Genomic DNA, 57,117 nt, shown 5'->3' with positions numbered 1-57,117 from the left:
TTTAATATTGAGCGCAAATTTTATATGATGGTCTATAGGGTTCACGGTTTTCTCATATCCTTTTAAATGATACTGTTGTGGGTGGATTTTTTGGATGGGAGCTGTGGGCTCTTTTTTGCGCAAAAAATCCTGTTAATAGCTTACCACTTTGTAAATTATCAACAGGAAAAAGTATAGAGCCATAAAAAGTCTGCACTTGATTTATAAAGTGCAGGCTTTTTATGCTGTGCTAGGGTTTTAGCAAATATAGGTGTAAAGTTATTTTAATTTCTATTTAAGCTACCTACTTTATAGTAGAAAGGCGAAAGTAGGTGACCGAATGTTTACTGAATTGCAAAAAGCTAATCCGCAATTGGCGCTATTTAAAGTGAGTGATCCAATATTTCAAAGGTACGGGCGGGTATTATCTACACCTGCTATTGCTACGTTGCTAACGACCTTGGCCACTAAGAATATACCAACTACGGGTAACCAGTATGTTCTTAGTGATTCAGCGTTAGAAGCATTACCAGTTGGCTCACAGCTGCAGTCAATTTTTGGCGCTTTACCAATACAACTTGGCTATTGTAACGGTCACGGCCAACAATTGAATTGTCTAGAATGGCATCATTCACCGGAAATTAATTTGGCAACCACTGATATTGTTTTAGCATTGGGTCAGCTCACAGATGTTCATGCCGATCACTATCACAGCAGACACCTACAGGCCTTCTTTGTTCCAGCAGGAACGTTGATCATGCTTTATGGAACAACGCTGCATTTTGCACCTTGGCAGACCAGTGCTGCTGGTTTTAAATGTTTAGTCGGCCTGCTAAAAGGTGTGAACAGTGAACTAGCGACCTTACCACAGGGAACCTTGTTCAGACGCGGTAAGTGGTTGCTTGCTCATCCCACCAATCAAAAATTTGTGGCGCAAGGCGCCTATCCTGGAATTGATGGTGAAAATTTGCGGCTACAACTGCCTTGAGCAAAATTAATAGGCGCTGCGCCCAGAATACTCTGAGCACAACGCCTATTTTTAGCGAATTTCTAAAGCGACATCGTTAGGTAAAACTTTACGTAATTGGGTCAGTAAGGTTTCTGTGGTTTGGGTAAATACTAGGCTGATATGGCGGTTGCGTTTTGTTTTAAAAATTGCGATCACGCGGCTGCGGTTACCTGGTAGTGGTTGTTGAGTTAAGGTGATCGCCTGTAGATCGGTGAAACGTACTGCTGTTGCATAGAAAATTCCGTTGGTGATGATTCGCTGTGGGGTCAGGCCACCAATACCAGAAATAATATTGATCAAAATAAATGCAGCAGTGAAGACAATGTACGACCAATCCGTTGCCCCGTTGGCAGTTAACAAGACACCAAAAACAACTCCGTAGCCGAGGGACCAATAGTTGTATTTTGCCCGTAAAGTGATCTGCGATTGCCAGTAAATTGATACGGCTGCACTGGCTAGTACCAGTACGTTTAAGATCCACCAAAAAATAGTCATAGTCGATTGCTTTCTTAAGTGTAGAAAATATTGTGTCACTACAATATTTGACTTAGTGTGTTAGATTTAAGTCATTGATCTACACGATTGCTGATTGGTTTACGCTGTTTGGGTAGCTGCCCTGACTTATCGGGCCTTTGTTGTCTTAAATACAGACTTGCACCTATTGCGTCGAGGAAATATAATGATTATACTCATTATAACGTAGATGCCGCTACCAATGGTGAAAAAAGTGCGGCGATTTAAAGAAGGTGACCTTGATCGCAAGTGAATTAAATGATATCAATTTTTTCACGTTCGTTAAATCTGGCACGGTCGTGGTAGATTTTTGGGCGGCATGGTGTGCTCCTTGTCAAAAAATGACGCCGATTTTATTGACGTGTGAACAGGCTCTACCTGGTTTAAAAGTTGGACGCCTTAATGTTGATGATTATCCCCAATTGACTAAAAAGCTACAGGTGCAAGGTTTGCCAACCTTAATTTTATTTCAAGCTGGTGAGCCAAGTGCGCGGGTCAGTGGCTTTCAGCCTAAGGCACGCTTGTTGCCTTATTTACAGCAAAAAATGCAAAGAAAGAGTGAACAACATGCTTAGTGGTGTTGAACGGCGAACACAGATTAAGGAACAGTTACTGGCGACGGATCAGCCGCTAAGCGCAAATCATTTTGCGGCCCAGTTTAAGGTGAGTCGCCAGACGATTGTCGGGGATATTGCGCTATTAAGGGCTAGCGGTGAGGTAATTACGGCTGCTTTTAATGGTTATTTATACCGGCACGAGCAAAATATTTTTACCGGTAAGGTAGTCTGTAAACACACGCCAGCGCAAATGGAAACTGAATTGCGCCTGATCATTGCTAATGGCGGTCAAGTACTGGATATTACGGTAGCGCATGAACTGTATGGCGAACTTACCGGTCAGTTGAATTTGACTAACAACCTTGAAATTACCCGGTTTTTGCATAATTATCAAACTAAAAATGCCCATCTGTTGTCTGAATTAACTGGTGGTGTTCATATTCATACACTTGCCTGTGCTGATGCCGCTCAATTTACCGTGATCAAAGCAAAATTAAAGGCCGCCGGTATCTTGTATCAGGCGGACTAAAATCCAAATAAAGAGCTACTCCATATTCGATTTATGGAGTAGCTCTTTATTTTTTTGTAAACTTGATCGTTGCAAGGTTTGCCAGCCTACCAGCTGGCTTTTTTGATTCCCGGAATTTGGCCGCGATGAGCGTATTCCCGAAAATTAATCCGCGACAATCCAAATTTGCGCATGTAACCGTGGGGACGACCATCCATTAAATCACGATTATGCATTCGTGTTGGTGACGCATTTCGCGGTAAATGGCTGAGCGCGGTGTAATCGTGAGCGGCTTTCAACTCTGCGCGTCGGGCAGCATAATGATCAACTGTGGCCGCAATTTTCGCTGCCTTGGCGATCTTCGATTTTTTTGCCATAATAGAGCCTCCTTAAACTATTTTTTAAGAAGTCGTTTTCAGCGAATTATTCTCGCTTAATTGAGCTTCGTTAGTGTACCACGAAACAAGTATTGGCCCAACTATTTGACTTTTAAGTTTAGTTGACAAGACACCTAAAAGTGCTATGCTGTTCTTGCTAAGTGACAAGACACATAAAACGAAAGTAAAGTAGGGGTTAAAATGAAGCAGGCACAGGTGAGTGAAGGAAAATTATTGACGGTAGCAGGTTTTGCCTGGCTATTCGATGCCATGGATGTTGGGTTACTATCATTTATTATTGCCGCACTAAAAAATGAGTGGCAGCTGAGCACGGTACAAATGGGTTGGATCGGTAGTGTCAGTTCTATCGGTATGGCAGTGGGGGCTTTATTCTTCGGTATTTTGGCCGATCGTATTGGTCGGCGGGATGTTTTAGTATTAACGTTGTTACTATTTTCCGTTGGCAGCGGGATTTCGGTGTTGGCTACAAGATTCGGTCTTTTTATTCTGATTCGCTTCTTTGTTGGTGCCGGTTTAGGTGGTGAACTACCAGTGGCTTCAACCTTAGTCTCTGAAAGTGTTGCACCGGAGAAGCGCGGACGGATCGTGGTTTTACTGGAAAGTTTCTGGGCCGGTGGCTGGATCATTGCGGCCTTGGTGGCATACTTTGTTATTCCAAATTTTGGTTGGCGGGTCGCCGCTTTAGGAACAGCGTTGACCGGAGTTTATGCTTTGTATGTTCGCTGGCAGATTCATGAACCAGTGCGCAACGACAAAACTACTCGGCCAACTTTAGGTCAGAATATACGTGCTGTATGGGCGCCGCAACATGCTAAAGCGACCCTAATGCTGTGGATATTATGGTTTACGGTGGTTTTCTCATATTACGGTATGTTTTTGTGGCTACCTAGCGTGCTGGTACTAAAAGGTTATAGCCTGCTCAATAGTTTTGGTTATGTTTTGGCAATGACTTTAGCGCAATTACCAGGTTATTTTACGGCTGCTTGGTTGATCGAAAAATGGGGTCGTAAACGTGTGTTAGTGGTGTATTTACTAGGGACTGCGCTCAGTGCTTATTTTTTTGGTAATGCTAGTAGCCTAGTTAGTGTATTAATTTTTGGCGCGTTATTATCATTTTTTGATCTTGGTGCGTGGGGGGCATTGTACGCTTATTCACCGGAGCAATATCCTGCGGTGATCCGCGGGACTGGCACTGGTATGGCGGCCGCTTTTGGGCGGATCGGTGGAATTGTTGGTCCGCTGTTAGTCGGTTATATGCTCACCGCACAGATCAGTGTTACAGTGATTTTCACGATTTTTACTGGCGCCATTGTGGTCGGTATCTTAGCGGTGGCTTTGTTAGGTGAAGAAACGCGTGGGCGCGTGTTAGCCTGATGTTAATAATGAAAAACGTGGTTTTAACGCCACGTTTTTTTGTTGTCTTATTTGTTATATATGATATAATACAAATAAATCAAAAAAGTAGGTGAATTCAATGTTATTACGTGTTGATGCAGCCAGTACGGTGCCGCTTTATCAGCAGATCCATGATCAGATCATTTTAGGTTTGGCCGGTGGGGGATTACGGCCGGGTGAAACTTTACCTGCGGTACGGCAATTAGCTGATGAATTGAATGTAAATATGCTAACCGTCGCCAAAGGTTATAATTTGTTGAAAGCGGAAGGCTATTTGGTCAGCGATCGGCGGCAAGGGACACGGGTAGCCGCAGATTTTCAGGCCGATGCGGTTTTTCAGCAGGAGTTGGCAACTCAGTTACGGTTATTGATCGCCGCAGCCAAAATTCGTGGCATTGCGGCACCAGAGTTACAACAAATGATCACCGCACAATATCAGGCGTTTGGGGGAAAGCAACATGCTTAATTGGATCTTTGTCGTTTTAAATCTCTTGGTGGCGGTGACCATGGCGTTAACCACCATGCTACCAGCTAGACCACATAAAAATGTGATTTTGGAAACTACGGTGCCAACTGCTCAATTGCAGCATCCGGCTATTTTGGCGTTAACGCATCAATATCGCATACAGTTGGCCTGGCTAGCCCTTTTCTTCAGTATTGGCGGGTTACCGATCATGTTTATTCATTTTGACTCATTGGCATTATTGTATTTTATCATTTTGCTCGGGGCACTGATCGGTGTTTTTTATGGTACTGAAGTTCGTTTTATTCATAAAATGAATCGCTTGAAACGCCGCCAAGGTTGGGCCACCAATCTTGTTACCGAACAAGTTGTCGATACCAAACTTATTTTGACTAAAAATCGGCAACTAGTGTCGTCAAAATGGTTTGCCGGTAGTGGCGTGCTGCTGTTGCTGGGTGTGCTTCTCAGTTGGCGGTTGCTTGGTTGGGCGACTAGTTGGCCACTTTTACTAGCACTAGGATTGTGCTGGTTACTGTTTCTACTATTATATTCAGTTATTGCCGGATTACCAGTACGAGTGTTGACCGCGCAACCGGAATATGATCGGTTGTTAAATGACAGTTATCGCCAAACTTGGTCACGCCAAATGGTTTTAGGAAGTTATTTTCTTGGTGCTATGCCTCTAGCTGTAGGGTTAACCACTCAATTGACGGGTGTGATCTACCTTTATTTGCTGTTGTTAGTTGGTTTTTGTGTTTATATGGTGTATGATCTGATCCGCGAACGCAATTTTGAGGATCGACTACTCGGTGAATTCGCGGTGGCGACCACCACCGATGAGGACCGCTATTGGCGTTACGCCATGTACAATAATCCTACTGACCACCGCCTATTTGTGCCTGATCGAGTGGGGGTCAATCTCTCGCTAAATATTGGGCGCCCAGCCGGTAAATGGCTGGGTGGCGTGATAATGCTCTTAGTGCTTGGTCTATTGATCGGTGTGACTGGCAGTTTGTTGGCATTGGATTTTAGCGGCAATAGTATTCGCGCTAGTGCCACCACGCAACAGGTGATCTTACGGGCACCCGGAACCAGAACGACGCACTTACCGCGTCAGCAGATCACACAAGTTCGCTTGTTGCGGCAGTTACCGGCTAGTGCTGTTCGGGTTAATGGCGTTGGTACGACACACTTTGCGGTAGGCAATTTCCAAGTTCATCAGCGTGCAGCTAAACTTTATGTAGCGCGCAATACTGGTGTGGTTTTACGATTGCGAACAAAGCAGCGCGATTATTATTTTGCCGCTAAAGAACCGGCGGAAACTCGCCGTCTTTATCGCGCACTGCACTAAAAAAAGCGCATTTTGCGCTTTTTTTAGTTGCGGCCTAAACCGGCAAACATAATTTGTTTATAAGCTTCCACACCTGGTTGGTCAAATGGATCAACTTGTCCGATCAAACCGGAAATAAATACTGCATATTCGAAGAAATAAAATAGACCGCCAAGCGTGCGCTCATCTAATTGGTCAACGTGCAATTCTAATACCGCCACGCCGCTAGCTTGGTGGGCAGCACTGGTTGCCTTTTCGGCGATCTGATTGATTTGGTCTAAAGTTTGGCCGTTAAGATAATCAAAGTCATCAGCAACCTGGCTAGGCTGTAGCGATAAATCTTGATGGGGATGGTCTACGATCAGTAAAGTTTCTAATAGTTGTCGCTGGCCTTGCTGAATATACTGACCGACTGAATGCAAGTCTTCGGAATAAGTCAGCGCAACAGGAAACAGATCACGATTTTGTTTACCTTCACTTTCGGCGAAGAGCTGGGTCCACCAACGGCCGAAATAATCTAGTTGTGGCTCAAAGTGACCTAAAATTTCAATTTTTTTACCTTGTTGTAACAAATAATTGCGGCGCACCGCGTATTGAAATGCTGGATTGTCAGCACTAATTTTGGTCTGCAAGTCAGTGCGCATGGTTACTGCACCGGCCACCAGCGCAGCAATATCAATTCCGGCTACCGCCATCGGCAATAAGCCCACGTCGCTAAAGACAGAGAAGCGGCCGCCGATATCGGTGGGAAAGGTCAGAAATGGATAGCCTTCATTGTGTGCTAACTGAGCCAGATTACTGTCTGGCGTGCCTGTGACTAACAAATGTTCAGCGTAGGCGGCCCCGTATTTTTGTTGTAAAAATGGTTTGAATACGCGAAAACCAATTCCTGGTTCCAAAGTCGCAAAGTTTTTGGCGATCACATCGACATAAACTTCTTCGTCTGCTAGTTCGGCCAATAAACGCCGGTAGTAAGTAGCCGCTAAATTAGTTCCGGCGTAAATGATTTTAATTTGTCCCCGCTGTTGGGCAAAAGCTTCGATCGCCGCGCGGGCCGCATTATTGGAGCCACCGACACCAACAATCACTAAAACTGTTGCGGTAGCTTGAATTTTGACGGCCAGATTGTGCAAATGCTGCAATTGCACGTCGTTTGCCCATTTTGTGACCGGTAACCAGCCTAAATCATTGTGTTGGGGGTCAGTGGTAACATCGGTGGTTTGGACTTGGTGTAATTTACTAAGTTGTTGTTGTTCAAAGGCAGTAAAGGCGGCGCTGTCAAAGTCGGTCGTCATTTTTGGTTTCAAAGTAAGCATAGCGGAACTTCCTTTCGCTTTATTTTGTTTAGCGTAGCAAGCTAAGCTTAAATGGAACTAAAAAAGGCCAGAATCTTGTTCTGGCCTTTCATTATTTCTGAAAATTATTTCAAAATATAAAGCTAAAATCGATTTTTGTTACCCGCCCCAGTAAAACTGACGATCTTTTAAATTAGGCGGCAATTAATTTTGAGCTAATTGAACAATTTTAGTGGGCTGCTGCGGTTGTGCCTGTGCAGGCACACCGACTGCAGTGTGACCAGCCGCAACATCATGTAGGACCACTGCGCCGGCACCGATTTTAGCATTATCGTGGATCGTGATCGGACCGAGAATTTGCGCGTTGGCACCGATCAACACGTTATTACCCACTATGGGGTGGCGCCGGCCTTTGGTGATGTGCCGCGAGCCTAACGTGACACCGTGTAAAATGGTGACATTATCGCCAACAATCGCGGTTTCACCGATGACCACGCCGGCTCCGTGATCAATAAACAAGTGCCGACCAATTCGAGCACCGGGATGAATTTCGATCCCAGTTATTTTTTTGGCTAAATGGGCGCTAATGCCAGCGGCCAGGTAAAAGCGATGCTGATACAACTGGTGGGAAAAACGATGCCACGCCAGCGCATGTAACCCAGAGTAGGTCAGCAAAACTTCCAGTAGGCTGTGAGCTGCTGGGTCGCGATGTTGAATGGCTTTTGCAGTGGCAAACATAATAAGGTCCTCCTTAAAAATTATCCGGTAAGCTAGCTATAGGATTAAAGGGCACGCTAACTAAAATTAAACGTCTAGCGTGCACATCATGCAGATTTACAATGCCGTAAAAGCTTGGTCCAAATCACCGATCAAATCAGCAATATCTTCGAGACCTACGGATAAGCGAATCAATTCGTCCTGAATACCATTGGCTAAGCGAATCTTACGCGGAATCGAACCGTGGGTCATGACTGCAGGAACTTCGATCAAGCTTTCCAATGAGCCTAGGCTTTCTGCTAAGCTGATCAATTTCAGACTTTCCACAAAAGTTTTTGCACTTAAGCCGGCTTGTAGTTCAAAGGAGATCATACCGCCAAAGCCGTCCATTTGCGTTTTAGCAGTTTCGTAATCGCTGGTTCCTGGCTTGCCTGGATAATAAATTTTAGCAACTTTGGCTTGTTTTTCTAAATAATGGAAAACAGCTTGGGTATTAGCTTCATGAGCCCGCATCCGGACACCTAAGGTTTTGATACCCCGTTGAAGCAGCCAACTATCTTGAGGGCCGAGGATGGCACCGATGGCATTTTGCAAGAAGCCGATCCGTTCGCCTAGGCTAGCATCGTTAGTAACGGCTAGGCCGGCGACAAGGTCACTATGACCACCTAAATATTTTGAAGCGCTGTGTACCACGATATCCGCACCTAATGTTAATGGCCGTTGATTGTACGGCGTAGCAAAAGTATTATCGACGATCGTTAACAGCTCATGTTGCTTAGCCAGGTTACTTAATGCTTTTAAATCCGAAACGTGCAGTAATGGATTAGTCGGTGTCTCCAAGTAAAGGGCTTTGGTGTTGTCTTGGATCGCGGCCTCAACGGCGGCTAGGTCCCGTGTGTCCACGGCCGTAAAAGTTAGGCCTTGCCGCACCATGACCTGGTTTAACAGGCGGAAAGTACCACCATAAACATCATTACCAACGACTAAATGATCACCCTGCGAAAACAACGACAAAACAGCGTGGATCGCAGCAGAACCGGAAGCAAACGCAAAGCCGGCCACGCCGTCTTCTAGTTCGGCAATTAATTTTTCAACAGCATTTCGGGTCGGGTTACCAGTGCGCGCATATTCCCATTTAGGTTCGCCACCAAGTACGTGTTGATGAAAGGTAGAACTTTGGTAGATTGGTACACTGACTGCACCAGTTTCTTTATCTTCGCTAACGCCGCCATGGATCAAAGTTGTATCGAATTTCATGTTAAATTCCTCCTAAGAATTAGTTTGATTTTTAAGCGTAAATATTTTCACTGAGGTAACGTTCACTACTATCAGGGAAAATGGTGACGATGTTACTGCCAGCAGGTAGGCTTGCGGCCACTTGTAGACTGGCAGCTAATGCCGCACCACTGGAACTACCAACCAATAAACCGTGCTCACGTGCCAGCATTTTCACGTTGGCAAACGCGTCAGCATCACTGATCGTATAAATTTTGTCGATCTGGACTGTTTGGAAAAATGGGGGAACAAATTCGACGCCGATGCCTTCGGTGCGGTGGCTATGTTCTGGCCCACCATTTAGGATCGAGCCTTCAGGTTCTACTGTATAGGCTTTGACCTGTGGTAATTGCTCCTGTAAGTATTTAGCGACACCGGCAAAGGTTCCGCCACTACCTGCACCAGCGATAAAGGCATCAATATGAGTACCGAGATCGGCGGTCAATTCTGGCCCCAGTGTATCGTAGTAAGCTTGCGGATTAGCCGGATTTTTGAACTGCATGGGCACAAAACTATTAGGAGTGGCGGCCGCCAACGCTTCGGCTTTTGCGATGGCGCCTTTAATGCCGTCTTCCGTTGGTGTGTTGATCAATTTTGCGCCTAAGGCCTTCATCAAAGTTTGTTTTTCAAAACTGAATTTTTCTGGCACCACTAAAATAACTGGTAGGTGATGTTGCTGAGCGGCTAAAGCGACGCCGATACCAGTATTGCCGGCAGTCGGTTCAATGATCGTTGTACCGGCGGTGATCTGGCCCTGCTTAATCCCGGTTTCGATCATCGCCACACCAAGGCGATCTTTGATGCTGCCACCAGGATTGAACATTTCTAATTTGGCAAAAATGTGACTCGCGTTAGGTACGGGCAGATCAAGTTCCAGTAAGGGGGTGTTGCCGATCAGTTGGTTCACATTTTGGTATATCATGGTGTTTCCTCTTTTCTTGGGCGGAATGCAGAATAGAAAAAAGGCGCGGATTTGTTTAAACAAATCTGCGCCTTTCTCGATTCAACTGATTAATTGTGGCTTGCTAACCGTTTTATTTTTGGGTAGCACAATCAGTGTATCGCGAAAGACGCGGTACACAACAACATACGCTAGCATTAGTCATAAAAATGTTAAACATAAGATTGTGCCTCCCTAACAGTTGATTTATTCGTCCGTATTGATTACTCCTTCAGAATACGGGCTAAGAGATTGATTGTCAAGTGAAAAATTTATTTTGTTGTTCGTTGATTGCTTCTGATATGTCAGTTAGCGTTGAAAATAAGGCGGCCAATTACCAGTTTGGTTATATTCACTTAGCATAAATAATAAATTTGCTAAGGCTAGGCCGAAACGGCGTTCACGATGACTAGCAGCAGTTTGACGTAAGGCGCAGTAAGTGCCGCTGACGGCGTAGTGAATTGCGTTAGTCAATGATTCACCGGTTGCTAAAAAGCCGGTCAATAAGGCTGCAAATGCATCGCCACTACCATAAAAATGACCTGCTAATTGTTGACGGCCAAAGAATTGAACGCGCTTAGCAGTTAACCAAATACAACCACTTTGCTTTTGCTTAGTGATGCCGGTGATCACAGCATGACCTGCCGGTGGTAATTTTTGCTCCAAGGTGGTTAATAATTGATATTGTTCGGTTTCAGTTGGCCGTGACCGTACTTTTATGCCAGTTAACAACTGGGCTTCGGTTAAATTTGGCGTGATCACGGTAGCCCAGGGTAAAACTGCGGTCAATTGGCGCGGGTAATCAGCTGATAAATCGGGATAAAGTAGATTGCGATCCGCCATCACTGGATCAATGACTACCAAAGATAACGGTAGATCTTGTAATAGATTTTGCATGCTGGCGACCAGTGAAGCGGTGCCTAAGTAGCCTAATAACAGGCCATTAAAGGCTAACTGCTGTTGTTGCCAATGTCGTTTTGTTTGCGTGATCCAAGAACTAAGTTCAACCTTGACTGGCGTTGTGAACCCTTCAGTTTGAGTGGATAAGAGGCTAGTTGGTAGCATAGCTTGTGGTAAATTGAATGCTGCCAAAATCGGTAGCGCAACTTGCTGCGATAAACTCCCGATCGCTGATAGATCTTGAGCGACGATCAATGGTCGGACTAGTTTGTTAGCGTTCATAATTTTAACGGTTAACGTAATTTGACTGCCAACGGTAAAGCAATGACTGCACCGGCTAGAATCTGAACCGCATTAGTCGGAATACCAACTAGGCCTGGAGTCAGTGAATAGAGTAAAGTATCAGTGAAAAAATAGCCAATAATGACGATCAGACCACCGACCAGTAAAGCCCACAACTGGACTTTGCGGCCGGCCTGGTAACCAAGCCAACCGACGACCAAACCTTCAAAACCATGCACGACTAATGAAAAAAGTATGTATTGAGAATAGTCAGAGATCAAGTCCAGTAATAGGCCACTTAAACCACCCACGATCGCGCCGGTGCGGCGACCGTAAAGTAAGGCCGCAATAAAAATACCGGCATCGCAAAGATTAATATTACCGTGGGTCAACGGTACTGGGATGATAAAAACTCGGGCGATCGTCACGTTTAAAGCAATTAAAAGTGCGGGTAAAACGATCCGGTGCGCCAATTGATTAGTTTGCATATACGAACCTCCTGAATAAGTGGCCTGTTATTTTTTAAACGTAACTGATTTAATTGTCTTGACAGCCGTTAGCTAAAAAATAAAGCTGAACCATAATCATGTGCTATGGGACAACTCTATTTTTAATTCGTAAGCCGAATGTTGGTTATTCAGGCAATCGAAGTGCTGTGCAACGGTTGCTTGCGCTCAGGATAAAGTGTTTCGGCAATATGATTGATGGCGGTTGGCGCTTCACCAAAGCCAGCGGCGATCAATTTAGTTTTACCAGCATAGGTCACGCTATCGCCAATACCATAAATACCGGCGATAGTGGTCGCCATATTTTGATCGACTGGTAGTGCTCGGTGGTCCAAGGGTAAACCCCAGTCGCGCAGAACATGGTTGTCGGCAGTGAAACCGTAATTGACAAGTAGTGAATCGACGGTCAGTGTTCGCACTAGGGAACCTTTGGCCTGTTTTAATTGTATTTCCAGGCCAGGGGTTGTGTTAGTTAATTGCTGAATGTTAAAGGGGGTTACTAGTTGAACGCTGGAGGATTCCAAGCGTTTAACGTTAGCCTCTAAGCCACGAAATTGTGGTCGCCGATGAATCAAATAGACTTGGTTAGCTACGTTTTCCAAGGTCAATGCCCAATCAATGGCCGAATCACCACCGCCGGCAATTGCCACCGTTTGTCCGGCAAAATCAGCTAAATCTTTTACAAAATAAAAGACGTTTTGGCCGTTTAGTTGTGGATCATACTTTATAGCCAATGGGCGCGGGGAGAAAGCCCCGCCACCAATAGCAACAAGAACCTGGCGGGTGTGGGTAATTCGTTTGGTGGTTGTCAAAACGAATTCTGTGGCGTGCTTTTCTAGACTTAAAACTTCTTCATCGCAAAAGATGTGCGGTTTAAAATCGTTAAATTGCAACATTTGTGCTTGTAAGTTATGAACTAAGTCGCGGCCCTTAATGTGTGGCAAGCCAGCAACATCACGAATAATCTTTTCGGGATACAACGCGGCCACTTGACCACCTAGTTGTGGTAGACTTTCGATCAATTGTGTATCCAATTCCCGTAAACCAGCGTAAAAAGCGGCAAACATACCACTGGGACCGCCACCGATCACCGTTAGATCATAGAGATGGTTATCTTGCTGCATATAGTGGCCTCCTGACTAAATTTGTTGTAAAGCTTGATCAAGGTCAGCGATCAGGTCATCCACGTTCTCGATCCCGATTGACAACCGAATCAAATCAGGGGTGATCCCCGTTTGTTTCAGTTCTTCGGCATTTAACTGGGCATGGGTCGTTGATGCAGGATGAATGATCAACGAATGCGCGTCACCAACGTTGGCTAGCAACGAGAACAGTTCCAGGTGTTCGATCAAGGCCTTGCCTGCTGCTTCGCCGCCTTTTAAGCCAATGGTGAAGATCGAACCGGCGCCTTTAGGGAAGTATTTATCGGCTAAAGCATGATAAGGACTGTCGGCCAGTTCTGGATAGTTGACCCAGGCCACCTTCGGATGTTCTTTTAAATAGTTGACGATCTTGCGGGTGTTACTGACATGGCGTTCAACTCGCAAGGACAAGCTTTCAAGGCCTTGGATCAACAGGAAGGAGTTGAAGGGGCTGATGGTCCCACCGAGATCGCGTAAGGATTGGGCCCGCACTTTAGTGGTGAAAGCAGCGGGGGCCACTTCATTCCAGACCAACCCGTTATATTGGGGATCAGGCGTGGTGAAACTTGGATAACGGCCACTAGCCGCATAGTCAAACTGACCATTTTCAACGATCACCCCACCCATGGTCGTGCCGTGGCCGCCGATGAATTTAGTTGCGGAATGTACCACAACGTCGACGCCATGATCTAATGGTTGAATCAAATATGGGGTTCCAAATGTATTGTCGGCGATCAGGATCAGCCCATGTTTATGGGCGATCGCTGCAACGGCCTCAATGTCGATCAAATTGATGCCAGGGTTACCGATGGTTTCGATGTATAAGGCCTTGGTATGTTCGTTGATCGCCGTTTCAAAGTTAGTGGGGTCATCAGGCGATACAAAATGAGTGGTGATACCTAATTTCTTCAACGTGACGCTGAACAGATCGTAGGTGCCACCGTAAAGGGTGCTTGCCGAAACGATCTCGTCACCAGCATCCGCCACGTTGAGAATGGCGGCGGTGATCGCCGCGGAGCCAGTTGCCAAAGCGACGCCGGCCGTACCATTTTCCAAAGCGGCGACCCGCTTTTCAAAAACGTCGGTGGTCGGGTTGGTCAGACGCGTGTAGATATTGCCGGCGTCGGTCAAGGCAAAACGGCCGGCTGCTTGTGCGGCGTCTTTAAAGACGTAGGAAGTCGTTTGATAGATCGGTACCGCACGGGCACCAGTTTCGTCAACCGTTTGACCAGCCGTAACTTGCAGTGTTTCAAAGTTTAATTTTTTTGTCATGATAAAGCCTCCCAGTTTATTTTAAAAATTATGGCACCTAATTCTCAAAAGCTAGTTACGCCGCCCCCTTTTTTACTTGCGTAAATAAAAACCGCCGTCCCAGTGCTGGATCAGCACAAGGGACGACGGTTATCGCGTTACCACCCAAATTTATATTGACCTCACGGATCAATACCTTAAAAAGTACAGTTATATACTCCGCAATATATCGCTTGCCCACGGTGCAATGCACTGGCTCCAAGATCATCTTCATCTACTGTCGGTTGTTTCTTTCCACCAACTGAAACTCACTGTAAATCCACAGTTAGATTACTCTTCTTTTCGTTGCCATGAATATTAACTTGGTCTTAAACTAGCATCATATTTTTTTAATGTCAAGCTCATTTTTAAAATAGCTAGCCTAGCTAGTTTAATGCTAAGTAGATGTAAATGCTGATATAACAACGATTTTAACTAATTTATTATTGTGTAACTAATACTACCATTTTGCTGTTCTTCTCATGGAAGAAAAAGGAATTTTAAAAATATTTTTAATTAATTTTTTTACGGCGGCTGATCTGATCACTACTTGACAAGCAGCGGTGCTTACCGTATGCTAACGCTTAATTAAGTTAGCAGACACTGAACAGAAGAGTAATTGCAGTGCAACAAGAACAGCGACCCTTACCAGTGAAAAAAGGGCTTGTCAGCAGCAATGAAAATGGACTGGGAGTCATCACTAGGTTAACGCTAAGTGATCGGGAGCAACCGTTATTTTGCTAGGTATTGATTGATACTGACTGAGGTGGTGAGCACAAGTTCGCCACAAAATAGGGTGGTAACGCGTGATCACGTCCCTTTGTGAATAAATGATTCATGAAGGGACGTTTTTGCGTTGAAAAGGAGAGCGAGTAATCATGAATTTACAACAAATGCGTTATGTCTTGGCAGTGGCCGCTAATGGTAGTTTTCGGGAAGCCGCTAAGGTCCTGTATATTTCACAACCTAGTTTATCCCACAGTATTAAACAACTGGAACAAGAATTGGAGGCACCACTTTTTGCCCGTACCCACCAAGGGACCCGCTTAACCACTGCTGGTCAAGAATTTGTTTTAAGTGCCGAGAAAATCATTCAGCAAGTCGATCATTTGCAACAGCATTTTGCCACAGCCGACGCCAAACGGCATTATTTTTCTGTGGCTGGGCAACACTACGATTTTATTGCGGTCGCGTTGTGTCAAGTGTTGGCTCAGTATAATGATTATCGCTACATTCGGGTTTTTGAAAGTACGGCGCTTGAAGTCATCAAGGATGTGGCGCAAGGCCATAGTGAATTGGGAATCTTATTTTTAAATGACTATAATCAATCTTCGTTATTACGCTTGTTTGAACAGGATGAGCTGACCTATGAAGAATTAGGTTTATTTCAGACCCACATTTTTATGCGAACGCAGCATCCTTTGGCCTACAAAACTAAAATCAGTTTAGCTGATCTTGCCCCTTATCCGCAGGTACGTTTTACTCAGGAAGCTTCATATCCAGATTTAGCGGAAGATCCGTTGGAACCACCAGTAACTAGTGCCATGATCGCTGTAAGTGATCGGGCGACGATGAGCCGGATCGTTGCGCGAACGGATGCTTATGGCTCTGGTTCTGGTATTTTAGAGGCACCTGGTGAGCAAGGGTTGATCATGCGACCATTGCTACATTCGCCACGTAACCGCATGATTATTTTACGGCGCAAAGAACATGAATTATCGGAAATCGGCCAGTATTTTGTCACTGCGTTACGGGCTTATTTTGCGACACAACATTCAGGCCTCTTTAAATAAATTCATGGTGATAGAAAATAACTATCTGCTCGTAAAGACACTGATCGTAGTCGTATAGTCTGACTTTGATCACTATTTAACGACACTTTTACTGACTGATATAAAATTTAACTATTAGCAAGGCTTTGACTATGCAGCAGAAGTTGATTAGGATGACTAGTAATCAAATCGTTAAACCAAGGCAAGATGAGTACAGCTATAACATCGTTAAGCGAGTTCCGTGTGGTGAAAGGGAGCCGATGGTTAGTTGGAAGATGGTCTTACTTAATATTTGTTTGTGAGCCTTTTGGTTAGCAGGCAACGGTAGCAACCGTTATTTTGTAGCAGAGTGTGAACAAGCATTCTGTATGAGGTTTTAGCTGTGAGGCTAGAACAAATTAAGGTGGTATCACGTCAAAACGTCCTTTTCCGTTTGGAGAAGGGCGTTTTTTTATTTTTATTTAAGCTATAAAGTCGCTGCAAACTCAGTAGGACCCATTTGCAAATAACGGAGGTGAATCAATGCACTGGCAAAAGTATAACTGGTGGTGGCGGTTGGGCTTGGTCCTTGTATTACTCAGTGCTTATGGCGTGTTATACCAATGGCGTCTAGCTCAGGCCGGCGCCAACAGTACAGGAGCAACGGTGACCTTAACCAATGTTTCCTATGATTCAACCCGTGAGTTTTATCAAGCCTATGACCGGGTTTTTACTAAATATTGGCAGCACAAAAGTGGTAAGAAAGTGACCGTTGCTGTCTCCAATGGTGGTAGTGGTAAGCAGGCTAACACTGTGATTGACGGTAACCAAGCCGACGTGGTCACTTTGGCCTTAGCACCAGATATTACGAGCATTCAAAAAGCCGGCCTACTGAATAAAGGTTGGCAGCAGCGTTATCCCGCTAATTCAGCGCCCTATACGTCAACAGTGGTGTTTCTAGTACGTAAAGGTAATCCCCAGCAGATCAGCGGTTGGGCGGATCTGTTGAAGGCAACGGTCAAAATCGTGACTGCCAGTCCTAAGACTTCCGGTGGTGCCCGCTGGAATTATCTGGCGGCTTGGGCTTATGCCATCAAGCGGTACCACAGCCCCAAAAAGGCCCGTCAATTTGTTAAGGCTATGTATCAAAATGTGACGGTTTTAGATTCCGGTGCACGTGACGCCACCACTACTTTTGTAGAGAATGGGCAGGGTAATGTGCTAGTGACTTGGGAAAATGAAGCTAAGCTAGTTTGTCAACAACATCCTGGTAAATATCAGATCATCACGCCGAGTATCAGTATTAAGGCCGAGCCCAGTGTGGCGGTGGTAGATTCTGTTGCAGCGCAGCGTGGTACAACAAAAGTCGCCCGTGCCTATATTAAATATTTGTACTCACTTAAAGCGCAGCGCCTGGCCGCACAAAACTTTTACCGCCCGACTGATCAAAGTGTGGTTCACGCCTACCGCAAGGATTTTCCCAAGCTACAATTAGTGACGATCGACGATCCCATGTTTGGTGGCTGGGCCAAAACAGAAAAAAAGCATTTCGCTACTGGCGGTATTTTTGATCAAATTTATGGGGGAGGCTGAAACATATGCAGCAAAAATGGCAACGAGTGATCCCCGGCTACTATTTTAGCTTGACCCTGACCTTACTCGGTTTAGGCCTGATCGTCGTATTACCTTTGACCGCTTTATTGATCTCCGGTTGGCAGGTGGGTGCGCCCCGCTTTTGGCATGAGGCTACCCAACAGCGTGTGCTGGCTAGTTATTTGATCAGTATCAAAGGTGCCGCCATTGCTGCGTCGGTCAATACAATTTTTGGCTTATTGTTGGCCTGGGTTTTGACCCAGTACACTTTTCCTGGCAAATGGTTACTGGATAGTTTGTTAGATCTACCATTTGCTTTACCGACGGCAGTGGCTGGAATCGCCTTAGCCTATCTTTTTTCGGATCGAGGTTGGTTAGGGCGATTAGTGGCACCATTGGGTTGGCAGGTTTCTTACACGTTTAATGGGATCGTGGTGGCCATGATCTTTGTGACGTTACCCTTCGTGGTTCGTGAAGTGCAACCGGTGTTGGCAAAGTTGGATCCCAGTGTCCAAGAAGCTGCGCACACCTTAGGGGGAAGTACCTTCACGATTTTACGCTTGGTCGTTCTACCAGAAATTTTACCAGCGTTAGTGGCCGGATTTGGGTTAGTGTTCACGCGTTGTTTAGGTGAGTATGGCAGTATTGTTTTTATTGCTGGTAATCAGCCTTACCGTACTGAGATCACGCCGTTATTGATCATGTTTAAGCTAGAAGAACATTCGTATCAGGGCGCCACCGTTTTAGCGTTAGTAATGTTGGTCTTTTCCTTCATTTTTAATTTCATTATTCATAATTGGCAGCGCCATTTATTGCGGCGAAAGGGGTGAAGGTATGCAGCTTTTACAAGCAAAAAAAGTCAAATGGTTATTGTTAGCCATAGCCTGGTTGTTTATTTTTGGGATTTTGATTTTGCCACTGGCCTTGGTTGTCATGCAGGCCTTGGCGTTAGGCTGGCGCACTTACTTGACGACCATCAGTAGCTTAGTAACGCTGCAAGCGGTGAATTTAACGGTTGCTGCCACTGTGATTTCATTGTTGTTCAACTTAGTATTTGGTATCAGTGCGGCATGGTTGCTTACATTTTATGATTTTCCCGGTAAACACTTGTTAAATGCGTTGATCGACCTTCCTTTTTCGGTATCACCAGTGATCGTTGGCCTGATCTTTGTTTTAACTTTTGGTCAAACTGGGTGGCTGGCGCCGTTATTTACGACCATCAAAGTACAGATTATTTTTGCACCGCCAGCGATTTTTTTGACCACGATCTTTGTTACTTTTCCCTTTGTCGCTCGGGAATTAATTCCCGTGTTGGCGGCTAAAGGGCGTGAAGAAGAACAAACAGCCGCCTTATTGGGCGCCAGCGCTTGGCAAATCCTGCGCCAAATCACGTTTCCGGCACTTAAGGCGCCACTAGCCACTGGCCTGGTTTTAGCGACGGCTCGGGCCTTAGGTGAATTTGGGGCCGTCGCTGTAGTCTCTGGAAGCATTCGGGGTAAGACCTTGACGCTTTCGTTACTGGTACAAACTTTATATAACAATTTTAAGTTTAAACAAGCATTTGTGGTGGCAACGATTTTACTAGGTTCGACATTGGCAGTTGTTATTTTAAAACGCCGCTTATTACGCGAATGAATTAACAGCACGATGGCTAGTGTATTTTACCTAAGGAGGAAGACAATGTATATCCAATTAAAAGATATTTCAAAAAGTTTTCAGCGCCGGCAGATTTTACACCAGATCAATTTTGGGGTCAAGGAAGGTAGTTTGACGGCCTTACTTGGACCTAGTGGTAGTGGTAAAACTACGATCTTGCGTATTCTAGCTGGTTTAGAGCCGGCGACTAGTGGCTCTGTTGCTGTGGCGGGGCAGGTGGTTGATGAATTGACTCCGCAAGCCCGCGGAATTGGTTTTGTTTTTCAAAATTATGCTTTATTTCGTTACTTAACTGTCTACGATAACATTGCTTTTGGTTTGCGTACCCAGCATTGGTCACTGCGCCAAATTAAACAGCGTGTTGCTGAATTGTTGCAGTTAACTGATTTAACGGCTTTGGCGCAGCAATACCCAGAACAACTATCTGGTGGGCAAAAACAACGCGTTGCTTTTGCCCGTGCGATCGCGCCTAATCCGAAGGTTTTATTACTGGATGAACCTTTTGCAGCGCTAGATACGCAGATTCGCCGTGAATTGCGTGTTTGGTTGAAGCAATTGATCCACCGAGTTGGAATCACCAGTATTTTTGTGACCCATGATCATGAAGAGGCCATGGAAACGGCGGATGAAATTGTGGTGATCAATCAAGGCCGCATCGAACAGATTGGGACACCGATGACGATCTATAATCAACCGACTAGCCGCTTTGTTGCTCAATTTATTGGGCAATCCAGTATGTTACAGGCACCTCATTTACAAGGGTTTGCCTTGCCAGCGCAGCAAGATTTTCGCGCCTATATTCGTCCCGAACAAGTTCAGGTTTTTAAACGCAACGAAAGCCAACCGCTGGCTGTGGCTCTGGAACAAGCAACGGTGATCAGTTCCACCTTTAGTGGCGCCGTAGTTAGTGTCAAATTAAAATGGCATGCACAAACGTTATTGGCTAATCGTTCACCGGCACAACCACCGTTATTTAATGGCGAAAAGGTTGTTCTTTTTATTCAACAAGCCTTGATTTTTACAACTGAGTGTAGCGAGTTACAGCGTAATCAGCAATTAGCCGCGGCGTATGCCTTATAACTGGAGATGACAATTGTGGAACAAAAAGTAATTACAACTGATCTACTGGTGATTGGTGGTGGCACTGCAGGTTGTTATGCCGCTTGGCACGCCGCGCAACTTGACCCTAATTTGCGGATCACAGTCGTTGAAAAAGCTGATATTCGGCGCAGTGGGTGTTTAGCGGCCGGCGTCAATGCTTTAAATGCGTACATTACCAAAGGCAAAACGCCAGATTTTTATGTTGATTATGCTAAAAATGATGCCGCTGGGATCGTCCGGGAGGATTTGTTGTTGACCTTGAGTCAACGGTTGAATCACGTGACCGCCGAGTTAGAGAAAATGGGATTAGTGATCTTAAAAGATGCCAATGGGGATTATGTAACCCGCGGTGATCGTAACCTTAAAATCAACGGTGAAAATATTAAGCCACTATTGGCTCGTGCCGTGCGTAAACACCACCAAATTAAGGTAATCAACCACGTTAATGTCGTTGATTACTTAGTGGCCGGCCAACAGATTTATGGTGCAGTTGGGTTCAGCACCACTGCAGCGGAAGCGTATGTATTTCACGCTAATGCCGTTATTATTGCTACTGGCGGTGCCAGTGGCCTATATCGGCCTAACAATCCTGGCTTTTCTAAACATAAAATGTGGTACCCACCATTTAATACCGGTGCTGGTTACGCTATGGGGTTGCGGGCTGGTGCGGAAATGACTACGTTTGAAATGCGGTTTATCGCGTTGCGGTGTAAGGACACGATCGCGCCTGTTGGCACTATTGCTCAAGGTGTCGGTGCCAAGCAGATCAATGCTCTAGGTGAAGTTTATGAACAAAAATATGGCCTACGCACAGCGGAACGCGTTTACGGCACCGTTCAAGAAATGCAAGCTGGTCGCGGGCCGTGTTATTTGCAAACTGATCAGATCACGCCGGCGCAAGAGCAAGATCTATATCATGCTTATCTAAATATGGCGCCAGCACAAACCTTGAAGTGGTTGGAAGCTAAACGGGGACCGCGTCAGCAAAATGTGGAGATCGAAGGCACTGAACCGTATATTGTCGGTGGGCACGCGGCTAGTGGTTACTGGGTCAGTACTGAGCGTGAAACCACGATTCATGGACTGTTTGCGGCTGGGGATGTGGCCGGTGGTGCACCGCAAAAATACGTTACTGGCGCTTTAGCTGAAGGTGAGATTGCTGCTGAAGCGGCAGTCAAACGATTGCAGCAGATTAATATATCAGAGCCACCAGTGATTGCCACACAGATCGCGGTTATTTTACAACAAGCGCAGCGTTATTTACAGCGCGACAACAGCATCTATAAAGTTCGTGAACTTGAAGAGGCTATGCAAAAAGTGATGGATAGTTATGCGGGTGGGATCACAACACATTATGAATATAACGGCCAGCAATTAGTTTTGGCGCAACAAAAAATCGCGCAGTTGCAACAGTTGAGCGAACAAATGGCGGCCAATGATATGCACGAACTGATGAGCTTGTACGAAGTGCGTGAACGCTTGCTGATTTGTCAATGTGTGATCGCTCACTTAGCAGCGCGTAAAGAGACTAGGTGGCATAGTTTTGCCGAGAACTTAGATTATCCTCAACAGGATCCGCGATTTGATAAATATGTTAATTCAATTTATCGCGCTGGCAAGATTCAAATTATTTTCCGTGAGTTGGTTAAAAGGAGGCAGCGCTATGAGCATCAAAATTGATCGTGATCTGTGTATTGGTTGTGGGCGCTGTGTCGATATTTGTCCCGGTAACTTGATTCAAATGGTGGGTGAAGGCAAGAATCGTAAAGCTGAAATGAAGTATCCCGATGAATGCTGGGGTTGCATTTCTTGTATCAAAGTGTGTCCCGTTCAAGCAATTAAGTTTTATTTAGGCGCTGATATTGGGGGCAATGGTGGCGCCTTAGTGGCTAAGCCAGAGCGGGCAGTGATTCACTGGTCAATTTACGATCAAGACCGTATCACCCAGGAAATTGATATTGATCGGCGTAACGCCAATAAATATTAAGCAACTCGTGTCTATTATATTAGTGTTCAAAATCTATTTTAAGACCCGCTCTAGAAAATAAAGAAGGAGTTAAAAAGCTATGGATCATTTAGATGAATTAGAAGCTGAAAGCATTTATATTTTTCGCGAAGCATATAAAAATCTCGGTAAATTAGGCCTCTTATGGTCGATCGGCAAAGATTCAACAGTTTTATTGTGGTTGGTGCGCAAAGCCTTTTATGGGCATACACCATTTCCGTTTATTCACGTGGATACTAGTTTTGAAATGCCAGAGGTTTTGGCCTATCGCGATCGGGTAGCTGCTGAATTAGGTTTGGATTTAATTGTTTATACCAACCAAGATGCTGTTGATCAGGGTATGAATCCCAAGTTAGGCCGTTTAATGTGCTGTGGCGCACTAAAAACCGTAGCTTTGAACCAAGTGGTGAAAAAATACAGTTTTGATGGTTTGATCGTTGGCGTGCGCCAAGACGAAGAAGGTTCCCGCTCCAAGGAACGGATCTTCTCTGAGCGTAACCAACAAGATAAATGGGATTATACGAATCAACCACCAGAATTATGGGATGAATTTAAAACTGATTTTCCTAAGGGTAACCACATTCGGGTGCATCCATTATTGCACTGGACGGAATTAGATATTTGGGAATATATCCAACGCGAAGGGATTCCGATCATTGATCTATATTTTGCTAAAAATCATCACCGTTACCGCAGTTTAGGATGTGCCCCTTGCACCGGAACCATTGACTCTGATGCTAGTACTGTTAGTGAGATCATTGCTGAGTTGAAACAAACTAAGATCAGTGAACGAGCCGGGCGGGCACAAGATCAGGAAGATGCCTACGCAATGCAAAAGTTACGGCAGTCTGGCTACATGTAAACTGTGCCTAAATAAGCACCATGCCAGTAGCATAAGTAACTTACAAGGAGGATCTTATGGAAAATTCAGAATTACACATTGTCATGGTTGGTCATGTTGATCATGGTAAATCAACCGTTATTGGCCGCTTACTTTATGACACCAAGGCTTTACCAGAAGGGACCGTTGATAAGGTCAAACGGATCGCTCAAGAAACTGGCAAACCGTTTGAATATGCCTATTTACTTGATGCGTTTGAAGAAGAACAAAAACAGGGCATCACCATTGATACGACCCAACTAAAATTCCACACGGCCAGCCGGGAGTACGTGATCATTGATGCACCAGGGCATAAAGAGTTCTTAAAAAATATGATTTCTGGTGCCTCAGATGCTGAGGTGGCATTTTTGATCGTGGATGCTGCGCGGGGAGTAGAGGAACAAACTAAACGTCATGCTTATATTTTACGCTTATTAGGAATCCGGCAAATTTATGTTTTGATTAATAAGATGGATCTGGTGGATTACGAACAAACACGTTTTGTGGCTGTAAAGGCGGAAGTTGCTGCTTTCTTGGCCACATTGCAGTTACAAGCTGCAGGTTTTTTGCCAGTTTCGGCTTATTACGGTGAAAATTTGGTACAACATTCCGCAAAAATGCCTTGGTATACCGGTAAAAGCTTTATTGCCACTTTAGATAGTATTAAGGCTAAGCCAACATCCAGTGATCAACCGCTACGCTTGCCGATTCAAGACGTCTTTAAATTTGATCAACGGCGGATTATTGCTGGGCGAATCGAAGCTGGTGAGCTGCAAGTTGATGATAAGATCAAGCTTTATCCCAGTGGTCGTGAAACAGTGGTCACTGAATTTGCCAATTGGGCGTCCCGGGACGCGAAGGTTGAAGCGAGTGTTGGCCAATCGGTGGGGATTCAATTACAGGATGAATTTTTTAACCAACGCGGGGAGATCATCACGCGCAGTAGCGATCAACAGCAGCCAACGGTGACTAACGTTGTTCAAACCAATTTATTTTGGATGGGCCAAGCACCGCTAGTCACCGGCCAACGGTATAAATTAAAAATCGCGACGCAACAAGTGATCGCCCGGGTACTAAAAGTTTTGAAGGTGACTGATTCCAGCACGTTAGCTACCCGGGAGGACGCAACTAAAGTTCAATTAAATGATGTTGCTGAAGTTGTTTTTCAAACTGAAACGCCGCTAGTCTATGATTTATTTACGCAGCAACAAGTTACTGGACGTTTCGTGATCGTTGATGGCTATGACGTAGCTGGTGGTGGGACGATCACCGAGCATTATCAGGGCGATACCCAGCTAGATGGGGCAATTTTCAGTACGGATGGGCAAGATTATCAACTTAATTTGTTTGATCAGTATTGCTTAACCGCCGGTGGTCAAGTGGTGACCCACGAGTATCAAGGTCATTATCAAATTGGCGCTGAATTACCCCTTAAAGGATCTGGCTATGCTTATCCCACTGATTTTGCAATTTTATTGGCCGAGCAGGATCGGGTTTTGACCGTTAAAGCTGGTCGTTTTTCTGGAAGTCAGGCGCTGACTGATTTTCGCGTGCAACTTCCAGTGGTAGATTCACGCGGGGCACAACTTAATTTAACTGCACCGGCGGATCTAAAGGCGTATTTAACGGAGCGAGAGAGTTTAAACGATAAAACGAAAACAACATTCTATCAGAAATGGCTGGACTTTAATGCCTACCATCAAATTGTGATCGAAGATATCTAGGGGGCTTAATTATGAGTTATCAAGTAACGTGGGCGGCAGCTAAACTCAATAAAAATGAACAAAGTAAATTAAAAGAAGATGGATTAGATGTTTTTCGTGATTTACCTGAGTTGATCAAGCAGCCTTTTGCTGCGATCGATAAAAGTTATTATATGTACTTCAAGTTTGCCGGTCTGACTGTACAAAAGCCGCAAGAACAAGGCAACTTTATGATGCGGGTCAAAATTCCTGGTGGCATTATCAATCTGCAACAAGCACGCCATTTAGCGACGATTGCTGAAGAATATGGGCACGGCTATCTTGATTTAACGACGCGCCAGGCAGTGCAGTACCACTGGATTCCCTTTGACAAATTACCGCAAATTTTTGCTGGTATCAATGCGGTTGGCCTGACTACCCAAGGAGCAGAAGGCGATATCACACGGAATGTGATCGCTAATCCGCTGGCCGGTATTGATCCCGATGAACTATTCGACACCCGGCCCGCGGTTCGGCGCGTCCATCGACTATTTCAAGGTAATCGTGATTATTCGAATTTACCGCGCAAATTCAAGATCTCGATCAACAGTAATATTTATAATGCTGGTAACGCTGAAATCAATGATCTAGCCTTTATTCCAGCAATCAAAAGAGTTAATGGTCGCAAGATCAAGGGCTTTAATCTTAAGGTCGGTGGTGGTCTGGGCATGCGCCCGTATCTAGGATTGGGACTGAATGTTTTTGTCACCCGTTCCCAAGTTGTGCAGGTGGCCGAAGCGGTGGTTCAATTGTACCGGGATAATGGCTATCGTCGTAGCCGAACGAAAGCACGGCTTAAGTTTTTGATTCAAGATTGGGGTGTCGCTGAATTTGAAACTAAATTACGGGAAAAAGTACCTAATTTAGCCACTGCTGGTGAAAGTGCGGTGATCGGTTGGTCGAATGGTACAGCCTTAGGCATTCATAAGCAACGTCAATCCGGCTATTACTATGTTGGCGTCAGCATTCCCGCAGGTCGCTTAAGTGGTACTGATTTTAGTGCCTTTATTGATCTAGCTGCGCAATACGGGCGTGACGAGCTTCGCTTTGATCATGGCCAAAATTTGATCATCCCTTATGTTGCTACCGCTGACTTAGCCGCTGTTAAAGCAGCGCCAATCTTTAAAAAGTTTTCTTACCGGCCCCATAATTTAGTGGACTTTGGGACGACTTGTACCGGTGCCGAATATTGTAATTTAGCTTACACCCATACGAAAGAAATTTTTGCCCCGTTGCTTAAACGCCTGGATAAGCAATTTAGTTTTAGCCAGCCAGTACATATTACGTTAACTGGCTGTGGCAACGGTTGTGCGCATCGAAGCATTGCTGATATCGGTATCGAAGGAACTGCGGCCAAAACTAAAACCGGGCAGCGAGCGGAAGCCTTCAAAATCGCTGTCGGTGGGAGCCTGTTAGCTGGTGGTCATTTTACTGAGACTTTAAAAGGTCACATTTTTACCGATCAACTGTATGGCGCTTTAGCGGCTTTATTAGTTGATTATCAAGACCAACAATTAAAAGCAGAAACTTACTATGCCTATTTTCAGCGGCTTGGGGTTGCCCATTTTCAAGCAATTTTAGATCATTACTTGGCGCAAAGTGTGTAAAATAAAGGAGCCTTAAAATGAAAATTAAAATAATTTATACTAGTTTGACTGGTAATACTCAGGAGGCAGTGGCGGTTTTAAGCGCCGCTTTAACGGCGCTCGCCGCACAAGTTGAAGTTTTTGACAGTGAGGATGGTATTGAAGTAGCTGATTTTTTCAATGACGCCGATGCTTATGTGTTAGCCAGCTTTACGGATGAGGATGGCCAGTTGCCTGACGGTATTTTAGATTTTTATGACGACCTTACCGATTTTGATCTTACTGATATACCAGTAGCGGTTTTAGGGACTGGTGACACAACTTACGCCGATTTTTGTCGTGCTGTCGATGTTTTAACTGATCAGTGCCAGGAAGATGGTGCACAATTAGCAGTTCCCAGTTTAAAAATTGAATTGGCACCGGATGCTGCAGCAACACAAGAAATTAAACGCTTTGCTCGCCAATTGACCCAGCAAATAGCGGCTTAGGCGACTACTGAATTATTTAAATGCTAAAAAAGGTGGTGCCATTTTGACTCAGGGAATTTTATATGTGTTACACGGACGACGAAATAAAGTACCACAGGCAAATTTAAATTTATTACGTGAATTAATGCAGACTTTGGCACAGCCCCAGGCAGTTGGCTTTTTAGAAGGTCAGCAACAAACATTGGAGGCTAGCTTTGTCAGCCTCCAACAACAGGTACAACAAGTGATCGTGGTGCCGGTTTTATTATTTGCGGCGACCCATGTGCGCCAAGATATTCCGCAGCGCTTGCAAGTAATTAAGCAACCGGAAGTGACGCTGACGGTCGTTAAGCCGCTGGCAACTACGGCGGCCGTTTATACTTTTCTACAACACCAGTTGACTGGGGCGATCAATGCTAATCCGGGGCGGTCGATTTTATTGATCGCTCACGGGACACCGCATTTTGCGGAACCTTATCAACAGCTGCAAGCATTAGCTGGACGTTTACAAAATGAATTGCAAGTAAAGGTTACGGCCGCTAGTTATATTGGGCACCACCGGTTTACTGACTATTTAACCGCAGATGTTGGGCCGTTGATCGTACAACGCTTATTTTTAACCGATGGACGAATCGCCGGTAAAATTAAACAGGCGGTCCAACAACAAGTACCAACGGCTATTTTCTTACCAACCTTGGAAAATCAAGGGGCAGTTAAACACGGCATCTTAGAACGTTTAATGGCAGTCGATATGTCGGTTTAAGTATCAGTTAGCTGCAAATTCAAGTAGGCCAACTGTATTTAGTTTGAAAAAGATAAGGCGATGATGAATATGAGCGGCTTGGTTTCATTAGTGGGCGCTGGTCCAGGTGATCCAGAGTATTTGACGCGATTAGGCGAGCGGCGCTTAAAAGAAGCCGACGTTGTTTTTTATGATCGCTTAGTTGCACCGGAATTATTGCGGTTAGCCAGTCAGGCACAATTGATCGATGTTGGTAAGCTGCCTTATTTTCATAAAGTCAAACAAGGGCAGATCGAGCAGTTATTGATCGACTACGCCCAACAAAATAAGCGCGTCGTCCGTCTGAAGGCTGGTGATCCGTATGTTTTTGGTCGTGGTGGTGAAGAAGGACAACACTTAGCTGCTGCCGGAATCACCTTTGAAGTTGTTCCCGGACTGACCAGCGCGTTGGCTGGCTTAGCTGCTGCCGGAATTCCGATCACTCACCGTGATTATGCCGCTAGTTTTCATGTGATCACTGGCCACCGCCAAAGTGGCAACACCGCCTTAGATTGGGCCAATATTGCGGCACAAGAAGGAACCTTAGTTTTTCTAATGGGAATGAGCCAGTTGCACCAGATCGTGGCAAAATTACGCCAACATGGCAAAGCCGCCACGACACCTGTTGCAGTTATCCAGTGGGCAACCCAGTGGAACCAGCGGGTGGTAACGGCGACTTTAGCTACGATCATTAATGTTGTCCGGCAGCAAAAGCTAGGCGCACCAAGTTTGATCGTGGTCGGAGCTGTGGTTAAACTGCGATCAGCATTACAGCCGCCAAACACGCCACTGACGGGTAAGCATCTTTTGATTCCGGCAGCGCAGTCCACGACTTTGACGACGTTATTACGGGATCAAGGGGCCTTTGTTGATCATTTTAATCGCAGCACGGTACAATTTTTACCCATTGTCTTACCGAATCTTCAGCGGTATCAAACTTTAGTTGTGACGGATATGGTAGCTTTTACACAATTCAAAGCACAGTTATTGGCGGCTAAATTAGATTTACGGGTATTGGCGGCGTTACGATTAGTGGTAACCACCCAGCGTGTGGCGGTTGGTTTACGGCATTTAGGCTTGCTAGTTGATGCGCAGATCAGGCAAATCGAATTGGCGTTAACGGATCCGGGTGCCTTATTTTTAGGAGCGGCCGATACCAAGCCGGCACTTGCGGTTGACGGCGCTACCTGGTTATCGTTGTATCGCCACGTATTACTACGGCAAAATCAGCTTCGGCCGCGCCAATATCAGGTCGCTATTTTTACCAGTACCCAAGCGGTGAATGATTTATTTAATAGTGTTGCTCCCAGCCAGCGTCAGCAATTACGGGACTTGCCTAGTTTTGCATTTGGCGAGCAAGTGACAGCAGCATTGTTAGCTCAAGGCGTTCAGCGTGTTTATACTAGTCAGCCTAGTTATGCGGCATTATTAACGACGCTTACCAACTGGCTGCGGCAGTGAGCAACTAAAAAGTACTAAAAAGGAGTTGGCTTTGGCTTTATGGCGGGCAACTAACGGCTAAGGTCAGCTTCCAAAAATATGCTAAACTAACGATAAGCTAGATAAGCAGGTTAAAAGTGGTGAACGATAATGTATCCAGTGATGCTTAATTTAAAAGGAAAGGCAGTGTTAATAGTAGGTGGGGGTAACATTGCTGCGCGCAAGATCAGAACACTGCAGGCAACTGGAGCGGTGATCACAGTGATCAGTCCAACATTAAGTGCTCAAATTGATCTTCAACAGATCAATTGGGTCGCCCGTGCCTACCACCCCAGTGATTTAAATCACGCCAATTTGATTTTTGCCTGCACAGACGATCCGACCATTAATACAGCAATTAGCCAGGCAGTTCATGCTGGTCAATGGGTCAACAATACTGGTGATAAAACACAGTCTGATTTTTATAATATGGCGGTTGCAAAAAGTGGTCAGGTCACAGTGGCTATTTCAACTGGTGGGCGGGCCCCTAAGCTGGCTAAACGAATTCGGCAACTTTTACTGCTTTGGTTAATTGCGCAACCCTGGCAAAGGGAAAGGAGTGAACGTGACTGATGTATATTATTTATCTTAATTTAGATTATCAACGCCTGCCATTGGCGTTACGAGAACAATTCACCTTTACGACCCAAGAATTGGTCCAAGCAGATCAGCAATTAAATCAAGAAAAAAGTGTCCTTGAAAATGTGATTTTATCAACCTGTAATCGAACAGAAATTTATGCGGTCGTCGATCAGCTTCACACTGGTCGTTACTATTTAAAACGTTTTTTAGCCAACTGGTTCAATGTTGAGCTAGCAACGATCAATACCTATGTTAAGTTTGAAGAACAAGCCGCGGCGGTGACCCATTTGTTTCGTGTTGCCAGTGGCTTGGAGTCGCTGCTCGTTGGTGAAGCACAAATTCTAGGCCAGGTGAAGCGTGCTTTTTTTACTGCACAGGCTAATGGTACTACTGGGGCAATTTTTAATCATTTATTTCAGGCGGTGATCACCTTTGCTAAGCGGATGCATGCCACATATAAAATCAGTGAACATTCAACCTCCGCCAGCCAAGCGGGTTTGCATCGGATCAAAACGCACTTACAATCATTGACGAATAAACAATTAGTGATCGTTGGCTTGGGTGTGATGGGACGACAGGTACTGGACAACGCGTATAGCATGGGTTTTAGTCGAATTATTTTGGTTAATCGGACCTTGAGTAAAGCTCAAAATATTGCCAGTAAGTTTGGCCGGCAAGTAAGTGCGGTACCATGGTCACATCTGACGGCTGTTTTGGCGCATGCTGATGCGGTGATCACTGCGACTGCCGCTACCCAACCGATTATCGTACAACAAACATTAAGTTCTTTTCAGGCGGATTTAATATTGATCGACCTTGGCGTTCCGCGTAATATAAAGCTATCCACATCATTGGCTACAATATTACCATGTTATGATATCGATCAATTAACGACGATCGTGCAGGCCAATGATGGCCTACGGCAGCAGTTGGTCCAAAAAATCAACCTGGCGATTCCCGCGGCGGTACAAGCCTATTACCTGTGGCAACAGCAGTTACATATTGTACCAGTGATCAAGGAATTACGTGAATCAGCTTTAGACATTCAAGCAACAGCCTTAGCTAGTTTGCAACGTAAATTGCCTGAACTGGATGAACACGAACTAAAAGTGATTCGTAAGCATATGAAAAGCATTGTTAATCAGATGATCAAACAACCAATCAAAACGGTTAAGGAATTGTCAGTGACGGCCGCTGCTGAAAGCGACATTGCTTTTTTTGAGCAAATTTTTGGATTAACTGGTGCGGAAAAAGTCGTCAACAAGGAGGTTGGCTAAATGAAGACGACATTTATTATTGGCACCCGGCAAAGTAAGCTGGCTTTGTGCCAAGCACAATTGGTTCAGCAACAGCTACAAATCAAGTTTCCCCAGGTGAATTTTCGGCTGCAGCCGATCGTCACGGAAGGCGATCGTAATTTGCAGGCCAGTTTACAAAAAATTGGCGGTAAAGGAGTGTTTGTTAAAGCTATTGAACAAGAATTATTGGATCACAAAATTGATTTTGCGGTGCACAGTTTAAAGGATGTTCCACCGGCTTTACCAGCAGGACTTACCATTGGTGCGGTGCCTAAACGCGCCTCAGCCTTTGATTGCTTGATCACAGTGATGCCGTTACATTCATTGGCCGATTTACCAGCACATGCACGCATCGGTACCAATAGTTTGCGGCGTAAGGGTCAATTATTACACTTGCGACCTGATTTGGAGATCATCCCGATTCGCGGTAACGTGGATACACGCCTGGCTAAAATTGCTAGTGAAAATTTGGCGGGGATCGTATTGGCCGAGGCTGGATTGGATCGGTTGGCAGTAACGATCACGCCCTATTATCGCTACTCCCTAAAACTGGATATTTTACCAGCCGTAGGTCAAGGCGCAATGGCAGTGGAGTGTCGCCAAACTGATACGGACACGTTATCCTTGTTAGCGGCGATCAATGATCAGGCTACTGCCAGCTGTGTTCAGATCGAACGGGCGTTTTTAAAAACCTTAGGCGGTAGTTGCAGTTTTCCAATCGGTGGTTACGCGACACAAAATGCGCTTGACTATAAGTTTAAGGGACTGATCGCGGCAGCGGATGGCTCGGCTTGGTACCCACTAGAGAATCGCGGGCCATTAAGCGCTAAACTAGGCCAAACTGCGGCAGCAACTTTGATCGCACAAGGTGCTTTAGCTGCTTTAGATATTAAATAAAATTAATTAAAAAGGAAGTTTGATCAGTATGACTCAATTTGATCGTCATCGGCGTTTACGTACTACAGCGGCATTAAGGGATTTAGTTCGAGAAAATCGGGTGACCCGTGACGATTTGATCATGCCCGTTTTTGTGGTCGAAGATTTAAAGGGTAAGCAAGAGATCAGTTCAATGCCTGGTGTTTATCAATTTGGCCTAGACACGCTCTCAGCAGAAATTAAAGCGATCACAGATCTCGGGATCAAGGCGATTATTTTATTCGGGTTGCCTAGTCATAAAGATGATGTTGGTACAGGTGCTTGGGCGGATGATGGTATCGTGCAACAGGCCACACGCCAGATCAAGGCCGCCTTTCCTGATCTGATCGTGATCGCTGATACTTGTCTGTGTGAATACACGGCAACTGGCCATTGTGGTGTGGTTGACGAAAATGGTTACGTTCTGAATGATGAATCTTTAAAATTATTAGCTAAAACGGCAGTCAGTCAAGCCCAGGCGGGTGCCGACATCATTGCGCCTTCCAATGCCATGGATGGCTTTGTGACGGCAATTCGTCAAGGCTTGGATGAAGCAGGTTTAGTCAATACACCGATCATGTCTTACGCGGTTAAATATGCTTCTAGTTTTTATGGTCCTTTCCGCGATGCCGCTAATAGCGCGCCGGCTTTTGGCGATCGTAAAACGTACCAAATGGATCCAGCCAACCGGTTAGATGCACTCCGTGAAGTGGCTAGCGATGAAAAGGAAGGCGCCGATATGGTAATGGTCAAGCCATCCATGGCCTTTGGTGATATTTTACGGGATGTCCGTGAGCAAACTAATTTACCATTGGTCGCTTATAATGTTTCTGGTGAATACGCAATGGTCAAAGCAGCGGCGGCTAATGGTTGGATCGATGAGGCTAAAATCGTCAACGAAATTTTAACCGGTATGAAGCGTGCTGGCGCTGATTTGATCATCACTTATTTCGCCAAGGATGTTGCGGCACGCTTAGTTTAACGAAGGAGGCACCTATGCATAATTTTACTAAATCTAAACAAGCCTTTGTTGAGGCAAGTCAATTAATGCCCGGCGGCGTCAATAGTCCAGTGCGGGCTTTTAAAAACGTCGGTGGTGACCCGCTTTTTATTGATCACGGGAAGGGTGCCCATATTTATGATCTTGATGGCAACGATTATATTGATTATGTGATGTCGTGGGGACCTTTGATCCTAGGCCATGCAGATGATAAAGTTGTGGCCGACTTACAGGCAGCGGTGACCCAGGGTACCAGCTACGGTGCACCGACTTTGTTGGAAAGTCAACTGGCTAAAATGATTCAGCAATTAGTGCCTTCCATTGAAATGCTACGAATGGTTTCTTCCGGAACAGAAGCGACAATGAGTGCGATTCGTTTGGCACGTGGCTACACTGAGCGTGATAAAATCGTTAAATTTATTGGTAATTATCATGGGCATAGCGATTCATTGTTAGTTGATGCTGGATCAGGTCTAGCTACCTTTAACATTACCAAGTCACCGGGAGTACCAGAAGCCTTAGCCTATGATACTTTGACGGTACCCTACAATGATGAGGCCGCTATTAAAAAGGTATTCGCTGCACATGGGGATGAAATTGCGTGTGTGATCGTGGAACCGGTAGCGGGAAATATGGGCGTTATCCCGGCGAAACAGTCCTTTTTACAAACTTTACGGCAAGTCACCAGTGAACACGGTGCCTTATTGATCTTTGATGAAGTGATGACAGGGTTCCGAGCGGCTTTTCATGGTGCGCAGTCATTATATGGCATCACACCCGATTTAACTACCTTAGGCAAAGTTGTTGGTGGCGGTTTACCAGTTGGTGTTTTTGGCGGGCGTCGTGAAATTATGCATCAGATCACGCCTGATGGACCAATTTATCATGCGGGAACGCTGTCAGGCAATCCTTTAGCAATGACTGGTGGTATCAGTACATTAAGTCAACTGAACGAAGAGCTATATGCGGCTATGTCCCAAAAAGTGACGCGGTTAATGGTGGGGTTGAACGCGGCCGCGCAAAAGTATCAAGTGCCAATTATCACCCATCATGTCGGCACAATGTGGAGTTATTTTTTCAACCAGCATGAAGTTGAAAACTTTGCGGATGTCCAACAAAGTGACCAAGCCTATTTTGCTAAATTTTATAAGGCTTTGTTGCAAGCTGGCATTTATACCGCTCCGTCTCAATTTGAAACTAACTTTATTTCCACCAAACATACTGATGCTGAAATCGAGCAAACGATCGCTGCTTTTGAGCAGGCTTTTATGACTGTTAGTCACACTTGATCAGTTAATTACTGTGATCTAGGCATCCTTGGTTATTTTTACAAGTCATTGTGTAGCTATTATTTCTAAACTTAAGGAAGTTATAGCTGCTTTTTGTTTACGTTTTATGAAAGTGGGGCGTTGCAATGGCAATTTTGATCACGTATCCGCAGGCTAAGATCCCACTAATTTGGCAACAACGTTTAGCTGCTCAGTTGCCAGTGATTTACTATCCGTTTCGGGAGCTGATTTTTTGTCCATTAACTGGTCAGGCGCAAATGGCTTTGCGGCAGGCAGACTACGTGGTGCTCACCAGTGGGTATGCGGCAGCTTGCTTAGTGGCCCATTATGCCGAATTGGTTCGGCAAGCGACCTTAGTCGTGCTCAGTGCTAAAATAGGCCAGCAGGTGAACGGTTGTGGTAAAGCGGTGCTCATTGCCCCACAGCCCCAGCAACAAGCGCTGATTGCTTATTTGGCGCAAATTCGCCGGCCGCAGCAACGGGTCATCGCCTTGGTTGGTAATTTGACTCGCTTAAGTGGTGGGGTTAACTGGAAGTTGCTACCTATCTACCGTAATCAGTGGTCAACCACTGCTGCTGCAGAGGCGCAAACTAAGCTAGCAGGCCTTTCAATTCAGCAAGCACTGATCACCAGTCCTTCTAATTTCTGCCGTTTTTGGCAAGTCTACCGGCAACCACAACTACCTCACTTTGTTGCCTTAGGGACAACGACGGCCCAGGTTATTCGTCAGCAAGGCCTGGTAGTGCAAGTGCCACCGCCGCAGCCGCAGCCGCAGCCACATTTGTTGACAGCCGCCTTGACCTTGTTAAACCAAAATTTGGCCGAAAATAAGCCTACATTTTTTGACAAGTAAAAAAAGTTTAGGTATCCTTAACTTACGATGGAAGTAGTGGAAGTAAAAAATAAGAAAGTAGTGTTATTGTGATAATCCGTGAAGCAACTCCTGATGATGCGGGCCAGATAGCCCCCTTGATCAATTTGATCTATGATGAAATGCAACTGGATGAATTGGAAGACGTTCCTGAAGGTGACTTACTGAAGGTCATCAGGGCAGCTTACCGAACGCCGACATACTTGTCGGGGGCGGCAACTACCGTGGTGGCCGAAATCAATCACCAAATTATCGGTGTGGCCTTCGGTTATCCGGATAAAAACGAAGATACCGTCGATGCTGTGTTGACTAAAATTTCCCGGCGCGTTAAAAGTTTCCAAACTCAGCCGTTAACGCCGGATCCTGAGGCATTTAAAAACGAATGGTACCTTGATTCAATTGCCGTTGACCCTAACTATCAGGGTCACGGGATCGGTAGCCAGTTGTTACGAGCTTTACCGCGTTTTGTTAAAAATACAGGTATGGCAACGATTGGCTTAAACGTTGATTTTACTAATCCTAGTGCGAAACGATTATATCAGGGACATGCATTTGAAACGGTGGGAACTATGATGATCGGAGATCACCGCTATTATCACATGCAACGCAACTTAAAACGAGCCACCGCAATGGCCAGTTAACTAAAAAATCGTTTAGACTAAATTGTCTAAACGATTTTTTGTTGCCTGAATTAATCAGCCGCTTTAGCTTTAGCGCTAAAACGACTTTTCAGAAAGCCAACAACGGCGGGGATCAATGAGATCACAATAATACCTAAAATGATCGCAGAAAAATGAGCTTTGACTACAGGAATATTGCCAAAGAAGTAACCAGCGCCACTACAAAGCGCGACCCACGCAATACAAGCAATTAAATTATAACGAATAAACTGACGGTAAGAGAAGCCGGAACCAGCGGCAACAAAAGGAACAAAGGTCCGAATGATCGGCATGAAACGGGCTAAAATAATTGATACTGCACCGTGTTTATCGAAGAAGGCCTGACCTTTAGCAAGGCTGTCTTCATTGATAAAGTGGCGGAACCATCGATAGCGAGAGAGAATGCGCTCTGCATTGTGACCGATCCAAAAATTAGCGGAATCGCCACCAACACAAGCTAGTAAAAAGATGGTGATGAACAGACCAATACTTAAATGATATTCGGAATTCGCTGCTAAAGCACTGGCAGCGAATAATAACGAATCACCAGGTAGAAAGGGTAAAATAACGGCCCCAGTTTCAATAAAAATGATCGCAAATAAAATAAAATAGGTTGAGTTTCCAAAAGTATTGACGATTGTAACCAAGTGGCTATCAATGTGCAAGATAAAATCGATCAACATACTCATAATTCAATTTTCCTCCAATGTTAGCGTGAATCAAATCTGTTATGAGTGTAGCAGAAAAAAAGGTCACTGTCTGCTTTTTTTCTAGCTTTTTAACGCTTTCGCAAGAAAAGGTTTGGAGACAGTTTGGAGATGGATTTTAGACAAGGTGGTCGGATTAAATTTCGTATTAGTTGCTAAGAAGCTGCAAAGTTTCTGCACACTGACTTAAGGCAAAACAAGCAGGCACAATCACTTGAGCCGTAAATATTAATAATTTTTTATGCCGACTTACTTTTTTAGTCGTAACAGTATAATTACCTTCGTCATCGTTAGGTTTAGACCTTTATTCGGTTCTTGTTTCCTACAAATATTTTGGCAATAAAAGTAAAGACTTGAGGAGGAAAAACGGTTTAGCGACTTCGGTAGATCTAGACTTAATGAAAATAAAATGAGGAGGCTCTCATGTATCTATTGGTAGAATATTAGGTCCATTTGTTATGATAACCCTTACAAGAGAACGATTGGGGGAATGATCAGGTTGAATCGACATAATATTTTATTTATTTATTTAATTTTTTTAGGATTACAATTTGTAGCCATAGACTCGTTTTGTCCCGAAACACCTGTAGGGGATAGTAGCATTAAAATTGTGGGTGATGGTGATGATGGCAAGGCCGGTCATGCAGGTAACAAAGGTAAGGCAGGCAGTGCGGGCCAACGCGGGCATGCTGGTCATATGGCAACTGTGGTACAGGCGGCCAAACATCAAACTAGTGTTTTGAAACGTGACCTTGCAATTTTAGAAGAAGCACAATTGTCCGTAAAGGGCTTGGCCATGATGATTTTTGGGGTTGAGGCGCTTTTAACGTTACCATTAGTTATTTTTGAAGTTATGAGCTTGAATTTAGCGGATAAGCAGGCACAACAACAAGCTGCAGTAGTTAAGGCGCGGTCCATTCTGTGAAAACTTACTAGTTAATTTCTAAAAAATACGAACGTACGTTTCAATTGTTGCCCATTCATGATATCCTAATCATGAGTATTCTTCTGGAGGCGACAACAGTGACGCCAATTAAAATACTAGCACTGATGCTAGCGGCTAAACAGCCAACTACATTTACGTTAACTCAACCCTTTTGGTGGCACCGCTATCGGGTCCACCCAGCTAATTGGCTAACCGAATTTGTAACGGCAGAGCTATTATCCATAACTAGGGCGCCAGAATTAAGTTTGCAACGCCAAACAGTTAAGTGGTTAAAGCAGCAATTACGACAACGACAGCTAAAAATTAGCGGTCGTAAGGCCGAATTGATCCAGCGATTGCAGGGCGCAATGACCGCAACTGAATTAGCGGTACAGTTTCCACAGCACTACTATCAATTGACGTCAACTGGGACACAACTTGTTCAACAAAATCAATTTGTATTGTGGCTCCATCAATATTATGTGGCTGGTATCGTTGATTTTACTGCTGCTAGCCGTACGCAACTGCCTACTGACCTTGATTTAGCGGCTACTTTAAACTGGTTATTAGATGCTGCCGCAAAACAAGCTGTTGCGGATTGGCCACAGCGCTATTATCTCACTCATTTACGCTTTCAGTTTGCTTGGCAAACGCAACATAAAGGAACGGCATTAAACGCGTTATTAGATTGTATCCGGATCAAATTAGCCGGTTTAGTACAACTAGCACCGCTGACCGAAGCGGCGTTGGTCTGGCCGACAACAACCTATAAAATCGAACCATTCTATACGTACATGCTACAGCAAATTAGACAAGAATATACGTTGAGTGTAGCTGATATAGTTGCTGCTTTTGATCAGCGTAGTTCGGTCTTTGTGCTGCCACGGCAACTGTTTAGTGCAGCTGAAATGCAGCAATTACTTCGTTGGACTTTAACAGCGCAGGATCAGAAAATCGCACAATTATACCAACAAAAGCAAAAAGCACTATTAATGTAGGTGAACCTTGCTATCAGTTGATCCATAAACATGGTACAATGAAGTTGTAATAAGCGGAGTAGCACCGTAATTTATCTTCAAGGGAGCGAATAATATGTTTAAAGAAAAGCAAGAAAAGATCAAACCGATGTGTCATGCTTTACATGGTCATCATTATTTGATGGCCCACCCACAATTATTGTTGCCTTTAGCCGTTATTCATGTCATTCCCGTCGCTCTTTTTGTTCGCGGTGCATTTAAATATGCAAGTATTCGCGAGCAACGCAAGCTAGAACAAGAGCGTACAAAACAGCTTAAATATCAGGTGCTACCTAGTCGCGAAAAGTGAGGCTATCGTGATTGAAAAATAAGGCCAATAAATTTGTTGTTTACTTTTTTATGTATTTATTACCACTAGCCTTGTTAGATTTCTTTTGGATCGTAATGTTACAAAAGGCCGTTCGTTTAGGCTACCGAAACAATATTTTGGAAATTCCAATGAACAGTTTTGAGATGTTGTTGACCGCTTTAATTGTTGCGGTCGTCTTTAATTACTTGTGGCAATATTTAGTTAAATTAGTGACGCAGCGCTGTCAAGATCAAACGCCAGATCATTTTGGCGGTTTATTAAAGGGATTTTTAGGAATGCCAGGTTGGTTGAATTTTTTAATCGGAGTTGGCATTGCTTTTGTATTTACAGTCATCGTACCGCGCCACTTGGTGGTCATCGAGATCCGTAGTTGGTTGGTATTACTTTGTGCCTATGGCGCGATTGGCTCATTTTATAATGGTCAAGATAATCTAATCCACATCGTTAATGGGGTTGAGCGTTGGCCTGGTGACAATCACAACGTTTAGAAATAGGTAAGGGGAATTTATTGTGAATAAATATTATCAAATTAGTTTTTACTTCAATGGCGGTGTACGCGCTAGCTACCATCAACAATATGATTCATTTGAGTTGGCGCAACAGGCAGTTGCTGCTACTTTTAAACAGAAAGCATTATTGCCTTTTAATGGTAGCATGATTGATACTAGTAAAGCTTTAGGCTATGCAGTTACACCGGCAAATACAGTGGCGCCCGACCAAACCGTTATTTGGGATATGCTATAAATTTCAAGACTCAGTTGCTTGAGTCTTTTTATTTAAGCTTGCTAGGTCAGTAATTCATAAAATAATTTAACTCAGAGTAAATAGAAAACACTTATAAATAAGACCATTGTTTGGTGTTAGGCAATTAAATTATAATGATGAGCGGTTACGGAATACTATGCCAGCGGTTAAGCAAAATGACTAATTAGTTTCTTAGCTAAACCGCTATAATGCGTAAGTGATCAGCTGGCCAAGTGAATTGTTAGTCGATGATTTAGCTAGCTTTTAAGCTAGTTTTCTTGTATGATAATACACATAAGGTGGCGATGAAATGCTTAGAAAAACAAAAAATTTTCTCAAAGCAAATGGGTACCATTATAAGAAAAAATATCTTTCGCCCTTAGTCGCGCCGGAAAACTATTACGTTTTGAAGTTCGGCAAGAATCATTTGAATAATCGTTATATCGTTCAATATAGCTATACTTGGACCGGACGAATGAAAGTAACTCAGATCGATTTGCGTTTACATGGTCAGAAGCGGCCGCGAGTTTTCGCAAACGAGGCGCAGCTATTGAATTATCTCACTAAGCATTTAAAACTGGGATAATAACGGGTAATCAAAATTTTCGGCAAAGCCAGCAAAATATGCTGGCTTTTTTGCTGATTGTAATTGGCAGTACTGGCTAACTTATTTTATTATTAATTTGTTATTTTAAGTCATTTAACTTGGGAAAAGTTAGTCAATTAAAAAGCCTTAAAAATAGAAGAAGTAAAGGCTTTCTTGAATATTGCTGGATTGTAATGAAGTTGTCATATACGAGTAATTGCACTGTAATTTCAATGCTTTACTATAGAGATAGTGAAAATGATAAAAAACTATTGAGGGGTTACACACATGACAACAATCAACAAAGGAACTTTAATTAAGGGCGTTACAGCTGGGGTCATCGGGATTGCGGGTGCAACTCTTCTTAGCGTTGGGGCAACTTCAGATGTTCAAGCGGCTACGACAGGAACTGTTACATATGAACCTGGCGCAACAACAGTTTGGGACAATTCGTCAACACCTTCACCGGTTCGTTATTTAGTCAAGGATCAAAAAGTTAATATTCAAGGCCAAAAACAACAGGCTGGTGAAACTTGGTACAATATTGGTAACGATCAGTGGGTACCAGGTAAGTATTTAAACGTCACTAAAGACGCTGATACTGCTCAGGCTCAAGCTTCTCAGGCGCAGGCTAAGCAACAAGCGGCCACACAAACAACAACGACGACAGCAACGGCTGCGGCCGCTACAACAACTAACAATAGCGCGGTGCAAACGGCTATCAATGCAGCTAAATCACAAATTGGTGTCCCTTATGTTTGGGGCGGTGCAACTCCAGGTGTTGGCTTAGATTGTTCAGGTCTAACGCAATACGCATTGGCGCAGGCTGGCGTTCAAGTTGGTCATAATACTGTTGCCCAAGAAAGTGCTGGGCAAAAGGTAGCGGTTAATCAACTACAAGCTGGGGATCTAGTTTTCTGGGGAAGTGCTGGCGCAACTTATCACGTTGCACTTTATATCGGTAACAACCAATATATTGCTGCACCACAACCTGGGCAAAGTGTTGAAGTTGAAAGCATTAGCAGTTACTTTATGCCTTCGTTTGGTGTACGTGCACTTTAATTAATCCGCTCTGTAATAGATAACAAAATACTCAGGAACCTGCTTAACGAAGTTCAAATAATTAGCAGGTTCAACCCAAAAAGCCGGCGCATAATTTATTTATGTACCGGCTTTTTTATTGCGTTAATATTTCAATAAAATTTAAAATTGTTATTTTTGTAACAAAATTGTAACGTAATCGTCATTTTTGTGGCATAATGGTACTAGCCAATGACAAAAGTGAGGGGATTACAATGCAAGCGCAGCGGCGTGAATTAAAAATCAAGCAACACAAATTGCTTGTTTATTTAGCGGATCTGTATACCCAGCATGCGGCAACTGGTGCAGATAAGGCGCATCAGGCTGGAACCGCAACAGCAACTTGTCAATTATGCCACGAAATAAAAGTTATTCACGAAATTATTGATGAACTCAGTGATCAATTGAAATTAACGGCGGCACCAAAAACTCGACAACGACGTCCACATAAAATAATTACTAGTAATAAGCAACTGACTGTTTTTTGTTTATCAACGAAAAATGGTGCTAATTACTTTGTCCGTGCAGTTAATTTGGCAGCAGCAATGGGGCTTTTAGCACAATTACAAAAAAAGGTAGTGGCCTATACTACGGTAACGCCGACATTATATTCAACGATTAATTTGGCGGATCAAACTAAATTAAAAAATCTGGCACAGTTTATTCGTAATGAACCTGACTTTACCGGTATCATTACTATTCGGCCACTAAAAGAGACACCGGCGTTATCTTACTGAGTACCAATATAGGATGAATATGATTGGTTTAGACTAAAATAGGTCTAAGCCTTTTTCATTTCTGGGAACGTGTGTTCATTGAACGGTAAGTATGGTAAACTGATGGTACTAATTAATCAGTGATGGGAGCAATTATTTTGAGCTTAAAATTTATATTTGGGCCTGCTAGTACGGATCGTCGTGATGCGCTAGTCACACAACTGGCACAACAAATGCAAGCAGATCCTCAAGGTCATTTTTTTTACATCGTCCCTAACCACATTAAATTTAGTTCCGAAGTTGATATTTTGACTATGCTAAAACAGCGTCAGCAGCAGGTTGATCCAATTTTTGCGGCCAGTCGCTTACAAGTTTTTTCGTTTAGTCGCTTGGCCTGGTATTTTATGAAAAATACACCATATTATCAGATTCCACGAATCGGTCCGGCAGGGTTAAATATGCTGGTTTATCAGATCATGGCCGATTTAGGGGACCAACTTACAATTTATCGAGGTGAGCTAAGCCAACCAGGATTTATTGCTCAGGTGGTCCGGCAACTTTTGGCCTTAAAGGCGGGTTGTGTCACGGCCGCTGACTTGGCCCAAATTGCAGATGAATTAACAACGACGTCTGATTTAAGTGCTAAAACCCATGATTTAGCGTTGATCTATGCCGCATTTGAACAAACAATGCAAGGTCGTTATATTGAAAATACGGATTTACTGAATGCGTTAAGTGATTATTTAATGCAACAGGATCTACAACATACTTATTTTTATGTTGACGGTTTTACTCAACTTTCAGCTCAAGAAAATCACTTATTGATTACTTTAATGCAAAAAGCAACCCAACTAACGCTTAGTTTGACGTTGGATCATCCTTATCGCCAACAACTGCCAGAAAAACAAAATCTTTATTTTCAACCAGGGCAGCTCTATCATCAACTATACCAAACGGCACGGAGCCTACGTGTTGCTATTTTGGCTGATCAGGCAGTTAAAACATTGCGAGTCAGTCCAGATTTGGTTAAATTAGAGCTTTTTTGGCAATATTCAACTAATGGTAGTCGGCAATTAGCCACGGAAAAATTACAAGATAAGCATAGTGTTCAGGTTGTTCAGGCTGATACTCGGCAAACTGAAATCCGCCAAGTAGCAACAAAAATTCGACAAATGGTGGCTTTACAAGGCTATCGTTATCAGGATTTTTTAGTTTTGACTCGGCATTTAGATGCTTATGAAACCATTTTAGCGCCAACCTTTAAGGAATTTGGTATACCGATGTTTGATGACTTGCAACACCATATGACCGATCATCCTTTAGTCGAACTGATCAATGCTTTGTTTGCCGTTAAACAGCATTATTATCGTTATCAAGATATGATGCGTTTGTTAAAAACCGAGTTGTTATTACCACAGATCGCTGGTCAACCGATGGGGAATCAAGCGTATCGTCAAGCAGTTGATTTAACTGAGAATATGGTATTGAAATATGGCTTTACTGGCAAGCATTGGTTACGAGAAGAGGATTGGCAGTTTTACCGCTTTGATGATCAGGATTTTGGTACGGAAACCACTAAGGACGATGCCCGCTCAGTTCAGGTCAATTTGATTCGGCATTTTGTTCGGGATACATTGCCGCCCTTTTTTAAACAACTCGATCATGCTAAAGATGGGCAGGCCGCAGCGCAGATTATTTATAATTTTTTGGTGGAACATGGCGTGGTCGCACAGTTACAAGCTTGGCGCGATCAAGCTTTAGAGCGCGGTGAGCTTGCTCAAGCAGCTGAGCCAGAACAAACTTGGCAGATTTTCTGTACGATGTTAGACGAATACGTGACTATTTTAGGGACTGCTCCCTTTGCAGCGGAGGATTTATTGGCTTTGCTGCAGGTGGGTTTTGAAGGCGCCAGTTATTCACAGATTCCATCGACTTTGGATCAAGTGTTAGTTTCTGAAGCGGGAATGGTTCAGACAACGACGCGTCAAGTGGTATTTATGATCGGTAGTACTGATCAAGTAATGCCGGATCGAATTTTAAGTGATCAGTTACTGTCTGATAATGATCAAGAGCAATTAACGCCATATTTAACTGAAGGTACTTATTTAGCGGATGACGCAGCAACGCAGATGGCTAGTGAACCGTTTTTAAATTACACAGCATTTTTAACGGGACGCCGCCAGTTGATTTTTAGTTACCCATTAAATGATGATGGAACAGAACTGAATATTTCCCCGTATGTTCAGCGTATTCAACAGCACTTCAATTTGACTATTCAAACTAGTCAGACACGACCGGCGATAACGGCTACAAAAATTGCGCCGTTTGTTGGTTCTAAGCGCAGTACGCTGACTCATTTAATCCAAGTCAGCCGTGATGCTATGGCCGCCAAAACACAGTTACCACCACTCTGGCTTTATATTTATCGTCTATTACGTCAGGATGGCGGTTATGGTGCGCTGACTGAGCGTTTACTGGCAAGTTTAAATTATCGAAATGTGCCGCAAAAATTACGGCCGGAAATTGTGCAGGCATTATACGGCAAAACAATCAACACTTCAATTTCTAAATTAGAAGAATTTTACCAGAATCAATATGCTTATTTTCTAAAATACGGTTTACGGTTACGGGAGCGCGATATCTTCGAATTATCACCAGCTAGTGCTGGTGAGTTTTATCATATGGCGTTGGATCAACTGTTAAAACGGGTGCAGCAGCAAGGACAACAATTAACTGAGTTGGCCACGGTTGAAATTGATCGTTTGATCGACAGTATTCTGTTGCAAATGTCGACGTTACCACAATTTCAAATTTTAGCCAGTTCTAATCGCATGGCTTATTTGGCGCGGCAACTGACGGCTACCATTAAGCAAGTTGCGCACGCGTTACAACATCAAGGTGTAAGAACCAAAATGGCACCACTACGAACGGAAGTTTTGTTTGGTCATGTAGGCAGCACAGATGGTTTGGCGCCGTTACGTTTTAATCTTGCCCATGGGCGTAAAATTCAGGTACGCGGTAAAATTGATCGCATCGATCAAATGGTACTAGGTGATACGCGTTACTTAGGTATTGTGGATTATAAGTCTGGTAGTCGTGATTTTGATTTTCGTGACGCCTATTATGGTATAGCGCTACAAATGTTGACTTATTTAGATGCGATGTTACAGAACTCAACTGCGCTGACACCAAATAATCAGTTACAAACTAAACCGGCTGGGGCACTTTATTTTCATTTGCAAAATCCTAAATTAAAATTGGCTGATGTGCTAAGCAAAGGCTTTGATGATGCATTATTGGCCATAAATAAATATAAAGGCTTCTTATTAAATGATCAGCCATTGTTGGATAATCTCGACCATGAATTAACTGAACGAACAGGCAGTTCAAAAATTTATCCGTTGACAAAAAATAAAAGCGGTTATTCAGTTAAAAAAAGTCAATTAGTGACTGAACCGGAACTTGATTTATTACTTGCTCATGATGAGGACTTGATTCAAGCAGCGGCTTTGGCAATCTTTTCCGGAGAAATAGCTTTAAATCCAGTTAAGTGGCCGGATAATACCACGGCACTTCAGTATTCACCGTTTAAAGCAATTATGCAGTTTGATGCCATGTTACCAGAAAATAATTATCGCCAATTAGCAGCACTTGATCGAACTGCAGTTTTAGCAATGTTAAAGGCGGAACAGCAGCAAAGAAAGGCGGCGCAGGATGAGCACTAAAAAAACTAATTTCACGGCTAGTCAGCAACATGCTATCCAGGATAATGGTCGTAATATTTTAGTTTCGGCCTCTGCTGGTTCGGGCAAAACAACGGTTTTAGTGGAGCGTGTGATTCAAAAAATTCTACAGGGTACTAATGTGGATGATTTATTAGTGGTTACTTTTACTGATGCAGCTGCCAGCGAAATGCGTGAGCGCATTCAAATTGCGATACAGCAAGCACTGGCAACCAGTGTTGACCCACAACAACGGCAACATTTAAGCCAACAATTAAGTCGAGTTGCGGTTGCACACATTAGTACGATCCATGCTTTTTGCTTGCAATTGATCCAGCGCTACTATTATGTGATCGATTTGGATCCGGTTTTTCGGTTATTGACCGATGATACAGAGGTTACTTTGCTACGTGAAGATGTTTGGTCTGATCTACGGGAAACCTTGTATCAGGATAATCCAGCTTTTGGTCAGTTGACGGCTAATTTTTCGAACGACCGTAGTGATGACGGTTTAACGGCTTTAGTGATGCGTCTATATGATTTTGCCAACGCCAATCCAGAGCCAGATCAATGGTTGGAGCAATTAGCGCAAGCCTACCATTTGTCAACGACTGTACCCACTGCCAGTGATTTTTATCAGCGACAGTTACTGCCACTTTTACAGGAAGGCCTAGATCAAGCTGGTAATGACCTACGCAATGGGGAAACGATTGCTGCTGAGCAACAATTAGATAAACTAGTTACTTGTTTAAGGGAGGATCAGGAACAAGTCGCTAACTTGGCAGCACAATTACCTACTGCACCATGGGATGAATTACGCCAACAATTTTTAACGTTTAAATTACAACGGGCACCAACTTTAACTAAATTAGCCGTTGACGCTAAAGCAGCTAAGGATCAGGCGATGGATTTTCGCCAACAGGCCAAAAATCAGGTTACCGCATTGGGGCCAGACTATTTCGGTTTACCTGCGGATCAATTAGTTCAAGTGATGGGCCAGGCGGAACAATTAGTGCAACAATTGGTTACAGTAGTTCAACAGTTCGGTACAGCTTTTCGTGCGGAAAAGCAGCGCCGCCATTTATTGGATTTTAGTGATCTAGAGCACTTGACCTTAGCTATTTTGACTGCCGATAATGATAGCGGTGTGCAGACACGAACCGGATTACAGCATCAGTTCAGCGAAGTATTAGTCGATGAATATCAAGATATTAATCGTTTGCAGGAGACTATTTTGACGACGGTTGCCCAAACTGATCCTGGCAATATGTTTATGGTCGGTGATGTGAAGCAGTCAATTTATGCCTTTCGCTTAGCCGATCCCAGTCTTTTTTTGCACAAGTATAATCAATTTGCGCAGGCTACTGATCCTGGTCAGCGAATTATTTTGGCCGAAAATTTTCGTTCGGTAGCTAATATTGATGATTTTACTAATTTAGTTTTTAGTCAGTTAATGGATCAACATGTTGGCGAAATGGATTATGATGAAAGTGCGCGGTTGGTGGCAGGGGCCAAATATCCAGTAGATCTACCGGTAGCGGCGGAATTATTAGTTTATGAAGCGGACACTGCAACAGCGGATAATAATGTGCCTGAACAATTTGCTTTGGATGATAAAGCTCAAGGTCAGGTAGCACTGGTGGCCAAGCAAATCCAAGAACTAAAAGCTAACGGCCAAGTTTACGATCGTAAAAGTGGTGAAATGCGGCCGATTCAGTATCAAGATATCGTTATTTTGACACCAACACGGGCCAATAATTTGCTCATTGTTGACTGGTTTAAACGGCTAAATATTCCAGTGGTCGTTAATGGCGCCCAAAGCTATTTTCAGACTACTGAAGTTCAAATTATGATGGCTTTGTTAAGTGTGATCGATAATCCATATCAGGATATTCCGTTGGTCAGCGTATTACGATCACCAATTGTGGGATTGAATGAAAATGATTTGGCATTTCTACGCATCAATCAGCGGACTGGTGATTATTATCAAGCCGTTCTTGATTTCAAACAAAATTTTGTTCCCTTTGATGCACCAGAATTTCAACAGCAACTCTATAATAAAATTGCACGTTTTTTTGGCCAATTAGATCAATTTCGTGAATTGGCGCGTCAGAATCAATTAGTCACTTTGATCTGGACAATTTATAATGAAACTGGTTTTTTAGATTACGTTGGTGGCATGCCGGCGGGGGCACAGCGCCAAGCTAATTTACATGCTTTATACGAACGGGCGCATACCTATGAAGCCAGCAGTTTCAAAGGCCTATTTCAATTTGTCCGTTTTATTAAACAAATGCAGGAAAAGGATAAGGACTTAGGTGAAGCCCCAGCACAGGCAGTGGCAGATGCAGTTTCCGTTATGACGATCCATGGTAGTAAAGGATTGGAATTTCCGGTGGTATTTTTGTTGGATGCGACCCATCAATTTAATCAGGAAAGCTTACGTGGTCAGTATGTTCTGGATGATCGAATCGGGATCGGTATTACTTATTTAGATCCAGCCAAACGAATTGAAATTAATTTACCACAGAAAAAGATTGCTCAAACTCTGGTTAAGCGACGGCAGGCGGCTGAGGAAATGCGTCTTTTATATGTGGCATTGACACGAACTGAACAAAAATTATTTGTGATCGGTAGCTATCCCAATCGGGAAAAAGCCTTGGCAATTTGGCAGAAGGCTTTTCAAAGTTCACAATTAGTATTGAATTCAGGACTGCGTAGTGGCGTCAATAACTTTATGGATTGGTTAGGGATGTGTTTAGTGCGTCATCCTAATTTTGACCAGCATCTACTGGATCAGACTAATCCATTCAAGGGCCTGGCAAAGGATCAAACCCAATTTAAAGTTCATTTTTACACGGCAATGGATGTATTACCAGCGGCAATGACGACTGCCGTTGATAAAACTAATTGGCCAGAACGGTTTGCGCTTGCGGCGCAGCAAACAGATTTTACTAATTTAGATGTTGATCAATTAGATCAGGTGTTAAATTTGCGTTATCCTTATCAGGCAGCAACGCAGACAACAGCTTATCAGGCCGTTTCAGAAGTCAAACGCTTATTTGATGATCCGGCGGCCAATGAGATGAATTCATTGCAAGTTGATACCGATAAAAAACAATCCGGCGTACATCGCTATGTGGCAACAGATTTCGTAGTGCCACGATTTATACAGACGACTACTCAGGTCCCAGCAACTGCCGTTGGCACAGCTACACATTTGGTTTTACAAAAAATTGATCTGCATGTAACACCCACTGCGGCTAGTATTACCGCATTGATCAAGCAATTAGTTGCGCAGAATATTTTAACAACGTCAGTAGCAAAGCAGATCAAACCGGCTAATATTTTGCGTTTCTTTGCCAGTGATCTTGGCCAACAACTATTGGCACATCCGGATTCTGTGGTACGCGAAGCGCCATTTTCGTTATTACTACCTGCAACACAGTTATTTACTGATTTCGCTGCAGATGATCCAGCCCAAATTTTGATTCATGGAATTATTGATGGCTATCTTGTTACACCGGAGCAAGTGCTTTTATTTGATTACAAAACTGACTATGTGCCGGCCAAGCAACAAGACGTTAAGTTTGCTCAATTGCGTCAGCGTTATGCCGGACAATTACATTTATACGCAGCAGCGCTAACCCGAATTCTGCAGCGACCAGTGACCCATGAATATCTCTATTTATTGGCTAGCGGCACAGCTTTAGAAATTTAAAAAAGCACGTGGTTAAGTGAACGACCATAACTGGTTGTGTCGCTTAGCTGTGTGCTTTTTTGCGCGCTACTTTTTTCTGTTGCCGGTTTATAAAGTAGTCAACTAGCAACCGGCTTTGCCAAGGCACTTTTAGTTTAATTTAATGCTGATCGTACCGATTGGCTGCTGATCTTTAGGATTTATCCCGACATAGTCAACGGTGCTTTTAGTATCTTTCAAGGTAAGTCCAACTACTGCAGTAACGGTTTTACCGGCGGCCACAGCAGTTGTTGCTTGGCTATTATTACTGGCATAACTGGTTTCACTTTGTTGGTAGCTAGTAGCAGGTGTTCCAGCACTGAGTTGCGCACCGTTTTGTTGGAATTTACCGTATTGATTAAGCACAATCGCTGGTGTTAATGCCGCCTGGCTTTTATTATGGAAGGTGTAGGTAAATAGAATCACCCGCCCACCAGCGTCATTACTAATGATTTGAATTTTACTAAATTTGATTTGGAAGTTTTTGGTGTTCAAAGTGTTGCCAGACGCATAAGTATTGTTGGCCGCCTGGTAAGCCAGTACTGTTTTTAGTGAATCAGGTTGTTCACCATGGAAGTATTCTTTAGCTAATTTTTGTGCCTCGCTATTTAGGCTGAGGAAATGCTTGGCGTAGGCACTATTATCAGCATTTTGAATAGTTGTCAGCAGAGCACTGATTGTTTGACTGTAGTGCAGTAATGCTTTAGTTAATTTGGTGTGGGTGCGATTTTGTTTCAAAGTGTTGTTTAATTGTTCAATACTTTGATTGGCAGTACTGACTGCGGTACTGATTTGATTATTTGCGTTCTTTGATTGTTGATTAACTAGGGTGATGGGTTTCATAGCGGCATCCGTTAACGCAACATACTTTCGTTGTAATTCATAAGTTGACATGTTGCGTTCACCACTGGATGATTGATCCTTACTAGCTGCCTGTGAATGACATGCTGTTAGTAACAGAGTGGCGCCTAAAAAAGTTATGAGCGTTAAAATAAATTTTCGCATAAAAAATTCCCCCAAAGATAAACTTTTATTTCTAGTTTAGCATAGATCAGAAGATTTTTTTGCCTTTCACTGACGAAGTAGGTATTCTGAAATAAAGGAGTGAGGTGAATTTGAAAAACGGTCAAAAAGTTAGTTTAATGTTAGTCACTGCTGGAATAATAACCTTGGTTACACCGTTATTAGCCTATCCTAAAGCACCACGCCAGCAACGACAGCGGGCTGACGTTATTATTGTGCCCGGTCATCCAGCAACTAATGCTGGTCACGAAACAGCTTTACTCAAAACGATATTGGATCATGCAGTCAAACTTTATCGCCAAGGATTAGCTTCATATATTTTAGTGTCAGGTGGTGCAATTCATACATCGGCAATTGAGGCTGATGTGATGGCCCAGGGTTTAATTGCCCGGGGCATTCCGCGGGCCGCAATTTTGCGTGAGCGTCATGCGCGTCACACGGGAGAAAACTTTTCTTTGGCACAACCTTTGTTGGTGCGGCGTCAATTGCTCCGTGCGATTGTTGTTACTTGTGCTTGGCATATGCGTAAGGCTAGTTTTTATGCACATAAGGCAGGCATCCAGCATACCATTAGCGTTGCACCACGGCCGTTACAAATGTCAATCATACAGGCAGGGGTATGTTTTGTTTTAACAGACGTTAAAATGCTCTGGCAATTGCCATTAGCTTATCACAAACAAAAATAGCCGTACGCTGAATTCGCACGGCTATTAAGTAGAACACAAGAATTATAATTGTAGGGTCAAATGTTCGCGACCCTTTGCGGTTAATTGGCCATTTTTGATCAAACCAAGATTCAGTGCGCTGCGATGAAGGCAAGCGCGGAAGGAATTGTGCTGCAGGATAATGGGATTAAAACTTCGATCGTGAATTGTTTGTAGATGTTTTTGTAAATCTGTTTTTTGCATTGACCGTCGCTTCCTTTCTCTTGAGTACACTACTGACTATCTATTTTTAGTATAGCGGGCAAACCCGATATAGGTCAATTAAAATGCTATGGCTCAGGGTGTGTCATAGCCGCTGGATCGACCCAGCGACTAAACTCAGTGGCCGTGACCGCGCCAGAGGCGATGGCAGCAGCACGCAATGTTATGCCTTGGCGTTGTGCAGTTTGCGCAATCTGAGCACTTTTTTCATAACCGATATGTGGAGTCAACGCGGTGACTAGCATTAGAGAATTGGTGACCAAAGCGTGAATACGCTGAGGATTAGCTTGCAATCCCTGAACTAATTTTTCATTAAAAGACTGCAGACTGGTAGTTAATAAAGTGACGGTTTCAAGTAAGGTCGCGATGATCACTGGTTTATAAACGTTCATTTCAAAATTACCTTGGCTGGCGGCAAAATTAATGGTGGTATCATTCCCCATGACCCGAGCCACCACCATGGTCAAGGCTTCGATCTGAGTTGGATTAACTTTACCTGGCATGATCGAAGACCCAGGTTCGTTGGCCGGAATTATTAACTCACCATACCCAGCGCGGGGGCCACTGGCCAAGAAGCGAATGTCGTTACCAATTTTTAACAGATCACTGGCAAGTGTTCGTAAACAACCATGAATTAGATTTAGGCCACTGTGGTTAGCTAAGCCCTGAAATTTGTTAGGTGCGACGACAAAGGGAATTTGATAGGTTTTGGCTAAGGCAGCAACAATTTTTTGATCGAAGTTAGCCGGTGCGTTAAGACCTGTTCCGACTGCAGTACCACCTAAGGGTAATTCCAGCAAAGTATGCATATTCTTTTGTAAATAAGTGGCATCATGTTCAAGAGCACTGACCCAGCCGCTGATTTCTTGACCAACAGTTAAAGGTGTTGCATCCTGCAAATGTGTACGCCCAATTTTGACAAGTTGATTAAATTCAGTTTGTTTAGTTTTAAAAGCGGCGATCAGTTGCTGCAATACCGGCAATAATTGCTGGCAGGCTTGATAGGCCGCAATCATCATTGCGGCTGGAAAAGTATCATTGGAACTTTGTGCGTGGTTAACGTCATCATTCGGCGATAAAGGCAATTCTGGTTGGTTCTGTGCCGCATAGTGAACAATAACTTCATTCACATTCATATTAGTTTGTGTGCCACTACCAGTTTGATAAATAACCAAGGGAAAATCAGCGCGGTGGTCTTGGCTTAATAGCTGATCAACGGTAGTGGCGATCAAGGTTGCCTTAGCCGGACTGATCTCCGCCAACTCGGCATTGACTTGTGCAGCGGCTTTTTTGATCTGCAGTAAGGCTGTGATCACTGGATAGGGCATTGGGTCGCCAGTTTTAAAGTTTTGGCGACTTCGTTCAGTTTGCGCCCCCCATAATGCTGTTTTGGGAACTTTAACGTTGCCTAATGAATCATGTTCAAGACGAAAATCACTCATAACGTTGCCTCCATTTATTTGAATAAATTCATCATGCACGCTGGATAAAGTGTCGTCAAGTGGCGGGCATAATTTTGTTGATTATTTCGGGAAAACCCGACTATTATTTTATGGGCCAAGCGATAAACTAAGGGTAAGGCTAGTTAACGGAGGTTGAATCATGTATGCTGAATTAAAACAAAAAATCCTTGCTGCCAGCGCCGATCTAGGAATTGATAAGATTGGCTTTACAACTGCGGCACCCTTTACGGAAATGGCGGCCAGTTTGCAGGCGCAAAAAGCGGCAGGGCATACTAGTGGCTTTGAACATCAAGTTTTAGCGGAACGTTTATACCCGGATAAAATCTTTGAGCAACCGCAATCAATCATTGCGATTGCTTTAGCTTACCCAAGTAAAATACAACAGCAGGTGCCACGAAACCGTAAGCAACGTCGCGGTAATTTTGCCCGTGCGTCATGGGGGGAAGATTATCATTTTATTTTACGGGATAAAATGCAACAACTAGTTGCTTTTATTAAAGCCAATACCGCCACTGAGGCACGGTTCAAACCGATGGTCGATACTGGCGAACTCAGTGATGTAGCGGTTGCCCAGCGTGCTGGTTTAGGATTTATTGGCCGCAATGGGCTGCTGATCACTGAAGAATTTGGTTCGTTTGTGTATTTAGGTGAAATTATCACTAATATTCCGTTTGCACCTGATACCCCAGTTGAGAACCAGTGCGGAACTTGTACTCGGTGTGTTGATTATTGCCCGCCACAGGCTTTGCTCGGTGATGGACGTTTAAACGCGCAGCGCTGTCTATCCTATCAGACGCAAACTAAAGGGGCAATGGCGGAAGAATTTCGGCCGTTGATCCGTAGTGTGATCTATGGCTGCGATATTTGCCAATTAGTTTGTCCGTTTAATCGTGGCAAGGATGAACACCGGCATACACGTATGGAGCCAAAGATTGAAGAGGCCACACCCGTTTTACAATCAATGTTGACACTTTCCAATAAGGAATTTAAACAACGTTTTGGCCGCTTAGCTGGATCATGGCGCGGTAAAAAGCCCTTACAGCGTAACGCAATCATTGCCTTGGCCAACGTTAAGGATCGTACCGCGGTTCCCATATTGTTGGAAGTGATTGAAAATGATCCTCGGCCAATGATTCGGGCGACGGCAGTTTGGGCGGTGGCAATGTTGGCCCGGCATAATGAGGCCCAATTAAAAACCTTCTTGCGAGAACACCAGGGTAAGGAAAATGATCCTGAGGTTCAACAGGCTTTGTTGGCAGCCATTACGAAACTGAGTACATCTGTGGCCAATGATCAAAGCTAAAAATTTGCATGTCGTTTTCTTACTAAATTAAATGCTGCCGTTTGGTTTTAACACGATTGAATTGATGATTCAGAATTTGCAGCCGCATTAAAATATGCTACAATGCAGATATAAATAAAACCTTAATTATGAAAGGGAATGAAGGCCGATGAAATCTGACCAGCCCAGACCGCCCCATATACGGATCACCATTGCTAGTTTACAGATCATTACTATTTTGATTTGCTTGTACGGGCTCTTGACGTTTCATTCACCGCTGGTTTTTGTTTTAAGTGCGGTGGTGATGGCAAGCTTAATATTATCAATGATGAATACATTAGGATTTTATTCACACCCGCGGCATAAGCGGAATTTAAAAATGAATCGCGAATAAAAATAAGGGATCAGCCAAAATTATGGTTGGTCCCTTTTGCATATCTTTTTAAAGAAACGAGATAACAATACTGGCAATCAATTCACCTAAGCCGATCCAGAGAAACGCACGCCGTAATTCTGTATAAAAAGCCGCTTGTTCGCCAGATGTTGGCTGCGCGGGCGCATCATTTTTACGCCGCTGGTGCAGTGATAAATGCTGAAACAAATGGGCATCATATAAATAAAGGATAATGGCAATGATCAAAACAAATAAACCAATTAAAAATAAATTATTGGAAAGGCTGAGTAAAAAAGTTTCTTTATCAGAAAGAAAAGACAGCAGTAACGCAAAAATCAGCGAAATAGCTAAACTAACTAAACTAATTTTTTTAACCACTGGGTTCACTTCCTGTTCTGTCTTAAGCTAAATTGATTGCTGCTTAATTAATTCGTGCTGCATTTATTTTACCAGTGTCCTTGCCAAATGCCAAATATACATTAAAACGAATAAAATAAAGCATATAGCTCATTTTATGAATATACTTGCATAAATGTAATTATTTGCGTATAATATGGCTAATCATTAAAAAAGGATGAAGAAATAGGGAGGACATTACCAATGAAAAGTAAACTTGGGCGGCTACTATTGGCGCTATTTATGGTTTTGACTGTAGTCGTGCCATTAGCCAGCACTGCGGTTGATGCGGCCAGTACGCAAAAGACAACGTTAACCGATCGCCATCTCAGTGCAATCAAGAAAAGAGGGTATATTACTGTTGGTTTATCAGCAGACTATCCTCCTTATGAATTTCACCAAACAATCAATGGTCAGGATAAAATCGTTGGTTTTGATATCAGTATTGCCGAAAAGATTGCTAAAGATCTTGGCGTTAAACTAAAAATCAATGAAATGGGTTTTGACGCCTTGCTCGGTGCGCTAAAGACCGGTAAAATTGATATGATCATTTCTGGAATGTCAAAAACACCAGAGCGGGAAAAAGAAGTTACGTTCTCTAAATCCTATTTAAACGTTAAACAAGTCGTTATGGCGAAAAAAGAAGATGCAGCAAAACTAAAATCGTCGGCTGATTATGAAGGTGTTAAGGTCGGGGTACAGAAACAATCTTTCCAGGAAGAACTGGCCCAAAAAGAACTGTTTGGTTCCAAAATCACGTCTTTACAGAAAATGACGGATTTAGTTCTGAACTTACAGAACAATAAAATTAAAGCTATTGTGATCGAAAAACCTGTGGCTGATGCCTATATTGCGCAGAATAAAGACTTTGTTTTGACTAAGACGACTTTTGCACAGTCAACTAAGGAGACTGCGGTTGCATTACCAAAGGATGCGCCAGCACTGACTGCAGCGATCAATAAGTCGATCACTCAGATCAATAAACAACATTTATTGAAACAGTATCAGGCTAAGGCCAATAAATTAATGTTTCAGAAGAATAGTTTTTTTAGTCAATACGGAAGTTATTTCTTAAAGGGAACCTTATATACAATCGAATTAGCAGTGATCGGCGTTTTCTTTGGGGTTGTTCTAGGCACTTTGTTGGCCTTCATGAAGCGTTCACGCCACTTTGTTCTTAAAGCGATTGCTGTGATCTATATTGAATTTATTCGTGGCACGCCATTACTAATTCAAGTTTTTATTGCCTTTTTTGGCGCACAAATGTTAGGCTTGGGTTTGTCGGCCTTAATCTCAAGTATGATCGCTGTTTCGCTGAATTCTGCGGCTTATGTGGCTGAAATCATTCGTTCAGGGATCAATTCGGTTAAGCCTGGGCAGTTAGAAGCAGCGCGCTCATTGGGCTTGACTCAGACAGCCAGTATGCGGTACGTTGTTTTGCCCCAAGCAATTAAAAATATTTTTCCAGCATTAGGTAATGAATTCATTACAATTTTGAAAGATTCTTCTGTTGTTTCTGTGATCGGGGTCAGCGAATTAATGTTTGAAACTGGTGTTGTTCAAGGGGCTAGTTTTAAGCCATTCTATCCATTGGTGATTGCATCATTGATCTACTTCATTTTGACATTTGGAATTTCTCGTGTGTTAGCCGTTTTTGAAAAACGGCTGGCCGCTTCAAACTAATTAAATAGATAATATAAAAAGAAACGCTATTTATGTAGCGTTTCTTTTTATATTATCTTAAACGGACAACCTGATTTAAAAAGCAGGTTATGTACGTTTCCATTATTTCTTAGGGGAGTGTACAATATCTGTAAGCACCCAATAACAGACCGACTATAAATAGCGTATCGGCCGCGGTATGATAGCCTCATCATAAGAAATGGTGAGGTGTTTTTATGCTCAATAAACC

General features: G+C 43.7%; 54 protein-coding genes. 39 read left to right on the top strand and 15 right to left on the bottom strand.

Annotated features, from left to right (window positions below):
* Positions 1 to 319 precede the first annotated feature (319 nt).
* Positions 320 to 967: a DUF4867 family protein gene (locus tag FFM78_RS09715; RefSeq protein ID WP_137638246.1), complete on the top strand. Its 648-nt coding sequence runs from the start codon at positions 320 to 322 to the stop codon at positions 965 to 967.
* Positions 968 to 1,018: 51 nt separating this feature from the next.
* Here the strand turns inward: FFM78_RS09715 and FFM78_RS09710 are convergent, their stop codons facing one another.
* A complete protein-coding gene (locus tag FFM78_RS09710; protein ID WP_137638245.1) occupies positions 1,019 to 1,483 on the bottom strand; it encodes a hypothetical protein in 465 nt (154 codons plus the stop codon).
* 251 nt (positions 1,484 to 1,734) lie between these two features.
* Between FFM78_RS09710 and FFM78_RS09705 the strand changes: the two genes are divergently transcribed.
* Complete coding sequence (locus FFM78_RS09705) at positions 1,735 to 2,076, top strand: thioredoxin family protein (protein WP_137638244.1); 342 nt, start codon at positions 1,735 to 1,737, stop codon at positions 2,074 to 2,076.
* The gene (locus FFM78_RS09700; protein WP_137638243.1) at positions 2,069 to 2,587 is read left to right on the top strand and encodes a transcription repressor NadR; all 519 of its coding nucleotides are present in this window, start codon (positions 2,069 to 2,071) and stop codon (positions 2,585 to 2,587) included. Before FFM78_RS09705 ends, FFM78_RS09700 begins: the two co-directional genes overlap by 8 nt.
* 86 nt (positions 2,588 to 2,673) lie before the next feature.
* Here the strand turns inward: FFM78_RS09700 and rpsN are convergent, their stop codons facing one another.
* Positions 2,674 to 2,943, bottom strand: a complete 270-nt coding sequence (gene rpsN / locus FFM78_RS09695; protein ID WP_137638242.1) for a 30S ribosomal protein S14 — start codon at positions 2,941 to 2,943, stop codon at positions 2,674 to 2,676.
* A gap of 201 nt (positions 2,944 to 3,144) precedes the next feature.
* Between rpsN and FFM78_RS09690 the strand changes: the two genes are divergently transcribed.
* The 3 genes from FFM78_RS09690 (at position 3,145) to FFM78_RS09680 (ending at position 6,173) form a co-directional block, all read left to right on the top strand.
* A complete protein-coding gene (locus FFM78_RS09690) occupies positions 3,145 to 4,338 on the top strand; it encodes an MFS transporter (RefSeq protein WP_137638241.1) in 1,194 nt (397 codons plus the stop codon).
* A gap of 100 nt (positions 4,339 to 4,438) precedes the next feature.
* Entirely contained in the window at positions 4,439 to 4,825 is a 387-nt protein-coding gene (locus FFM78_RS09685) for a GntR family transcriptional regulator (protein WP_137638240.1), read from the top strand.
* On the top strand, positions 4,818 to 6,173 hold the full coding sequence (locus FFM78_RS09680; protein WP_137638239.1) for a PH domain-containing protein: 1,356 nt from the start codon (positions 4,818 to 4,820) through the stop codon (positions 6,171 to 6,173). Before FFM78_RS09685 ends, FFM78_RS09680 begins: the two co-directional genes overlap by 8 nt.
* 23 nt (positions 6,174 to 6,196) lie before the next feature.
* Here FFM78_RS09680 and FFM78_RS09675 read toward each other — a convergent pair whose 3' ends face one another.
* The 8 genes from FFM78_RS09675 to FFM78_RS09640 form a co-directional block, all read right to left on the bottom strand.
* On the bottom strand, positions 6,197 to 7,468 hold the full coding sequence (locus FFM78_RS09675) for a phosphoglucose isomerase-related protein (protein ID WP_137638238.1): 1,272 nt from the start codon (positions 7,466 to 7,468) through the stop codon (positions 6,197 to 6,199).
* Positions 7,469 to 7,651: 183 nt separating this feature from the next.
* Positions 7,652 to 8,185 carry a serine O-acetyltransferase gene (gene cysE, locus FFM78_RS09670; RefSeq protein WP_137638237.1) on the bottom strand — a complete coding sequence of 178 codons (534 nt, stop codon included), beginning with the start codon at positions 8,183 to 8,185 and terminating at the stop codon, positions 7,652 to 7,654.
* 96 nt (positions 8,186 to 8,281) lie between these two features.
* Positions 8,282 to 9,421 (bottom strand): trans-sulfuration enzyme family protein, encoded by a 1,140-nt coding sequence (locus FFM78_RS09665; RefSeq protein ID WP_137638236.1) that lies wholly within the window; start codon positions 9,419 to 9,421, stop codon positions 8,282 to 8,284.
* 31 nt (positions 9,422 to 9,452) lie between these two features.
* Positions 9,453 to 10,361, bottom strand: coding sequence for a PLP-dependent cysteine synthase family protein (locus FFM78_RS09660; protein ID WP_137638235.1), 909 nt, complete (start codon positions 10,359 to 10,361; stop codon positions 9,453 to 9,455).
* A gap of 327 nt (positions 10,362 to 10,688) precedes the next feature.
* Complete coding sequence (locus FFM78_RS09655) at positions 10,689 to 11,561, bottom strand: PfkB family carbohydrate kinase (protein WP_137638234.1); 873 nt, start codon at positions 11,559 to 11,561, stop codon at positions 10,689 to 10,691.
* 11 nt (positions 11,562 to 11,572) lie between these two features.
* Positions 11,573 to 12,049: an ECF transporter S component gene (locus FFM78_RS09650; RefSeq protein WP_137638233.1), complete on the bottom strand. Its 477-nt coding sequence runs from the start codon at positions 12,047 to 12,049 to the stop codon at positions 11,573 to 11,575.
* A gap of 149 nt (positions 12,050 to 12,198) precedes the next feature.
* Positions 12,199 to 13,191 carry an NAD(P)/FAD-dependent oxidoreductase gene (locus FFM78_RS09645; RefSeq protein ID WP_137638232.1) on the bottom strand — a complete coding sequence of 331 codons (993 nt, stop codon included), beginning with the start codon at positions 13,189 to 13,191 and terminating at the stop codon, positions 12,199 to 12,201.
* A 15-nt stretch (positions 13,192 to 13,206) separates the two neighbouring features.
* Positions 13,207 to 14,481: an O-acetylhomoserine aminocarboxypropyltransferase/cysteine synthase family protein gene (locus tag FFM78_RS09640; protein ID WP_137638231.1), complete on the bottom strand. Its 1,275-nt coding sequence runs from the start codon at positions 14,479 to 14,481 to the stop codon at positions 13,207 to 13,209.
* Between the two features lie 896 nt (positions 14,482 to 15,377).
* Here FFM78_RS09640 and FFM78_RS09635 point away from each other — a divergent pair.
* The 20 genes from FFM78_RS09635 (at position 15,378) to FFM78_RS09540 (ending at position 36,137) form a co-directional block, all read left to right on the top strand.
* Complete coding sequence (locus tag FFM78_RS09635) at positions 15,378 to 16,292, top strand: LysR family transcriptional regulator (RefSeq protein WP_137638230.1); 915 nt, start codon at positions 15,378 to 15,380, stop codon at positions 16,290 to 16,292.
* A 501-nt stretch (positions 16,293 to 16,793) separates the two neighbouring features.
* Positions 16,794 to 17,843, top strand: coding sequence for a sulfate ABC transporter substrate-binding protein (locus tag FFM78_RS09630; RefSeq protein WP_137638229.1), 1,050 nt, complete (start codon positions 16,794 to 16,796; stop codon positions 17,841 to 17,843).
* Between the two features lie 5 nt (positions 17,844 to 17,848).
* The gene (gene cysT / locus FFM78_RS09625; RefSeq protein WP_137638228.1) at positions 17,849 to 18,673 is read left to right on the top strand and encodes a sulfate ABC transporter permease subunit CysT; all 825 of its coding nucleotides are present in this window, start codon (positions 17,849 to 17,851) and stop codon (positions 18,671 to 18,673) included.
* A gap of 4 nt (positions 18,674 to 18,677) precedes the next feature.
* Positions 18,678 to 19,478, top strand: a complete 801-nt coding sequence (locus FFM78_RS09620) for a sulfate ABC transporter permease (RefSeq protein WP_137638227.1) — start codon at positions 18,678 to 18,680, stop codon at positions 19,476 to 19,478.
* A 45-nt stretch (positions 19,479 to 19,523) separates the two neighbouring features.
* A complete protein-coding gene (locus FFM78_RS09615; protein ID WP_137638226.1) occupies positions 19,524 to 20,579 on the top strand; it encodes an ABC transporter ATP-binding protein in 1,056 nt (351 codons plus the stop codon).
* Positions 20,580 to 20,594: 15 nt separating this feature from the next.
* Complete coding sequence (locus FFM78_RS09610) at positions 20,595 to 22,280, top strand: adenylyl-sulfate reductase subunit alpha (RefSeq protein WP_263390752.1); 1,686 nt, start codon at positions 20,595 to 20,597, stop codon at positions 22,278 to 22,280.
* A complete protein-coding gene (locus tag FFM78_RS09605) occupies positions 22,264 to 22,587 on the top strand; it encodes a 4Fe-4S dicluster domain-containing protein (RefSeq protein ID WP_137638224.1) in 324 nt (107 codons plus the stop codon). The genes FFM78_RS09610 and FFM78_RS09605 overlap by 17 nt, the downstream gene beginning before the upstream one ends.
* 79 nt (positions 22,588 to 22,666) lie before the next feature.
* Positions 22,667 to 23,467 carry a sulfate adenylyltransferase subunit CysD gene (gene cysD, locus FFM78_RS09600; protein WP_137638223.1) on the top strand — a complete coding sequence of 267 codons (801 nt, stop codon included), beginning with the start codon at positions 22,667 to 22,669 and terminating at the stop codon, positions 23,465 to 23,467.
* A 56-nt stretch (positions 23,468 to 23,523) separates the two neighbouring features.
* Positions 23,524 to 25,209, top strand: a complete 1,686-nt coding sequence (locus FFM78_RS09595) for a sulfate adenylyltransferase subunit 1 (RefSeq protein WP_137638222.1) — start codon at positions 23,524 to 23,526, stop codon at positions 25,207 to 25,209.
* Between the two features lie 11 nt (positions 25,210 to 25,220).
* A complete protein-coding gene (locus FFM78_RS09590; RefSeq protein WP_137638221.1) occupies positions 25,221 to 26,834 on the top strand; it encodes a nitrite/sulfite reductase in 1,614 nt (537 codons plus the stop codon).
* A gap of 17 nt (positions 26,835 to 26,851) precedes the next feature.
* Complete coding sequence (locus FFM78_RS09585; RefSeq protein ID WP_137638220.1) at positions 26,852 to 27,301, top strand: flavodoxin domain-containing protein; 450 nt, start codon at positions 26,852 to 26,854, stop codon at positions 27,299 to 27,301.
* 43 nt (positions 27,302 to 27,344) lie between these two features.
* On the top strand, positions 27,345 to 28,043 hold the full coding sequence (locus FFM78_RS09580) for a sirohydrochlorin chelatase (protein WP_137638219.1): 699 nt from the start codon (positions 27,345 to 27,347) through the stop codon (positions 28,041 to 28,043).
* Between the two features lie 69 nt (positions 28,044 to 28,112).
* Complete coding sequence (gene cobA, locus FFM78_RS09575; protein WP_137638218.1) at positions 28,113 to 29,522, top strand: uroporphyrinogen-III C-methyltransferase; 1,410 nt, start codon at positions 28,113 to 28,115, stop codon at positions 29,520 to 29,522.
* Positions 29,523 to 29,651: 129 nt separating this feature from the next.
* Positions 29,652 to 30,113: a precorrin-2 dehydrogenase/sirohydrochlorin ferrochelatase family protein gene (locus FFM78_RS09570; protein ID WP_137638217.1), complete on the top strand. Its 462-nt coding sequence runs from the start codon at positions 29,652 to 29,654 to the stop codon at positions 30,111 to 30,113.
* The gene (hemA, locus tag FFM78_RS09565) at positions 30,113 to 31,399 is read left to right on the top strand and encodes a glutamyl-tRNA reductase (protein ID WP_137638216.1); all 1,287 of its coding nucleotides are present in this window, start codon (positions 30,113 to 30,115) and stop codon (positions 31,397 to 31,399) included. Before FFM78_RS09570 ends, hemA begins: the two co-directional genes overlap by 1 nt.
* Positions 31,400 to 32,317, top strand: a complete 918-nt coding sequence (hemC, locus tag FFM78_RS09560; RefSeq protein WP_137638215.1) for a hydroxymethylbilane synthase — start codon at positions 31,400 to 31,402, stop codon at positions 32,315 to 32,317. It abuts the gene before it with no gap.
* Positions 32,318 to 32,345: 28 nt separating this feature from the next.
* A complete protein-coding gene (gene hemB, locus FFM78_RS09555; protein ID WP_137638214.1) occupies positions 32,346 to 33,317 on the top strand; it encodes a porphobilinogen synthase in 972 nt (323 codons plus the stop codon).
* A 14-nt stretch (positions 33,318 to 33,331) separates the two neighbouring features.
* Positions 33,332 to 34,624, top strand: a complete 1,293-nt coding sequence (hemL, locus tag FFM78_RS09550) for a glutamate-1-semialdehyde 2,1-aminomutase (protein WP_137638213.1) — start codon at positions 33,332 to 33,334, stop codon at positions 34,622 to 34,624.
* Between the two features lie 125 nt (positions 34,625 to 34,749).
* Entirely contained in the window at positions 34,750 to 35,478 is a 729-nt protein-coding gene (locus FFM78_RS09545) for a uroporphyrinogen-III synthase (RefSeq protein WP_137638212.1), read from the top strand.
* 65 nt (positions 35,479 to 35,543) lie between these two features.
* A complete protein-coding gene (locus FFM78_RS09540; RefSeq protein ID WP_171001871.1) occupies positions 35,544 to 36,137 on the top strand; it encodes a GNAT family N-acetyltransferase in 594 nt (197 codons plus the stop codon).
* A 50-nt stretch (positions 36,138 to 36,187) separates the two neighbouring features.
* Here FFM78_RS09540 and FFM78_RS09535 read toward each other — a convergent pair whose 3' ends face one another.
* Positions 36,188 to 36,844 carry a VTT domain-containing protein gene (locus FFM78_RS09535; protein ID WP_137638211.1) on the bottom strand — a complete coding sequence of 219 codons (657 nt, stop codon included), beginning with the start codon at positions 36,842 to 36,844 and terminating at the stop codon, positions 36,188 to 36,190.
* A gap of 517 nt (positions 36,845 to 37,361) precedes the next feature.
* Here FFM78_RS09535 and FFM78_RS09530 point away from each other — a divergent pair.
* The 10 genes from FFM78_RS09530 (at position 37,362) to addA (ending at position 49,703) form a co-directional block, all read left to right on the top strand.
* Positions 37,362 to 37,787, top strand: coding sequence for a hypothetical protein (locus FFM78_RS09530; RefSeq protein WP_137638210.1), 426 nt, complete (start codon positions 37,362 to 37,364; stop codon positions 37,785 to 37,787).
* Positions 37,788 to 37,885: 98 nt separating this feature from the next.
* Complete coding sequence (locus FFM78_RS09525; RefSeq protein ID WP_223877051.1) at positions 37,886 to 38,785, top strand: SAP domain-containing protein; 900 nt, start codon at positions 37,886 to 37,888, stop codon at positions 38,783 to 38,785.
* A 94-nt stretch (positions 38,786 to 38,879) separates the two neighbouring features.
* The gene (locus FFM78_RS09520; RefSeq protein ID WP_137638208.1) at positions 38,880 to 39,113 is read left to right on the top strand and encodes a hypothetical protein; all 234 of its coding nucleotides are present in this window, start codon (positions 38,880 to 38,882) and stop codon (positions 39,111 to 39,113) included.
* Positions 39,114 to 39,124: 11 nt separating this feature from the next.
* Positions 39,125 to 39,622: a hypothetical protein gene (locus FFM78_RS09515; RefSeq protein WP_137638207.1), complete on the top strand. Its 498-nt coding sequence runs from the start codon at positions 39,125 to 39,127 to the stop codon at positions 39,620 to 39,622.
* A 22-nt stretch (positions 39,623 to 39,644) separates the two neighbouring features.
* A complete protein-coding gene (locus FFM78_RS09510) occupies positions 39,645 to 39,878 on the top strand; it encodes a hypothetical protein (RefSeq protein ID WP_137638206.1) in 234 nt (77 codons plus the stop codon).
* Between the two features lie 310 nt (positions 39,879 to 40,188).
* Positions 40,189 to 40,464, top strand: coding sequence for a hypothetical protein (locus tag FFM78_RS09505; RefSeq protein WP_137638205.1), 276 nt, complete (start codon positions 40,189 to 40,191; stop codon positions 40,462 to 40,464).
* A 288-nt stretch (positions 40,465 to 40,752) separates the two neighbouring features.
* Entirely contained in the window at positions 40,753 to 41,526 is a 774-nt protein-coding gene (locus tag FFM78_RS09500) for a C40 family peptidase (RefSeq protein WP_137638204.1), read from the top strand.
* 233 nt (positions 41,527 to 41,759) lie between these two features.
* Complete coding sequence (locus FFM78_RS09495; RefSeq protein ID WP_137638203.1) at positions 41,760 to 42,281, top strand: hypothetical protein; 522 nt, start codon at positions 41,760 to 41,762, stop codon at positions 42,279 to 42,281.
* Positions 42,282 to 42,418: 137 nt separating this feature from the next.
* Positions 42,419 to 45,985: a PD-(D/E)XK nuclease family protein gene (locus FFM78_RS09490; RefSeq protein ID WP_137638202.1), complete on the top strand. Its 3,567-nt coding sequence runs from the start codon at positions 42,419 to 42,421 to the stop codon at positions 45,983 to 45,985.
* Positions 45,975 to 49,703, top strand: coding sequence for a helicase-exonuclease AddAB subunit AddA (gene addA / locus FFM78_RS09485; protein ID WP_137638201.1), 3,729 nt, complete (start codon positions 45,975 to 45,977; stop codon positions 49,701 to 49,703). Before FFM78_RS09490 ends, addA begins: the two co-directional genes overlap by 11 nt.
* Before the next feature lie 129 nt (positions 49,704 to 49,832).
* Here the strand turns inward: addA and FFM78_RS09480 are convergent, their stop codons facing one another.
* Positions 49,833 to 50,726, bottom strand: a complete 894-nt coding sequence (locus FFM78_RS09480) for a DUF5067 domain-containing protein (RefSeq protein ID WP_137638200.1) — start codon at positions 50,724 to 50,726, stop codon at positions 49,833 to 49,835.
* 110 nt (positions 50,727 to 50,836) lie between these two features.
* On the opposite strand from FFM78_RS09480, the gene FFM78_RS09475 reads away from it, so the two are divergent.
* Positions 50,837 to 51,430 carry a YdcF family protein gene (locus FFM78_RS09475; RefSeq protein WP_137638199.1) on the top strand — a complete coding sequence of 198 codons (594 nt, stop codon included), beginning with the start codon at positions 50,837 to 50,839 and terminating at the stop codon, positions 51,428 to 51,430.
* Positions 51,431 to 51,472: 42 nt separating this feature from the next.
* Here the strand turns inward: FFM78_RS09475 and FFM78_RS09470 are convergent, their stop codons facing one another.
* Together FFM78_RS09470 and FFM78_RS09465 are read right to left on the bottom strand one after the other, a co-directional pair.
* Positions 51,473 to 51,652, bottom strand: a complete 180-nt coding sequence (locus tag FFM78_RS09470) for a hypothetical protein (protein ID WP_137638198.1) — start codon at positions 51,650 to 51,652, stop codon at positions 51,473 to 51,475.
* 86 nt (positions 51,653 to 51,738) lie between these two features.
* Positions 51,739 to 53,112 (bottom strand): class II fumarate hydratase, encoded by a 1,374-nt coding sequence (locus FFM78_RS09465; RefSeq protein ID WP_137638197.1) that lies wholly within the window; start codon positions 53,110 to 53,112, stop codon positions 51,739 to 51,741.
* Between the two features lie 160 nt (positions 53,113 to 53,272).
* Here FFM78_RS09465 and queG point away from each other — a divergent pair, with 160 nt between their 5' ends.
* Positions 53,273 to 54,436, top strand: coding sequence for a tRNA epoxyqueuosine(34) reductase QueG (gene queG, locus FFM78_RS09460; protein ID WP_137638196.1), 1,164 nt, complete (start codon positions 53,273 to 53,275; stop codon positions 54,434 to 54,436).
* A 421-nt stretch (positions 54,437 to 54,857) separates the two neighbouring features.
* Here the strand turns inward: queG and FFM78_RS09455 are convergent, their stop codons facing one another.
* Positions 54,858 to 55,187: a DUF3899 domain-containing protein gene (locus tag FFM78_RS09455; RefSeq protein ID WP_171001870.1), complete on the bottom strand. Its 330-nt coding sequence runs from the start codon at positions 55,185 to 55,187 to the stop codon at positions 54,858 to 54,860.
* Between the two features lie 222 nt (positions 55,188 to 55,409).
* Here FFM78_RS09455 and FFM78_RS09450 point away from each other — a divergent pair, with 222 nt between their 5' ends.
* Complete coding sequence (locus FFM78_RS09450; protein WP_137638194.1) at positions 55,410 to 56,888, top strand: ABC transporter substrate-binding protein/permease; 1,479 nt, start codon at positions 55,410 to 55,412, stop codon at positions 56,886 to 56,888.
* Positions 56,889 to 57,117 lie beyond the last annotated feature (229 nt).

The organism is Loigolactobacillus binensis (assembly GCF_005405165.1).
Taxonomy (GTDB): domain Bacteria; phylum Bacillota; class Bacilli; order Lactobacillales; family Lactobacillaceae; genus Loigolactobacillus; species Loigolactobacillus binensis.
Note: the sequence above shows the minus strand (reverse complement) of the source record. Positions and strands in the feature narration are given on the sequence as shown.

Excerpts from the sequence above, each read along its gene's own strand:
- cysT (WP_137638228.1), top strand. The coding sequence starts at position 17,849 with ATGCAGCAAAAATGGCAACGAGTGATCCCCGGCTACTATTTTAGCTTG.
- FFM78_RS09615 (WP_137638226.1), top strand. The coding sequence starts at position 19,524 with ATGTATATCCAATTAAAAGATATTTCAAAAAGTTTTCAGCGCCGGCAG.
- FFM78_RS09520 (WP_137638208.1), top strand. The coding sequence starts at position 38,880 with ATGTTTAAAGAAAAGCAAGAAAAGATCAAACCGATGTGTCATGCTTTA.
- FFM78_RS09660 (WP_137638235.1), bottom strand. The coding sequence starts at position 10,361 with ATGATATACCAAAATGTGAACCAACTGATCGGCAACACCCCCTTACTG.
- FFM78_RS09685 (WP_137638240.1), top strand. The coding sequence starts at position 4,439 with ATGTTATTACGTGTTGATGCAGCCAGTACGGTGCCGCTTTATCAGCAG.
- FFM78_RS09715 (WP_137638246.1), top strand. The coding sequence starts at position 320 with ATGTTTACTGAATTGCAAAAAGCTAATCCGCAATTGGCGCTATTTAAA.
- FFM78_RS09665 (WP_137638236.1), bottom strand. The coding sequence starts at position 9,421 with ATGAAATTCGATACAACTTTGATCCATGGCGGCGTTAGCGAAGATAAA.
- FFM78_RS09450 (WP_137638194.1), top strand. The coding sequence starts at position 55,410 with ATGAAAAGTAAACTTGGGCGGCTACTATTGGCGCTATTTATGGTTTTG.
- hemB (WP_137638214.1), top strand. The coding sequence starts at position 32,346 with ATGACTCAATTTGATCGTCATCGGCGTTTACGTACTACAGCGGCATTA.
- FFM78_RS09630 (WP_137638229.1), top strand. The coding sequence starts at position 16,794 with ATGCACTGGCAAAAGTATAACTGGTGGTGGCGGTTGGGCTTGGTCCTT.
- FFM78_RS09635 (WP_137638230.1), top strand. The coding sequence starts at position 15,378 with ATGAATTTACAACAAATGCGTTATGTCTTGGCAGTGGCCGCTAATGGT.
- FFM78_RS09535 (WP_137638211.1), bottom strand. The coding sequence starts at position 36,844 with ATGAGTATGTTGATCGATTTTATCTTGCACATTGATAGCCACTTGGTT.
- rpsN (WP_137638242.1), bottom strand. The coding sequence starts at position 2,943 with ATGGCAAAAAAATCGAAGATCGCCAAGGCAGCGAAAATTGCGGCCACA.
- FFM78_RS09690 (WP_137638241.1), top strand. The coding sequence starts at position 3,145 with ATGAAGCAGGCACAGGTGAGTGAAGGAAAATTATTGACGGTAGCAGGT.
- FFM78_RS09500 (WP_137638204.1), top strand. The coding sequence starts at position 40,753 with ATGACAACAATCAACAAAGGAACTTTAATTAAGGGCGTTACAGCTGGG.
- queG (WP_137638196.1), top strand. The coding sequence starts at position 53,273 with ATGTATGCTGAATTAAAACAAAAAATCCTTGCTGCCAGCGCCGATCTA.
- FFM78_RS09645 (WP_137638232.1), bottom strand. The coding sequence starts at position 13,191 with ATGCAGCAAGATAACCATCTCTATGATCTAACGGTGATCGGTGGCGGT.
- FFM78_RS09680 (WP_137638239.1), top strand. The coding sequence starts at position 4,818 with ATGCTTAATTGGATCTTTGTCGTTTTAAATCTCTTGGTGGCGGTGACC.
- FFM78_RS09595 (WP_137638222.1), top strand. The coding sequence starts at position 23,524 with ATGGAAAATTCAGAATTACACATTGTCATGGTTGGTCATGTTGATCAT.
- FFM78_RS09470 (WP_137638198.1), bottom strand. The coding sequence starts at position 51,652 with ATGCAAAAAACAGATTTACAAAAACATCTACAAACAATTCACGATCGA.
- FFM78_RS09710 (WP_137638245.1), bottom strand. The coding sequence starts at position 1,483 with ATGACTATTTTTTGGTGGATCTTAAACGTACTGGTACTAGCCAGTGCA.
- FFM78_RS09465 (WP_137638197.1), bottom strand. The coding sequence starts at position 53,112 with ATGAGTGATTTTCGTCTTGAACATGATTCATTAGGCAACGTTAAAGTT.
- FFM78_RS09480 (WP_137638200.1), bottom strand. The coding sequence starts at position 50,726 with ATGCGAAAATTTATTTTAACGCTCATAACTTTTTTAGGCGCCACTCTG.
- FFM78_RS09675 (WP_137638238.1), bottom strand. The coding sequence starts at position 7,468 with ATGCTTACTTTGAAACCAAAAATGACGACCGACTTTGACAGCGCCGCC.
- hemA (WP_137638216.1), top strand. The coding sequence starts at position 30,113 with ATGTATATTATTTATCTTAATTTAGATTATCAACGCCTGCCATTGGCG.
- cobA (WP_137638218.1), top strand. The coding sequence starts at position 28,113 with ATGAGCGGCTTGGTTTCATTAGTGGGCGCTGGTCCAGGTGATCCAGAG.
- FFM78_RS09570 (WP_137638217.1), top strand. The coding sequence starts at position 29,652 with ATGTATCCAGTGATGCTTAATTTAAAAGGAAAGGCAGTGTTAATAGTA.
- FFM78_RS09650 (WP_137638233.1), bottom strand. The coding sequence starts at position 12,049 with ATGCAAACTAATCAATTGGCGCACCGGATCGTTTTACCCGCACTTTTA.
- FFM78_RS09605 (WP_137638224.1), top strand. The coding sequence starts at position 22,264 with ATGAGCATCAAAATTGATCGTGATCTGTGTATTGGTTGTGGGCGCTGT.
- hemL (WP_137638213.1), top strand. The coding sequence starts at position 33,332 with ATGCATAATTTTACTAAATCTAAACAAGCCTTTGTTGAGGCAAGTCAA.
- cysD (WP_137638223.1), top strand. The coding sequence starts at position 22,667 with ATGGATCATTTAGATGAATTAGAAGCTGAAAGCATTTATATTTTTCGC.
- FFM78_RS09700 (WP_137638243.1), top strand. The coding sequence starts at position 2,069 with ATGCTTAGTGGTGTTGAACGGCGAACACAGATTAAGGAACAGTTACTG.
- FFM78_RS09620 (WP_137638227.1), top strand. The coding sequence starts at position 18,678 with ATGCAGCTTTTACAAGCAAAAAAAGTCAAATGGTTATTGTTAGCCATA.
- FFM78_RS09505 (WP_137638205.1), top strand. The coding sequence starts at position 40,189 with ATGCTTAGAAAAACAAAAAATTTTCTCAAAGCAAATGGGTACCATTAT.
- hemC (WP_137638215.1), top strand. The coding sequence starts at position 31,400 with ATGAAGACGACATTTATTATTGGCACCCGGCAAAGTAAGCTGGCTTTG.
- FFM78_RS09590 (WP_137638221.1), top strand. The coding sequence starts at position 25,221 with ATGAGTTATCAAGTAACGTGGGCGGCAGCTAAACTCAATAAAAATGAA.
- FFM78_RS09495 (WP_137638203.1), top strand. The coding sequence starts at position 41,760 with ATGCAAGCGCAGCGGCGTGAATTAAAAATCAAGCAACACAAATTGCTT.
- addA (WP_137638201.1), top strand. The coding sequence starts at position 45,975 with ATGAGCACTAAAAAAACTAATTTCACGGCTAGTCAGCAACATGCTATC.
- FFM78_RS09545 (WP_137638212.1), top strand. The coding sequence starts at position 34,750 with ATGGCAATTTTGATCACGTATCCGCAGGCTAAGATCCCACTAATTTGG.
- FFM78_RS09655 (WP_137638234.1), bottom strand. The coding sequence starts at position 11,561 with ATGAACGCTAACAAACTAGTCCGACCATTGATCGTCGCTCAAGATCTA.
- FFM78_RS09585 (WP_137638220.1), top strand. The coding sequence starts at position 26,852 with ATGAAAATTAAAATAATTTATACTAGTTTGACTGGTAATACTCAGGAG.
- FFM78_RS09640 (WP_137638231.1), bottom strand. The coding sequence starts at position 14,481 with ATGACAAAAAAATTAAACTTTGAAACACTGCAAGTTACGGCTGGTCAA.
- cysE (WP_137638237.1), bottom strand. The coding sequence starts at position 8,185 with ATGTTTGCCACTGCAAAAGCCATTCAACATCGCGACCCAGCAGCTCAC.